The 55,218-nt window shown below is 67.0% G+C and carries 45 protein-coding genes (1 of these 45 cut by a window edge); 21 read left to right on the top strand and 24 right to left on the bottom strand.

All coding sequences use genetic code 11. The annotated features are described in order from the left end of the window. Nucleotides 1-246, top strand: a 246-nt coding sequence (locus ABDB87_RS16005; RefSeq protein WP_345928881.1) for a hypothetical protein, incomplete at its 5' end; no start/stop codon positions are given. 141 nt (nucleotides 247-387) lie between these two features. Here the strand turns inward: ABDB87_RS16005 and ABDB87_RS16000 are convergent. Next, nucleotides 388-687: a hypothetical protein gene (locus ABDB87_RS16000; RefSeq protein ID WP_345928879.1), complete on the bottom strand. Its 300-nt coding sequence runs from the start codon at nucleotides 685-687 to the stop codon at nucleotides 388-390. A 19-nt stretch (nucleotides 688-706) separates the two neighbouring features. Continuing rightward, complete coding sequence (locus tag ABDB87_RS15995) at nucleotides 707-1,681, bottom strand: LysR family transcriptional regulator (RefSeq protein WP_345928878.1); 975 nt, start codon at nucleotides 1,679-1,681, stop codon at nucleotides 707-709. Nucleotides 1,682-1,799: 118 nt separating this feature from the next. On the opposite strand from ABDB87_RS15995, the gene ABDB87_RS15990 reads away from it, so the two are divergent. The 6 genes from ABDB87_RS15990 (at nucleotide 1,800) to ABDB87_RS15965 (ending at nucleotide 7,346) form a co-directional block, all read left to right on the top strand. Continuing rightward, a complete protein-coding gene (locus ABDB87_RS15990; RefSeq protein ID WP_345928877.1) occupies nucleotides 1,800-2,543 on the top strand; it encodes an SDR family oxidoreductase in 744 nt (247 codons plus the stop codon). A gap of 9 nt (nucleotides 2,544-2,552) precedes the next feature. Beyond that, nucleotides 2,553-3,137, top strand: coding sequence for an NAD(P)H-binding protein (locus ABDB87_RS15985; protein WP_345928875.1), 585 nt, complete (start codon nucleotides 2,553-2,555; stop codon nucleotides 3,135-3,137). Beyond that, nucleotides 3,134-4,558: an MFS transporter gene (locus tag ABDB87_RS15980; protein WP_345928873.1), complete on the top strand. Its 1,425-nt coding sequence runs from the start codon at nucleotides 3,134-3,136 to the stop codon at nucleotides 4,556-4,558. Before ABDB87_RS15985 ends, ABDB87_RS15980 begins: the two co-directional genes overlap by 4 nt. A 28-nt stretch (nucleotides 4,559-4,586) precedes the next feature. After that, nucleotides 4,587-5,015 (top strand): (R)-mandelonitrile lyase, encoded by a 429-nt coding sequence (locus tag ABDB87_RS15975; protein ID WP_345928871.1) that lies wholly within the window; start codon nucleotides 4,587-4,589, stop codon nucleotides 5,013-5,015. A 104-nt stretch (nucleotides 5,016-5,119) separates the two neighbouring features. After that, complete coding sequence (locus ABDB87_RS15970; RefSeq protein ID WP_345928886.1) at nucleotides 5,120-6,058, top strand: aldo/keto reductase; 939 nt, start codon at nucleotides 5,120-5,122, stop codon at nucleotides 6,056-6,058. A gap of 493 nt (nucleotides 6,059-6,551) precedes the next feature. After that, nucleotides 6,552-7,346, top strand: a complete 795-nt coding sequence (locus tag ABDB87_RS15965) for a DUF3750 domain-containing protein (RefSeq protein WP_345928869.1) — start codon at nucleotides 6,552-6,554, stop codon at nucleotides 7,344-7,346. Between the two features lie 9 nt (nucleotides 7,347-7,355). Here ABDB87_RS15965 and ABDB87_RS15960 read toward each other — a convergent pair whose 3' ends face one another. Next, nucleotides 7,356-10,358 carry an ATP-binding protein gene (locus ABDB87_RS15960; RefSeq protein WP_345928867.1) on the bottom strand — a complete coding sequence of 1,001 codons (3,003 nt, stop codon included), beginning with the start codon at nucleotides 10,356-10,358 and terminating at the stop codon, nucleotides 7,356-7,358. 504 nt (nucleotides 10,359-10,862) lie between these two features. Between ABDB87_RS15960 and ABDB87_RS15955 the strand changes: the two genes are divergently transcribed. Genes ABDB87_RS15955 through ABDB87_RS15940 form a run of 4 tightly spaced genes read left to right on the top strand, consistent with a single transcriptional unit; the run spans nucleotide 10,863 to nucleotide 16,851 of the window. After that, complete coding sequence (locus ABDB87_RS15955; protein WP_345928865.1) at nucleotides 10,863-12,155, top strand: hypothetical protein; 1,293 nt, start codon at nucleotides 10,863-10,865, stop codon at nucleotides 12,153-12,155. Next, complete coding sequence (locus ABDB87_RS15950) at nucleotides 12,152-14,782, top strand: NAD(P)-binding protein (protein ID WP_345928863.1); 2,631 nt, start codon at nucleotides 12,152-12,154, stop codon at nucleotides 14,780-14,782. Before ABDB87_RS15955 ends, ABDB87_RS15950 begins: the two co-directional genes overlap by 4 nt. Continuing rightward, entirely contained in the window at nucleotides 14,779-15,624 is an 846-nt protein-coding gene (locus ABDB87_RS15945) for an amidohydrolase family protein (protein ID WP_345928862.1), read from the top strand. The genes ABDB87_RS15950 and ABDB87_RS15945 overlap by 4 nt, the downstream gene beginning before the upstream one ends. Nucleotides 15,625-15,642: 18 nt before the next feature. Then, complete coding sequence (locus ABDB87_RS15940; protein WP_345928860.1) at nucleotides 15,643-16,851, top strand: glycosyltransferase family 4 protein; 1,209 nt, start codon at nucleotides 15,643-15,645, stop codon at nucleotides 16,849-16,851. Nucleotides 16,852-16,947: 96 nt separating this feature from the next. Here the strand turns inward: ABDB87_RS15940 and ABDB87_RS15935 are convergent, their stop codons facing one another. The 8 genes from ABDB87_RS15935 to ABDB87_RS15900 form a co-directional block, all read right to left on the bottom strand. Continuing rightward, a complete protein-coding gene (locus ABDB87_RS15935) occupies nucleotides 16,948-17,634 on the bottom strand; it encodes an outer membrane beta-barrel protein (protein WP_345928858.1) in 687 nt (228 codons plus the stop codon). Nucleotides 17,635-17,745: 111 nt separating this feature from the next. Next, nucleotides 17,746-18,747 (bottom strand): GDP-mannose 4,6-dehydratase, encoded by a 1,002-nt coding sequence (locus ABDB87_RS15930; RefSeq protein ID WP_345928856.1) that lies wholly within the window; start codon nucleotides 18,745-18,747, stop codon nucleotides 17,746-17,748. A gap of 35 nt (nucleotides 18,748-18,782) precedes the next feature. Further along, entirely contained in the window at nucleotides 18,783-19,877 is a 1,095-nt protein-coding gene (locus ABDB87_RS15925; RefSeq protein WP_345928854.1) for a glycosyltransferase family 9 protein, read from the bottom strand. After that, on the bottom strand, nucleotides 19,874-21,664 hold the full coding sequence (locus ABDB87_RS15920; RefSeq protein WP_345928852.1) for a carbamoyltransferase family protein: 1,791 nt from the start codon (nucleotides 21,662-21,664) through the stop codon (nucleotides 19,874-19,876). Before ABDB87_RS15920 ends, ABDB87_RS15925 begins: the two co-directional genes overlap by 4 nt. Then, on the bottom strand, nucleotides 21,661-22,824 hold the full coding sequence (locus tag ABDB87_RS15915) for a glycosyltransferase family 9 protein (protein ID WP_345928849.1): 1,164 nt from the start codon (nucleotides 22,822-22,824) through the stop codon (nucleotides 21,661-21,663). Before ABDB87_RS15915 ends, ABDB87_RS15920 begins: the two co-directional genes overlap by 4 nt. Next, nucleotides 22,821-23,516 (bottom strand): D-glycero-alpha-D-manno-heptose-1,7-bisphosphate 7-phosphatase, encoded by a 696-nt coding sequence (locus ABDB87_RS15910; RefSeq protein ID WP_345928847.1) that lies wholly within the window; start codon nucleotides 23,514-23,516, stop codon nucleotides 22,821-22,823. The genes ABDB87_RS15915 and ABDB87_RS15910 overlap by 4 nt, the downstream gene beginning before the upstream one ends. Before the next feature lie 242 nt (nucleotides 23,517-23,758). Then, nucleotides 23,759-24,286 (bottom strand): hypothetical protein, encoded by a 528-nt coding sequence (locus ABDB87_RS15905; RefSeq protein ID WP_345928846.1) that lies wholly within the window; start codon nucleotides 24,284-24,286, stop codon nucleotides 23,759-23,761. 75 nt (nucleotides 24,287-24,361) lie between these two features. After that, nucleotides 24,362-24,805 carry a PRC-barrel domain-containing protein gene (locus ABDB87_RS15900; protein ID WP_345928843.1) on the bottom strand — a complete coding sequence of 148 codons (444 nt, stop codon included), beginning with the start codon at nucleotides 24,803-24,805 and terminating at the stop codon, nucleotides 24,362-24,364. A gap of 213 nt (nucleotides 24,806-25,018) precedes the next feature. Between ABDB87_RS15900 and ABDB87_RS15895 the strand changes: the two genes are divergently transcribed. From ABDB87_RS15895 to ABDB87_RS15880, 4 genes are read left to right on the top strand one after another with little or no spacing between them, the layout of a single operon-like run. Further along, entirely contained in the window at nucleotides 25,019-26,281 is a 1,263-nt protein-coding gene (locus ABDB87_RS15895; protein WP_345928841.1) for a glycosyltransferase, read from the top strand. Further along, nucleotides 26,278-27,006: an SDR family oxidoreductase gene (locus ABDB87_RS15890; RefSeq protein ID WP_345928839.1), complete on the top strand. Its 729-nt coding sequence runs from the start codon at nucleotides 26,278-26,280 to the stop codon at nucleotides 27,004-27,006. Before ABDB87_RS15895 ends, ABDB87_RS15890 begins: the two co-directional genes overlap by 4 nt. Beyond that, nucleotides 26,997-28,022 (top strand): glycosyltransferase family 2 protein, encoded by a 1,026-nt coding sequence (locus tag ABDB87_RS15885; RefSeq protein WP_345928838.1) that lies wholly within the window; start codon nucleotides 26,997-26,999, stop codon nucleotides 28,020-28,022. Before ABDB87_RS15890 ends, ABDB87_RS15885 begins: the two co-directional genes overlap by 10 nt. Nucleotides 28,023-28,031: 9 nt before the next feature. Further along, nucleotides 28,032-28,985, top strand: a complete 954-nt coding sequence (locus tag ABDB87_RS15880; protein WP_345928835.1) for a glycosyltransferase — start codon at nucleotides 28,032-28,034, stop codon at nucleotides 28,983-28,985. A 92-nt stretch (nucleotides 28,986-29,077) separates the two neighbouring features. Here the strand turns inward: ABDB87_RS15880 and ABDB87_RS15875 are convergent, their stop codons facing one another. Both ABDB87_RS15875 and ABDB87_RS15870 read right to left on the bottom strand, forming a co-directional pair. After that, nucleotides 29,078-29,602, bottom strand: a complete 525-nt coding sequence (locus ABDB87_RS15875; RefSeq protein WP_345928833.1) for a DUF421 domain-containing protein — start codon at nucleotides 29,600-29,602, stop codon at nucleotides 29,078-29,080. 94 nt (nucleotides 29,603-29,696) lie between these two features. After that, nucleotides 29,697-30,002: a hypothetical protein gene (locus ABDB87_RS15870; RefSeq protein ID WP_345928832.1), complete on the bottom strand. Its 306-nt coding sequence runs from the start codon at nucleotides 30,000-30,002 to the stop codon at nucleotides 29,697-29,699. Between the two features lie 352 nt (nucleotides 30,003-30,354). On the opposite strand from ABDB87_RS15870, the gene ABDB87_RS15865 reads away from it, so the two are divergent. Beyond that, nucleotides 30,355-31,782 (top strand): sigma-54-dependent transcriptional regulator, encoded by a 1,428-nt coding sequence (locus ABDB87_RS15865; RefSeq protein ID WP_345928830.1) that lies wholly within the window; start codon nucleotides 30,355-30,357, stop codon nucleotides 31,780-31,782. 12 nt (nucleotides 31,783-31,794) lie between these two features. On the opposite strand, the gene ABDB87_RS15860 is transcribed toward ABDB87_RS15865, so the two are convergent. The 3 genes from ABDB87_RS15860 to ABDB87_RS15850 all read right to left on the bottom strand — a co-directional run bounded on the left by ABDB87_RS15860 (nucleotide 31,795) and on the right by ABDB87_RS15850 (nucleotide 34,691). Next, the gene (locus ABDB87_RS15860) at nucleotides 31,795-32,883 is read right to left on the bottom strand and encodes a DNA topoisomerase IB (protein ID WP_345928828.1); all 1,089 of its coding nucleotides are present in this window, start codon (nucleotides 32,881-32,883) and stop codon (nucleotides 31,795-31,797) included. Between the two features lie 9 nt (nucleotides 32,884-32,892). Continuing rightward, nucleotides 32,893-34,170 (bottom strand): DUF4142 domain-containing protein, encoded by a 1,278-nt coding sequence (locus ABDB87_RS15855; RefSeq protein WP_345928826.1) that lies wholly within the window; start codon nucleotides 34,168-34,170, stop codon nucleotides 32,893-32,895. Between the two features lie 77 nt (nucleotides 34,171-34,247). Continuing rightward, nucleotides 34,248-34,691: a ferritin-like domain-containing protein gene (locus ABDB87_RS15850; RefSeq protein WP_345928824.1), complete on the bottom strand. Its 444-nt coding sequence runs from the start codon at nucleotides 34,689-34,691 to the stop codon at nucleotides 34,248-34,250. A 201-nt stretch (nucleotides 34,692-34,892) separates the two neighbouring features. Between ABDB87_RS15850 and ABDB87_RS15845 the strand changes: the two genes are divergently transcribed. Further along, complete coding sequence (locus ABDB87_RS15845; RefSeq protein ID WP_345928822.1) at nucleotides 34,893-37,388, top strand: catalase; 2,496 nt, start codon at nucleotides 34,893-34,895, stop codon at nucleotides 37,386-37,388. 23 nt (nucleotides 37,389-37,411) lie between these two features. On the opposite strand, the gene ABDB87_RS15840 is transcribed toward ABDB87_RS15845, so the two are convergent. Further along, the gene (locus ABDB87_RS15840) at nucleotides 37,412-38,161 is read right to left on the bottom strand and encodes a hemerythrin domain-containing protein (protein ID WP_345928820.1); all 750 of its coding nucleotides are present in this window, start codon (nucleotides 38,159-38,161) and stop codon (nucleotides 37,412-37,414) included. Between the two features lie 384 nt (nucleotides 38,162-38,545). On the opposite strand from ABDB87_RS15840, the gene rpoN reads away from it, so the two are divergent. Further along, nucleotides 38,546-40,012 carry an RNA polymerase factor sigma-54 gene (gene rpoN, locus ABDB87_RS15835; RefSeq protein WP_345928818.1) on the top strand — a complete coding sequence of 489 codons (1,467 nt, stop codon included), beginning with the start codon at nucleotides 38,546-38,548 and terminating at the stop codon, nucleotides 40,010-40,012. 84 nt (nucleotides 40,013-40,096) lie between these two features. Here the strand turns inward: rpoN and ABDB87_RS15830 are convergent, their stop codons facing one another. Next, complete coding sequence (locus ABDB87_RS15830; RefSeq protein WP_345928816.1) at nucleotides 40,097-41,320, bottom strand: hypothetical protein; 1,224 nt, start codon at nucleotides 41,318-41,320, stop codon at nucleotides 40,097-40,099. A gap of 210 nt (nucleotides 41,321-41,530) precedes the next feature. On the opposite strand from ABDB87_RS15830, the gene ABDB87_RS15825 reads away from it, so the two are divergent. Then, nucleotides 41,531-42,631 carry a GGDEF domain-containing protein gene (locus ABDB87_RS15825; protein ID WP_345928813.1) on the top strand — a complete coding sequence of 367 codons (1,101 nt, stop codon included), beginning with the start codon at nucleotides 41,531-41,533 and terminating at the stop codon, nucleotides 42,629-42,631. A gap of 25 nt (nucleotides 42,632-42,656) precedes the next feature. Here the strand turns inward: ABDB87_RS15825 and ABDB87_RS15820 are convergent, their stop codons facing one another. The 4 genes from ABDB87_RS15820 to ABDB87_RS15805 form a co-directional block, all read right to left on the bottom strand. Further along, nucleotides 42,657-46,922 (bottom strand): EAL domain-containing protein, encoded by a 4,266-nt coding sequence (locus ABDB87_RS15820; RefSeq protein ID WP_345928811.1) that lies wholly within the window; start codon nucleotides 46,920-46,922, stop codon nucleotides 42,657-42,659. A gap of 449 nt (nucleotides 46,923-47,371) precedes the next feature. Next, nucleotides 47,372-48,148 (bottom strand): ferredoxin--NADP reductase, encoded by a 777-nt coding sequence (locus ABDB87_RS15815; protein WP_345928809.1) that lies wholly within the window; start codon nucleotides 48,146-48,148, stop codon nucleotides 47,372-47,374. Between the two features lie 3 nt (nucleotides 48,149-48,151). Continuing rightward, nucleotides 48,152-49,084 (bottom strand): electron transfer flavoprotein subunit alpha/FixB family protein, encoded by a 933-nt coding sequence (locus ABDB87_RS15810; RefSeq protein ID WP_345928807.1) that lies wholly within the window; start codon nucleotides 49,082-49,084, stop codon nucleotides 48,152-48,154. Then, nucleotides 49,081-49,833, bottom strand: coding sequence for an electron transfer flavoprotein subunit beta/FixA family protein (locus tag ABDB87_RS15805; RefSeq protein WP_345928806.1), 753 nt, complete (start codon nucleotides 49,831-49,833; stop codon nucleotides 49,081-49,083). The genes ABDB87_RS15810 and ABDB87_RS15805 overlap by 4 nt, the downstream gene beginning before the upstream one ends. A 114-nt stretch (nucleotides 49,834-49,947) precedes the next feature. Here ABDB87_RS15805 and ABDB87_RS15800 point away from each other — a divergent pair, with 114 nt between their 5' ends. Together ABDB87_RS15800 and ABDB87_RS15795 are read left to right on the top strand one after the other, a co-directional pair. Continuing rightward, nucleotides 49,948-50,874, top strand: a complete 927-nt coding sequence (locus ABDB87_RS15800) for a LysR family transcriptional regulator (RefSeq protein WP_345928805.1) — start codon at nucleotides 49,948-49,950, stop codon at nucleotides 50,872-50,874. 10 nt (nucleotides 50,875-50,884) lie between these two features. Next, nucleotides 50,885-52,522, top strand: coding sequence for an electron transfer flavoprotein-ubiquinone oxidoreductase (locus tag ABDB87_RS15795; protein WP_345928804.1), 1,638 nt, complete (start codon nucleotides 50,885-50,887; stop codon nucleotides 52,520-52,522). Nucleotides 52,523-52,554: 32 nt separating this feature from the next. Here the strand turns inward: ABDB87_RS15795 and ABDB87_RS15790 are convergent, their stop codons facing one another. Both ABDB87_RS15790 and ABDB87_RS15785 read right to left on the bottom strand, forming a co-directional pair. After that, nucleotides 52,555-53,376 carry an amino acid ABC transporter substrate-binding protein gene (locus ABDB87_RS15790; protein ID WP_345928802.1) on the bottom strand — a complete coding sequence of 274 codons (822 nt, stop codon included), beginning with the start codon at nucleotides 53,374-53,376 and terminating at the stop codon, nucleotides 52,555-52,557. Nucleotides 53,377-53,396: 20 nt separating this feature from the next. Next, on the bottom strand, nucleotides 53,397-55,218 hold the 3' portion of the coding sequence (locus ABDB87_RS15785) for a site-2 protease family protein (protein ID WP_345928801.1). 287 nt of this gene lie beyond the right edge of the window; 1,822 of the gene's 2,109 nt are visible here — the last part of the coding sequence; its start codon lies beyond the right edge, outside the window; its stop codon occupies nucleotides 53,397-53,399.

Here is a 55,218-nt window from a genome sequence, read left to right as displayed (position 1 = left end):
CACCCCGCAAACCCGCACGGCTACGTTGCCGAGAGGTCAAGAAAGGCGGTTTTTGGAGGTGAAGTGTCGAACTCGGGTGCCATCGACATTTTCCTGGCAGTACTGAAACACGGGAACTTCCGCTCCGCCGCCCTGCTCCGGAAACTCGGTTTCGCGCTGGCAGACGAAGACTCGATCGCACGGCACCGGGATTCGCCGGACGAGATCGTCATGGTGAAAGCACTCGGCACACGCGCGCCGGCGTAAGACCACGCTCCATGGCGTAGAGCGCGATGCCTGGTCAGCCTTCAAGACGGCGCAGCCCACGCGCCCGAACCGCGACCCGGCAAAGCCCGGGCTTTTACGCAGGCATCACGCAAAGCCGCATCCAGCGGAATTCCGGCCTCCTCACTCCTGCTTCACATAGCGCAGGCCCAGCGGCCCTTCGAGCTGGCCGTCAGGCAGGATCTTCAGGACGAGGCTGAGGCCCTGGCCGTCGCCGATCCTCACCGTGTCACCGTCGATGCGGTAGCGGGTTTCGGTTTCCGTACCGATGCCCAGCACGGTCGTGCCCTGCACCACCTTGCCGCCCGCGCTGAAACGCAGGCTGCTGCTGCCGACACCGGCATCGAGCACATAGCGGCCTTCCAGGCTCTTGCCGCAGGCGGCAAGCATCAGCAGCAGGGGGATGCAGATCAGGCGTTTCATGGGGCGTCCTTTGCGTGATTCAGCTGCGCCCGACCAGGCGGGCGCGATGGGCGAGCTCGGCTTCGCCAAGCTCCTTCTGGCTCAGCACATAGTCGGGAGTATCCAGCAGGCGACGGATCGCCAGATCAATGAAGGCACGAACGCGCGCCGGCTGCGCCGTGCGGCTGCCGTAGTAGATGAATACGCTCTTGTCATCGGCCACATGCTGGCTCAGCAGGGGCACGACCCGCCCCTCGCGGATGTGTCGTGCCACCGAGCTGCCGACGAGCTGGCCGATCGCGCGGCCCGAGAGCACGGTTTCCACTTCGAAGTCCGCATCATTGGTGGTGAGCGCCGGCGTCACATCGAGTGACACCACTTCGCCATCGACCTTCACCGACCAGGGCAGCAGACGGCCGCTGTTGGGATGGCGAAACACGGTGCAGCGGTGCAGCGGCAGCTCGCTCAGCGAAGCCGGCATGCCGTAGCGGTCGATGTATTCGGGCGTGGCACAGATGATGAGTTGCAGCGCATAGAGGCGGCGTGCGATGACCCCCTCCTTCGCCTGGGCGCCGATCCGGAAGCCGACGTCGACGCGGTCTTCCACCCAGTTGCCGATGCGGTCGTCGAGCTGCACATCCGGCTGCACCTCGGGATAGACGCCGCTGAACTCATCCACCAGCGGCGCGATCACCGGCACAAAAGTCGAGCGCGGGCCAACGATGCGCAGCGGACCGGCCGATTCGTCCTTGGCGCTGCGGACGCGCTGCAGCGCGCGGTCCAGCGCGGCGAGCGCCGGCTGGGCGGCTTCGAGGAACTGCTGGCCTTCATCAGTCAGCGAGATGTTGCGTGTCGTGCGATGCAACAGACGCACGCCCAGATGCTGTTCCAGCTGGGCCAGCGCCTGGCTCGCCGCCTGCGGACTCATGCCCTGCGCCGCAGCCGCCTTGCGCAGGCTGCCGGTTTCCACCGCCTTGGCAAAAGTGGCAATGGAACGAAGTTCGTTGATGGGCATGGCGGCTTCCGGCGACTCTGATAATCAATTTTTACTTGATAGTCGTTCAATAAACAACCGTCTATTCACTTGATACCGCGAAACCTAAAGTTCAGGCCATCACGAAACGGGAGCAGCCATGAACAACATCGAAGGAAAAGTCGTCGTCATTACCGGTGCCAGCAGCGGTCTGGGTGAAGCCACGGCCCGCCTGCTGAGCCAGCAAGGGGCTCTGCTCGTGCTAGGCGCCCGTCGCCTGGACCGTCTCCAGGCGCTCGTCGCAGCGCTGCAGGCGCAAGGCGGGCAAGCGCTTGCCGTGGCTACCGACGTGACCGACCCGGCAGACGTGCAGGCGCTGGTGGATGCCGCGCTGAGCGCCTTCGGCCGCATCGACGTGCTGATCAACAACGCCGGCCTGATGCCGCACTCGCCGCTGGAGCGCCGCAAGATCGCGGACTGGGACCGCATGATCGACGTGAACCTGAAGGGCGTGCTCTACGGCATTGCGGCCGCGCTGCCGCCCATGCAGGCACGCAAGTCGGGCCACATCATCAATGTGTCTTCGGTGGCCGGTCACAAGGTCGGGCCTAGCGGTGCGGTATACGCCGCCACCAAGCATGCGGTGCGCGCACTCAGCGAAGGCCTGCGTCAGGAAGTAAAGCCCTGGAACATCCGCAGCACGATCATCTCGCCCGGCGCGGTGGCCACCGAACTGCCGGCGAGTGCGACGGAAGCCGATGTGGCGCAGAACCTGAAGAGCTTCTATGACGCGTACGCGATTCCGCCGGATTCCTTCGCCCGCGCCGTGTCCTTCGCGATCAGCCAGCCTGACGACGTCGATATCAACAAGATCCTGTTCCGCCCGACGCGGCAGGAATACTGAGCCCGCATCATGACCCGCATCCTCATTCTCGGCGCGAACGGCCAGCTCGCCCGCCACACCACGCCCGTGCTGCTTCGCCAGCCGGACGTGGCCCTCACGCTCTACCTGCGTCGCGCCAGTCGCCTGCCCAATCCCGACCCGCAACGCGTGCGCATCATCGAGGGTGACGTGCTCGATCGCGTCAAACTCGAAAGCGCCATGCAGGGGCAGGACGCGGTCTATGCCAACCTCTCCGGCGACATGGCCAGCCAGGCGCGCACGATCATCGACGCGATGCGTGCGATCGGCCTGAAGCGGCTCGTCTTCATCAGCTCGATGGGCATCTACGGCGAAGTGCCCGGCGAAAAGTACCGCCACGTGCTGGATCCCTACCGCGACTCGGCCGCCCTGATCGAAGCCTCGGGGCTGGACTACACCGTGCTGCGACCAGGCTGGTTCACCCGAGAACGCAAGGTGAGCTACCAGCTCACCCGCAAGGGCGAGCCCTTCATCGGCCATGAGGTCTCTCTCGACTCCCTGGCTGATCTCATCACCCGGCTCGCGCTGGATCCCGCACTTCACACCGGCGAAAGCCTCGGAGTCAGCAAGGCATGACACACACCACGCCCCCTCCCGCACATTCCAAACGCATGGTGCTCCTGCTCATCATGGCGAGCTATCTGATGCTGGTGATCGACATCTCCATCGTGCTCACCGGGCTGCCGCGCATCCAGGCCGCACTGGGCTTCACGCCGGCCAGCCTGTCCTGGATCCAGAATGCCTACACCCTGGCTTTCGGCGGCTTCCTGCTGCTGGGTGCACGCGCCGGCGACATCCTCGGCCGCCGCCGCATGTTCATCACCGGCCTGGGCCTCTTCACGCTGGCCTCACTCGCCATCGGCGCAGCAAGCACGCCCGCCTGGATGATTGCCTTTCGTGCGGTGCAGGGTCTGGGGGCGGCCGTGCTCGCGCCCTCCACACTGGCGCTGATCTCCACGCATTTCGAGGAAGGTACCGAGCGCAACCGGGCACTGGCCTGGTATGCCGCCGCGGCCGGCATCGGGGCCACACTGGGCCTGGTGCTGGGCGGCCTGCTGGCTGACCTGCTGTCGTGGCGCGCCGGCTTCCTCATCAATCTGCCGATCGGCATCCTGCTGATCATCGGTGCCCTGCGCCATATCCGCGAAACCGAGCGTCATACCGGTCGCTTCGATCTGGCGGGCGCACTGAGCTCCACGCTGGGCATGTGCGCGCTGGTCTTCGGCATCGTCGAAGCCGCCGAGGCAGGCTGGACGTCGCCGCTCACGCAGGCCGGCATCGCAGCGGGTGTCGTGCTGCTGGCGGCCTTCATGTGGATCGAGCGCCATGCCAGCCAGCCGCTGCTGCCCCCGGGCATGCTGAGCAACCCGCAGCGCAACGGAGCCTACGCGGCGCGACTGCTCTTCCTCTCGGGCATGGCGGGCTTCTGGTTCTTCACCGCCCAGTATCTGCAGGGCGCGCTCGGTTTCTCGCCGATGCAGGCCGGACTGGCTTTCGTACCGGTCACCGTGCCGCAGTTCCTGGCCTCGGCGAGCGTGCCGCAGATTGCCCGCCGGCTCGGCCAGCGCCGCATGCTGCTCATCGGGCTGGCGCTGTGCGTGCTGGGGCTGGCCTGGCTGGGCGTCACCGCAAGCGGCATGTCCTACCTCGGCGGCGTGGTGCTGCCCATGCTGCTGATCGGCTTCGGCCAGGGCTGGGTGCTGGCCCCGCTGACGGTTGCCGGGGTGGCCGGTGTCGAGGCCCGCAATGCCGGTGCTGCGTCAGGCCTGGTGAACGTGGCCCATCAGCTGGGCGCCTCGCTCGGGCTGGCAGTACTGATCGTGGTGTATGCCGGCGGCCACGCACCGGTATTCGATGCCATGGGCATGGCACGCCACACCGGCACGACCATGACGGTTGCCGCCGGGCTGCTCTTCGCGGCCTTCCTGGTCGCTGCACGCAGCATCCGTTTCACACCGACTGCATCCGGCAGCGCTCGCGCGGTCCGCGCATCCTGAATCCATCTCAGAAAGAAAGGGTATCAACATGACAAATACATCTTCTGAATCATCCCCCGCCATCAGCGTGACCCGCTCCGGCAGCCGCCAGACTTTTGCCGGCCCGGCCGAATGGTTCACCGGCACGGTGAATGTCGAAATGCTCTTCGTCGCGCCCGAGCCGGCCAATGTGAGCGGCGGCCTGGTGAGCTTCCTGCCTGGCGCACGCACCGATTGGCATGCCCACCCGCTGGGTCAGACACTGGTGGTCACCGCAGGCTGTGGCCGCGTGCAGCAATGGGGCGGCCCGGTGCAGGAGATCCGCCCCGGTGACGTGGTGACGATCCCGGCCGGCGTGAAGCACTGGCACGGCGCAGCGCCCGACACCGCAATGAGCCACATCGCGATCCAGCAATCGCTCGACGGCCAGAACAGCGAGTGGATGGAAAAGGTCAGCGAAGACCAGTATCCGCGCTGAGACCGCCCCCCCTCCCCAAAGCCTCCGCAACTCGATCCGAGACGAAAAAGGAATACCGCATGTAGACACGCACACTTGGCACACACGGCCCCGAGGTTTCAGCCATCGGTCTTGGCTGCATGGGGCTCAGCTTCGGCTACGGCCCCGCCACTGACAAGGCCGCAGCCATCGAACTGATCCGCCGTGCCTGCGAACTGGGCGTCACCTTCTTCGACACGGCCGAAGCCTATGGTCCCCACACCAATGAAGCACTGCTTGGTGAAGCACTCGCCCCCTTCCGCAGCAAGGTGCTGATCGCCACCAAGTTCGGCTTCCGCAACGGCAGGGTCGGCGACGGGCTCGACAGCCGGCCCGACAACATCCGCGCCATGGTTGAGGCCTCGCTGCGCCGCCTCGATACCGATGTCATCGACCTGCTCTATCAGCACCGGGTTGATCCCTCCGTGCCGATGGAAGACGTGGCCGGCACGGTGAAAGACCTGATTGCTGAAGGCAAGGTGCGCTACTTCGGCATGTCGGAGGCCGGTGTGGAATCAATCCGCCGGGCGCACGCAGTGCTGCCGGTCACCGCCTTGCAAAGCGAATACTCGCTGTGGTGGCGCGAACCCGAGGAGGCCATCCTGCCGCTGCTGGAAACCCTGGGCATCGGCTTCGTGCCATTCAGCCCGCTGGGCAAGGGCTTCCTGACCGGCGCGATCGATGAGCACACGCAATTCGACGCGAGCGACTTCCGCAATGTGGTGCCGCGCTTCGGTGAAGACGCCAGGCGGGCCAATCGTGGCCTGGTCGAAGTGCTGGGCGATCTGGCGATGAGCAAGCGGGTGAGCCGCGCACAGATCGCGATAGCGTGGCTGCTGGCGCAGAAGCCCTGGATCGTGCCGATTCCCGGCACCACGAAAATCCAGCGTCTGGAGGAAAACATCGGCGCTGCCCAGCTGAGCCTCGCGCCGCAAGACCTGAGCGACATCGCGCAGGCGCTGTCGGCGATCGAAGTCCAGGGCGCGCGCTATCCGGCTCACCTGCAGAAAAACGTCGGCCGCTGAAACCGCCCGCCGGCCCCGCGAACAGCCATGCCTGGATGCCCTGTCAGCCGCCGCCCTCCCGGCACCCATGACATGCGCATCCGGCTCATTGCCCTGGCGCGCCTGGGCCGACCGCTCATCCTGCCGGGCAGCACCCCGGCCTTGCAGCAGCACGCAGCCGTCCCCATCTGAACATGAATCACTTTCCAGCCCTCTTTCTCGGCACCCTGCATTCGCTGATCCAGGCGAGAGCCTGGTACATGACCCGCATGGGTGCTGCTTGCCGGCCGGGCGCCTGCCGCACCGGCCGGCCACGATCGGCGCTCTGGCAGGAACTCTTCCGGCCCGCAGGAGTCCGCAGGACAGGGTGCAGCGCGCAGGCAGCGGCCCGGTGTGCTGCCGTGCCGGAAGTGCAGACGGATGTCATGATGGCGCCCCCCGGGCACGCGCGGCATCCATGATCGCCCGCAGCCGCACCCCGACCGAACAGCCCCCTCCCCCGGAGAAACACACGATGCAAGGCAGCAAACGGATCAGGAATTCGCTTCTGGCAGTACTCGCACTCGCTTTCGGACTCAGCTTCGCGCGCGCAGCGCTCAATGGCGAGAACGTGAGCGGCCCCGGCTGGCAGACCGCGGCCCGCCACTCCAGCGGCTTGGCCCCCGACCCGGTGCGCTGGCGCGACTCGGCCATCGTGCAGGTCTACGCCGCGCCTACGTATGGCTGGCGCGGGCTGTTTGCGGTGCATCCCTGGATCATTTTCAAGCGTGCCGGCGAAACCGCCTACACCCGCTACGACGTGATCGGCTGGGGCGGCGACAACGTGGTGAAGAAGAACCACGCCCTGCCCGACGGCTACTGGTACGGCTCGAAGCCGCATGTGCTGGTGGATCACCGCGGTGAGGGCGTGGACGCCATGATCGACGCGATCCTGGCGGCCATTCCGCGCTATCCGCACGCGCATGTGTATCACGCCTGGCCCGGCCCCAACAGCAACACCTTCCTCGCCCACATCGGGCGCGAGGTGCCCGCGTTGGGCCTCGATCTGCCGGCCAATGCCATCGGCAAGGACTACCGGCCGATCGCCGATCCGGTCGGCATGTCGTCTTCCGGTCGTGGCGTGCAGGCTTCGCTCTTCGGGCTGCTGGGCCTCAATGCCGGTCTGGAGGAAGGCCTCGAGCTGAACATCCTGGGCCTGGATTTCGGCATCGACTTCAACAGCCCCGGCCTGCGCCTGCCCTTTGTCGGCCGCATCGGGCTGGATGACACCACGCGCAGCGGCACTGAGACCGAGCCGCCAGCAAAGTAAGGCCCCGACTCAGCCGGCGTTGATGGCCGCCACAAGATCTGCGGAGCGCACCGGCTTCAGGAAGTGGCGGTCGAAGCCGGCTTCGCCCGCGAGCTTGCGGTCTCGCGCACGACCATAGCCCGACACGGCCAGCAGGCGTCCGCTGAATCCCGCCTGGCGCGCACGCTGGGCCAGCTCGTAACCGGTCAGGCCCGGCAGCCCCACATCGACGATGGCCACGTCCGGTTTTTCGGCCAGGATCAGGGCCAGGCCACTGACGCCGTCCCGCGCGGTGCGCACGCTGTGTCCTTCCAGCGCCAGCGCGGTCTGCAGACCTTCGAGCACGTCTGCGTTGTCTTCCACGACCACGATGCGCTGCGGCCGGCTGCGCGGGGAAGTCACTTCGGCGCGGGTCTTGCCGGGCGCGTCGATGGCCGGCAGCAGCACGCTCATGATGGTGCCGGGCCCGGCATCGCGCACCGCGATCTGACCGCGGTGCATTTCCACCAGGCGTTGCACCAGCGTGAGTCCGATGCCCATGCCGCCCTGGCGACGATCCAGCGTTCGCTCGCCCTGCACGAAGAGATCGAACACGCGCGGCAGGAGCTCGTCCGGGATGCCGACGCCATTATCTTCAACCTCCAGCATCGCCCGGCCGTCACGCGGCATCACCCGCACCACGATCCGGCCGCCGGCAGGCGTGTACTTCGTCGCATTGGTGAGCAGGTTGGTGACGATCTGCTCGATGCGGATCGGGTTGCCACTGACCCACACTTCCTCGAAACATGACTCGAGCGCGTGCTTGTCGAAGCCACCGGCCATCTGCATCGATGAGATCACCCGCTGCACGAGGCAGGAGAGCTCCAGGGGCGCCATCTCGACCTTCTGCCCGCTGAGCACGCGGGCCACATCCATCAGGTCGTCCATCATGTGGGCCAGATGGCGCGTCTGCCGCTCGATGATGCGCCGCGCGCTGCGCGCCACATCGGAATCGCCCTCGACACGGTTGAGCACCTCCACGCCCGAAGCGATCGCCGCCAGAGGATTTCTCAGCTCATGCCCCAGCATGGCGAGGAACTCGTCCTTGGCCCGGTTGGCCTTCTCGGCCTGGATGCGGGCCTCTTTCTCCCAGGCGATGAGCTGGCTGCGCTCGCGCTCGGCATTCTTCTGCTCGGTCATGTCGAGGGTGACACCGATGACATGCTCGAGCCGGCCGTGCGTGCCGTAGATCAGGCGCACGCGGGACGAGAGCCAGACCGCCTCGCCGTCCGGCAGGAAGACGCAATACTCGATGTTGGCCACGTCATGCCGCTGGCGCAATGCATCGATCAGCAGACGGCCAAAGCGGATCCAGCTGCCGCGCGAGATGCGCCGCGTCCAGGTGCGCAGACGTTCCAAGCCCGACTCGTCCAGAAAGCCGAACAAGCCCGCCTGGCCAGGCGTCCAGCTGAATTTCCCGTTGTCCACGCGGTAGTGAAAAAAACCTACCTGCCCGCTCTCCTGTGCCAGATCGATCAGATGCTGGCTCTCGCGCAGGCGTTGCTCGGCAAGGATCAGGCGCGCTTCGGCCTGTTTTCGGGTCGTAATGTCGACCGCCGCGCTGATCGCCCCGCGGGAGCTGCCCTGCGCGTCACGCAGCGGCACGGCATTCACGATCGCGAAGGCGGGTGCCCGTCCTTCAACGCGGATTTCGAGCTCCATGCCGTAAGTGGGCTCGCCCCGCGCGGCTGCGCGCTGCAGCGGCAGCTCTTCCATCTGCAGGCTTCGTCCCTGATGCAGGAACTTCACCTGGGGCTGCACGCCGGTCCCCACATGGGTGCGGAAGATCGCCTGCATGGCGACATTGTGCTGAACGCTCAGACAGGCACGGTCCTCCGCGAAGGACAAACCGATCGGACAACTCGCGAACAGGGTTTCGAACTCGGCCATCCGCCTGCTGATCTCGTCGCGGTTGCGGCGGATCACCGCATGCGCGTGCTCGTCCTGCCTGCGCGCGGCGCTGAGCGCATCGCGCAACTGCGCGATTTCCCTGACCGGAATCCGGCCCTCGAGCCGATTGAGCTTGTTGCCGGCCAGCAGCCCCAAGGGTCGCGTCATCTGCCTTGAAACCAGCAGCGCGAGCGTCACGCCCAGCAGCAGGCAGGCCAGGATGGTGCCCAGCGCCGCGAGAATCGACTGGTAGTAGGCCTGATCGATCGGCGCCGAGGGCGTACCGACCAGCACACGCCAGCCCGCCACCGGCAGGGTCTCCCATGCCACATAGCTGTACTGGCCATCGCCCGAGCGGAAATGCCCGGTGCCCAGTGGCCGTGCGGAAAGCAGCGCCAGATTCACCGTTTCGCGCTGTCCGACCAGCTGGCCAGGCTGCTCGCTGTGCGCGGTGATGCGCCAGTCGCCGTCATAGAGCACCGAGAGATCCGAAGGATTGAGCCCGGCACTGTCGATCAGCTCCTGCCAGGCACGCGCCGGAATGCGCACGCCCAGCACATAGCTCGCCGTGTTGTTGATCATGACCGGCACTTCAACCGTGGTATGCGCGGGCCAGCGCTCTCCGGCCGGGATCAGCCCGGAGACAACCGGCCGGCTGATCTCCATCACCGGCAGGCCGCTGGCCGCCGCATGCTCGCCTGCGGAGGGCTTGCCGGGCCGGTCGGTATCGAAGAGCACCGCGCCCTGCGCCGAGCGCAGGTACACGCTGTGCCAGCTCTCCCGCCACAGGCGGCGCCGGAACACCGCTTCTTCGAACGAGAACGGCAGAAAGCGCTGCAGCTCGACCGAATAGGACAACAGTGTGAGCGTATCGATCGTGGCATTGAGCTCGCGGCTCACGCTCTGCGCCAGCATGCCCGAAGCGCGCTGCATGCCTTCGTAGAGGCGGCGATCCTGGCTGCGGATCTGGTCGAAGAGGTTGTAGGCCATCAGCGCCGAAATCGGCACCGCCGCCACCAGCGTCATCACCGTCAGATAGTTGCGCAGCGAAGCGGTCGGCCAGCGAAGCCAGCGCGGAGGCATGAAACGCAATCTCGACCCCATGGATGACTCCTTGCCGGAATGGCCGGCCGCGAGCCCCTGCGCGGACAGCCGGTGATGCTGGAAAAACGCGCCGGAATGCGACGCACGAGCCGGAAAACATGCCGGCAAGCACGATGCCCGGCCCGGGTGCCGGCAGGCTTTCATGCACCCGTCCGCCACCTTAGCGCGCCTGGCGACGGAACACCCCCCAACCCGGCCTTTACGCCAGCCCCTGCCCGCGAAACCCTGCGCGATGCGTGGCAAGGCACGCCGATTGCCCTGCTGCCTTCCAGGCGACCACAACGGTGGATCACCGCGATGCGATCAGGAACAGGAGCGATTCATGGCACAGGATAGCAGTCGAAGCCCGGCCTCCGGCCACCCTCACCCCCACAAGCCCCCGGCGCGGCCTCCCCGCTCCGGATCAGCGGGCCGGCCGGCAGAACCCCGTTCATTCAGTCAGCATGAATCATCACCCGCTCTTGCTGCAGCGCCTGCGGCCCGGGCGCTGCGCGGAGAGCGGCGATGAATCCGGCAGGCCTTCACGAACCCGCCCTCCGCGAACGCGACACCGCTGTTTCCTCGTTGCCGCCTGACACCGCGCCTGCCCCGGCCGGATCCAGGCTCTTCCGCTCTTTCTGGATGGGCGGATTCGAGGGCGCCGACCATGTGAACAGCCATGGCGTGGCGCTGGACATGCATGAGAGCTGCGGCCATGCCGGACGCATTGGCGAAGACTTCCGGCTCGCCGCCGTTCATGGCCTCACCACGCTGCGCGAGAGCATCGGCTGGCGCCGCGCCGAACCCCGGCCGGGCCGCTACGACTTCCGGCGCGCGCTTGCCATGGCGCAGAACGCGCGCATCAACGGCGTGCAGATCATCTGGTCGCTGATGCACTACGGCACCCCGCCCGATGTGAGCCTGCTCGACGACAGCCTGATCCCGCGCTTTGCCTGGTTTGCCGCCGCAGCGGCCTCGGCACTCGCGCCGCTGCATGACGACAGCCATCCGCCGATCTACAACCCGATCAACGAGATCGGATTCCTCGCCTGGGCCGTCACCTCGACACGCCTGATCCATCCTCACGGCCCGCCTGAAGGCGTTCATGTCGGCACGGTGGAGAGCGGCTACAACGTCAAGCGCCGGCTGGTGAAAGCCACGCTCGCGGCAATGGAAGCGATCCGCGAAGTCGATCCGCGTGCGCGCTTCCTGCAGATCGAGCCGATGGTGCATGTGGTGCCGCCTGCTGATCGGCCGGAGCTCGCCAGCCTGGCGCAGCAGATCAGCGATTACCAGTGGCAGGTGTGGGACATGCTCGCCGGCCGCATGGCGCCCGAACTGGGGGGCTCGCCCGAAGCGCTCGATCTCATCGGCATCAATCACTACCACGACGGCCAGTGGGAAGCGCTCACCGAAAAACGCCTGCACTGGCATGAGCGCGACCCGCGCCGGCGCCCGCTCTCCGGCTTCCTTGCCGACAACTGGCAGCGCTACGGCCGCCCGCTGATCCTCGCGGAAACCGGCCACTTCGGCGCGGGCCGGGCCGCCTGGCTGGATGAAGTGGCCTCGGAAGTGCACCGGGCGCACGGCCACGGCGTGCCGGTGGAAGGCATCTGCCTGTATCCGCTGACCGACCGCCACGACTGGAACACGCCATCCCATTGGCATCACAGCGGCCTGTGGGACGCCTCGCCGCACGACCTCGCCACGCCCGCCACCGTTCTGCCCCGCACCCGGCTGCTCCACAACGAGCTGGCCGCCACGCTCAACCTCTGGCGCGAAAGGCTGCCGGGGCTCGACCTGAAAGGAATGTCATGACCACCCTCCTCGTTTTCTCGCATCTGCGCTGGGGGCATGTCTACCAGCGCCCGCAGCATCTGCTCTCCCGCCTGGCCGCCCACTACAAGGTACTGTTCATCGAAGAGCCGGTGTTCGACCGCGGCCCGGCGCGCTTCGAGTGCAGCACGCCGAGCCCCGGCGTGGAAGTGCTCTGCCCCCACACGCCGGTAGAAGCGCCGGGCTTTCATGACGACCAGCTGGCCGCGCTGCGCCCCCTGCTCTCCAGCCATCTGCAGCGCCACGGCATCGACGACCTGGCGGTGTGGTTCTACACGCCGCTGGCGCTGCCGCTGCTCAGCGAGCTCAAGGCGCGCACGGTGATCTATGACTGCATGGACGAGCTCTCTGCCTTCAAGGATGCGCCGCGGCAGCTGCGCCAGCGCGAAACCGCGCTGCTGAAGCTGGCCGATCTGGTACTGACCGGCGGCCCCTCGCTCTACCAGGCGCGCAGCGGCATGCATCCGAACGTTCATTGCCTGCCGAGCGCGGTCGATGCGGCGCATTTCTCGCCGGACGGTCTCGACTGGCAGACTCCGCCGGCAGATACCGCACGGCACGCGATGGCCGGCATCGGTTCGCCCCGGCTGGGCTTCTGCGGCGTGATCGACGAGCGCCTGGATACCGGGCTGCTGGCCTCGCTGGCCGAAGCGCGCCCGCTCTGGCAATTCATCATGGCCGGGCCTGTCGCCAAGATCGATCCGGCCAGCCTGCCACGGCGCGACAACATCCACTGGCTGGGCATGCAGGCCTATGCAACGCTGCCCTTCCTGCTCGCGCGCTGGGATGTCTGCCTGATGCCTTTTGCGCTCAACGAGGCCACGCGCTTCATCAGCCCGACCAAGACACTGGAATATCTCTCGGCCGGCAAGGCCGTGGTCAGCACCGCGATCGCCGACGTGGTCAGCCTGTATGGCGACGTGGTGCGGATCGGCGAATCCGCTACGGATTTCCTCGCCCACTGCGACCGCCTGCTCGCCCGCACCGAGGCGCAGTGCCGACAGGACGTGGCCGATGGTCTGCGGGTTGCGCGCCGCGCCTCCTGGGATCGCAGCGCCGGCCTGATTCATGAGCTGATCGAAATCGAACTGCACCGGCATCCGGCCGCGCAGGCACCGCTGCGCAGTCTCGACAGCCCTGCTGCAGCAGCCGCGGCGGCGGGTGCATCCGATGCCGCCCCGCCCCCCGCACGCGGCCACATGCGGCCGCCCCGCTCGGTTCGCCAGCTGATCATCGGCGCCGGGCCCACCGGGCTCTCCGCCGCGTACCACCTCGGGCTTGCTTCACAGGAGGGCACCGATACCCTGCTCATCGAGCGCGAAGCCACGGTGGGCGGGTGGTGCCGCTCGGTGCAGCAGCAGGGCTTCACCTTCGATCATGCGGGGCACATCATGTTTTCGAACGACGCCGATGTGCAGGCGCTCTACACCCTGCTGCTGGGCGACAATGTGCACTGGCAGGATCGGGAAGCCTGGATCTACAGCAAGGGCGTGCACACCCGCTACCCCTTCCAGGGCTCGCTCTACGGCCTGCCGCCGGAGGTGCTGCGCGAATGCGTGGTGGGCGCCATCGAAGCCCGCTTCGGCCCGCTCGAGGGGCAGCGCGCAGCCCCTGCCGACACCACCCCGCCCGCGAACTTCCGGGACTTCATCCACAAGGTCTGGGGCAAGGGCATCGCGAAGCATTTCGCCGAGCCCTACAACACCAAACTCTGGACCGTGCCGCTCGAAGAGATGGAAACCTCCTGGCTCGGCGGCCGGGTGCCGCTGCCGGATCTGGAGCAGATGGTTCGCGGCGCGCTGGAACCGACCCCACGCCCGATGGGCCCCAACGCGCGCTTCGGCTATCCGCTGCGCGGTGGATTCCAGGCGCTGATGGATGGCTTCCTGCCGCATCTGCGCTGCGAGCTCGCCCTCAAGACCGGCGTGCTGCAGCTCTCGCCCTCGCGGCAGACCGTGCGGCTCGATGATGGACGCACGATCCGGTTCGAATCCCTGATCAGCACCATGCCGCTGCCCCGCCTCGTCGCGGCCTGTGGCGACGAAGCGCCGCCCGCGGTGCGCGCTGCAGCCGCAGCCCTGCGTCAGGTGTCGGTCCGCTGCGTGAATATCGGTGTCGGGCGGGAAAACATCACCGACAGGCACTGGGTGTATTACCCGGAGGACACGGTCTTTCACCGCATCTTCATGCAGGGCAATGCGAGCCCGCACTGCAACCCGCCCGGCGGCTTCGGCTTCACCTGCGAAATCAGCTACAGCCCGCACAAGCCCCTGCCCTGCGAGGGCGAAGCGCTGACCGCACGGGTGATCGAGGACTGCCGCCGGATCGGGCTGCTCACGCCGGACGACCCCATCCTCTTCGCCGGCCAGCTTGACATGCCCTGCGCCTATGTCGTGTATGACCATGCCCGCGCCGCGAATGTCGCGCTGATCCGCGACTGGCTCGCCGGCTTCGGCATCGTGCTCGCCGGCCGCTACAGCGAGTGGGAGTACTACAACTCCGACCACGCTTTCCTCGCCGGCAGGCGCGCGGCGGAAGAATCCCTCGCCGGCACCCTGCAACGCCAGGCCGGGCCCCGGCCAGCCAGCGCGCAGAGGGCCGCCTCATGATCATCGACGCGCACATCCACTGCACCGGTCAGGAAACTGAGCGCCAGGTGCTTGACGCGCTGGACGAGGCCGGCATCGACCAGGGCGTGCTGCTCGCGCCCTTCCTGACGCCGCCCTATTCGCTCGATGACGCGGCCTCGCTGCGGCGCGCGAATGCCCACCTGGCAAAGCTGGTGAAGGGCCATGCCGACCGGCTGGTCGGGCTCGCCGTCGTCGATCCGCGCGACCCGGCCGCCCCCGACGATCTGCGCCACGCCATCGAGACTCTGGGCCTCACTGGCGCGAAGATGGTCCCGACCGGCTGGTATCCCTATGAAGACCGTGTGCAGCCAGTGTTCGCGGTGGCCAGCGAACTGCGCCTGCCGCTGCTCTTTCACAGCGGCATCTTCATCGACGGCCGCTCCGGCCGCTTCTGCCGGCCGGCCTTCTTCGAGGTGCTGCGCGAGCACCCTGGCGTGCGCGTCACGCTGGCGCACCTGGGCTGGCCGTGGACGGATGAAGCCATCGCCGTCGGGCTCATCGATCGCATCCACGGCGTGCCGCCCGAGCGCGTCACCTTCCGCTTCGACCTCTCCTTTGGCTCGCCGCCGGCCTATCGCCGCGAAGTGCTGGCAAAAGCGCTCGACGTGCTCGGCCCGGAGCTCCTGCAATTTGGCAGCGACTGCTTCACGCCCTGCCCGGGCAGCCAGTTCGCCGAGCGCAAGGGCTGGCTCGGCGAGCTGCTCGACAGCCTGCAGGTCGAGCCCGCGGCGCGCGAGCAGATCTTCGGCGGCACAGCGAGCCGCTGGCTGCAGGCTTCAGTCCGCACGCCCGCAGCCGCGGTCTCCACGCATGCCGCCTGAATATTCACGAACCCCGACATGACCACCATGAGCTCAAGCAGCAAGATTCGCACGCCTGCGCCGAACGAGCGCATCCACATCCTTGAAATCCTCGGCAACGCCATCTCGGGCGGCATGGAAAACCATGTGCTGCGCCTGATCGAGCGCCTGCCCCGCGAGCGTTTCACGATCACCGCACTGTGCCCCTTCGAGAGCCCCTGGACCGAGCTGCTGCGCGACCAGGGCGTTGAAGTGCTGGTGACACCCATGCCGCCGGACGACGTGCCCTGGTGCTCGCTGCAGCTGGCCAGCACGCTGATCCGCAACAGCGGCGTCGACCTGCTGCACGCCCACCTGCCCAACGCCAACATGCTCGCGGCGCTGGCCGCGAGCCTGACCGGCAAGCCGCTGCTGACCACGATCCACGCACGCACGCTGAGCACGCAGGATCTGGAAATCCACCGCGCGACCGGCAACCATCTGGCGGTGGTCTGCAAGCAGACCTACTTCCAGGCGCTCGCGCTGGGCGTCAATGGCGCACGCCTCTCATGCATTCCGAATGGCGTGGATACGCAGCGCTTCAGGCCGCGAGAGGAGTCGCCCGGCCGCAGCGGCCTCTTGCGCCAGCGTCTGGGCATTCCCGATGCGGCGCCGGTGGCGGGCTTCGTCGGCCGTATCCACTGGGAAAAAGGGCCGGATGTGTTCGTTCAGGCCGCCCTGCTCGCGAGCCAGCGTGCGCCCGACGCGCACTTCGTGCTGGTGGGAGACGGCCCGATGCGCGACGGTCTGGCAGACCTGGTCGCCGAATACCGCCGGCAGGACCGCATCCACTTTGCAGGCCTCGTCGACGATATGCCATCTGCCTATCAGGACATGGACCTGACGGTCTCCTCCTCCTACTCCGAAGCCATGCCGCTGGCGGTAATGGAAGCGATGGCGAGCGGCTTGCCGGTGATCGCCACCCGGGTCGGCGGCGTGACCGAAATGCTCGAGCAGGGCGAAACCGGCTATCTCGTGGCGCCGGGTGACGCCAAGGCGATCGCGGACATGCTGGCCTTCCTGCTGCGCTCGCCTGCCGAAATGCAGCGCCTCGGTGCGCGCGGCCGGCAGCGCTGCGTCGCCCTCTTCGAACTCGAGCAGAGCGTGGAGCGCACGGCCCGCGTGATCACCCGACTGCTGCCGACCACGACCACCCAGGCGCGCCGGGTGAGTGCGGCCGTGCTGAGCGATCCGCCCAGCGCCGGCTGAGCCGGAAATGGTGCGCCCAACCGGGCGCTCGGTCTCCCGCCGGATAGAAGGCCCCGAGCGCACGCATGCTGCGCCCGGGGCCTTCGCGGGTCGGGCTCAGAAGGAATACTTCAGCCCCACGCTGGCCTGATCCACCCAGTTGTCCGAATCGCCGGCGAACTGGAAGCGGTGACGCTCCCATTGCGCAAGGGCCGTCCAGCGCGGATCGAGGGCGACCGAAATGCCGCCGCCAAACGAAGGGCCCCAACCATAGACCTTGCCGGTCGCCACACCGGAGCCCGCTGTGGCGGTGGTCTTGGTCTGTCCGTAAGTGGCGCCCGCCAGTGCGAACAACGACACCACATCCCCCCGCAGCGGCGCCCGCAGCACGAGGCTCAGATTCAGGCCCTGGGCGCGTGTGTCACCCCCACCGCGCTCGGCGTTGCCCATGTTGAGATAGGCCAGCTCCAGCCCGACGAAGCGGTTGAACATGCCGCCGCTGAAAACCTTGCCGGCCATATCCGGGTCTTCGCAGGAGCCGCTGCCACAACGCGTGTCATAGAAGGCACCGCCGAGCGTGGCGCCGACATAGCCGTTGCGCGTGCGCGGAATCCAGGAATAGCGCTCGGCCTCGGGCGTATCCGACAACCAGCCCGAGCCGCTCATGCTGCTCATGCCGCGCGATGAGGATTCCGACGAGCTCATGCCGGTGCCGCCCGGATAGGTCTGCGCGCTGGCCGGCGCGAGCGGCAGGAGGGAGAGAACGCCGGCGAAGGTAATGAAAAGCGATGCGGTTGGCTTCATGTGATGGACTCCGGATCTGTAAGGTTTGGCGAAAGCCGGCGCGGGCGGAATGCCCACGCCGGTGCAGAGCGCCTCTTCGGGTGGCAAGCCCCGTTCCCGTGCACCCGGCACTCAGGCCGCAGAGCTGACCGGCATCGGGAAATGCCGCCGGCCCGCATCCAGCCGGTAGCGGAAGTAGGCAACCGTCTCGCGCAGCCCGTCATCGAGGCTCACACCGGGGCGCCAGTCGAGCTCGGCCCGCGCACGCGAGATGTCGGGCCTGCGCCGGCGCGGGTCATCCGGCTGACGCGGCAGATAGACCAGCGGCGAGCGGCTGCCGGTAAGCGAGAGCACACGGTCGGCCAGCTCCAGAACGGTCACTTCGACCGGATTACCCAGATTGACCGGCCCTTCGACCGCAGAATCCATCAGCCGCAGCAGGCCCGCAACCGTGTCATCCACATAGCAGAGGCTGCGCGTCTGCATGCCATCGCCATGAATCGTGATCGGCTCTCCCCTGAGCGCCTGCACGATGAAATTGCTCACCACGCGGCCATCACCCTCATGCAGGCGCGGCCCGTAGCAGTTGAAGAGACGCGCGATACGCAGGCTCAGCGGGCGCTCGGCGAGGCTGGAGATCATCAGCGCCTCGGCAAAGCGCTTGCCTTCGTCATAACAGGCGCGCGGGCCCACCGGATTCACATGGCCGTGGTAATCCTCGCGTTGCGGATGACATTGCGGATCGCCATAGACCTCGCTGGTAGAGGCCTGCAGCAGCCGCGCACCGCTTGTCTGCACCAGCTCCAGCAGGCGCCAGACGCCCAGCGCGCTGCTCAGCGCGGTCTGGACCGGATGCTGCTGGTAGTAGGCAGGGCTCGCCGGGCAGGCGAGATTGAAGATCCGCGTGGCCCGCGCAGCGAGCGCGGGCAGCGGCCGGGTCAGGTCATGCTCGATCAGGCGGAAGCGCGCATGCCGGCGCAGATGCGCCACATGCCCGGCGTGGCCGGTCGAGAAGTTGTCCAGCGCAATGACCTCGTGCCCCTGCTCGAGCAGACAGCCGCACAGATGGCTGCCGATGAAGCCCGCTCCACCGGGCACCAGCACCGGACCATGGTCCGCCTCCTTCTTGTTCATCGGATCTCTCCCGGATTCCCGGCGAGGATGCCGGCTCATGCGCAGGGCAAATCGTGTGCCTTCTCCGGTGGCGCCACCGGCACCAGGCGGAAGCGGTTCGCGCTGGCGCGCAGCACCTCGGGCGCCGTAATCGCCTGGGCACAGCCATCGGCCTCCGGGCATATCCGCACGGCGCAGGGCCGGCATGGCCGGTCGGCCCAGAGCACGGTGTGCAGCACCGGGTCCGGCGGTGCCCAGCGCGCCACCTCGGCACCGCAGCTGATGACCACACTGGGCGTGCCCAGCGCCGCCGCGATATGCGATACGCCGGTGTCATTGCAGATCAGCGACTGGGCACCTTCGATCAGCGCGCCCAGCGTCCACAGGCTGGTCAGCCCGATCAGGCTGATGGCCGGATGCCACATGTGTGCCCGCACCGCCGCCGCGATCGGCGCTTCGCTCGCCGATCCGCTCAGCACCACCGCATAGCCTTGCGCGGCCAGTGCATCCGCCACCTCGGCGAAGCGCTCGGGCAGCCAGCGGCGGGAAGGCAGTTGCGAGCCGGCGTGAATGCAGACATAGGGCTGTGCGCTCAGCGTCGGGCACAGCGCACGCAGCGCCGCGCGATCTTCTTCCTTCACCGGAAACTCGAGCGCCCGCCCCTGTCGTGGCATGCCCAGCGCATCGGTCAGACTCAGCAGGCGCTCGACCTCGTGGCCGGCTTCGGGCCAGCGCACGAAGCGCTGCGCATCCTGCGGCGGCACCCAGGCTTCGTCATCGAAGAAGCCTGCGGTGTGGCGCGCGCCGAAACGACTCAGCAAGGGATTGGTGATGCGACCACTGCCATGCAACTGGATCGCCAGGTCGAAACGATGCGCGCGCACATCATCGAGAAAACGGGCGAAGGCCTCCGCCTCGAATGGGGTCTCGGGCAAGCCGGGATAGCCGGGGAAAGCAATCATGCCGTCGAGCCAGGGGCAGCGCTCAACGAAAGTGTGTGCCCAGGGCAAACCGATCAACCAGATCTGCGCCGCCGGGTGGGCCGCGCGGATGGCCCGCAGCGCGGGCACGGCACACAGCAGGTCACCCAGCATCAGCGCACGGAAGACCGCGATGCGTGCGATCGGCGCCGGCAAGGCCGCCGCGCTCATCGAGGCGTTTTCTCCAGCAGGAAGGGACCGATCACCAGGGCGTCGAGCGGCGTGGTGAAGAAAGCATCGAGCGCATCCTTGGGCGTGCACACCACCGGCTCGCCGCGCACGTTGAAGGAGGTGTTGATCAGCACCGGCACGCCGGTAAGCCGGCCAAAGGCCTTGAGCAGATCGTGATAGACCGGATTGCTCCGGGCATCCACCGTCTGCACGCGTGCGGTGCGATCCGCATGACATGCCGCTGGAATACGGTCGGCCTGTGCCGGCAGCACATCGTAGATGAACAGCATGAAGGGCGCGCGACCGCCATTGGCCTCGGCCGGCGAGAACCACGCCGGCAGCTCGTCCTGCGGAATGGCGGGGGCAACCGGCCGGAAGTCTTCGCGATCCTTGAGCTCGTTCATGCGCGCCTGCATCCCGGCGCTGATCGGCGAGGCGAGGATGGAGCGGGCGCCCAGCGCGCGCGGCCCGAACTCCATGCGGCCCTGGAACCAGCCGATGATGCGGTCATCGGCCAGCAGGCGGGCCGTTTCGCCGGGCACATCATCGAGACGGCGGTAAGTGAGCTTCGCCGAGCGCAGCAGCGCTTCGATCTCCGCTTCGTCGTAGCCAGGGCCGAGATAGGCGTCTTCCATCTGCCAGCGGCGCGGCGCCAGCAGGATGCCGTCCTCCTCTGCGGCGGGCTTTGCGGCGGGCGCGGCAGGGTCCGTCAGTCGCTCCCGCGCATCGACCCACAACGCGGCGCCCAGCGCCGTGCCGGCGTCCCCTGCCGCCGGCTGCACCCAGACGGAGTCGAAGATACCGGCGTCCCGCAGGCGGGCGTTCATCACGCAGTTGAGGGCGACGCCGCCCGCCATCGCGAGATGTCGTGCTCCGCTGCGCTCGCGCAGCCACCGGGCCAGCCCGAGCACCGTCTCCTCGAGGACGGCCTGCAGCGACGCGGCGATATCGAAGTGGACCTGTCCGAGCGCGCTCTTTGGCGTTCGCGCAGGTCCGAAAACCGCAGCCGGATCGAAGGGCCTGATCACGAACTGACCGTCCTCACCCAATTGCACGATCTCGCGGAGGGCCTCGAGATGACGCGGCTCGCCCAGCGCGGCCAGCGCCATCACCTTGTACTCGTCGCTCGAATTCAGAAAGCCGAGATGACTGGTGACGTCCTCGTAGAGAATGCCAAGCGAATGCGGCACGCGCACTTCCCCGAGCGCGACATAGCGCTGATCGCGCCAGAGGCCATAGGTGGTGCTGGCGCGCTCGCCACGGCCGTCCAGGGTCATCACCGCACACGCCTCGAAAGGCGCGGCGAGAAAGGCGCTGGCCTGGTGACAGAGGTGGTGATTCACGTCATGCCAGCGGAAATGCGTAAGCCCGCGACAGGCCAGGCGCTTGCGCAGATGATGCGGTACGCCGTCGGCAAGCTGGAGCGGAGCGTTGCGCATGTAGGCGAGAAAGAGACCGTCCCACGGGCTGGACCAGTCTTCCCGCCGGCCGGCCGCCGGCTTGAGCGGCAAGGTGATGCTGTCGGTGTCGGCGCTGAAGCAGCCCGGGAAGTATTCCGGGTCAAAGCTATAGGCGACATGATCGACCTCCGCCATCGTGATGCCCGCTTCGGCGAGACAGTAGTCGATCGCATGGAAAGGCAGCTCCCAGGCCGAGAAAGGCACCGGGCGCTTCGCATGCTTGATCCGTGTGAAGCGCTCTTCTTCGGCGGCTGCACGCGGGATGCCGTCCACGACCAGCGCTGCGGCGCTGTCGTGAAAGGCGGCGTTGATTCCAAGAGTGATCATCCTGCCTCCACAGATTGACTGAATGCTTGATGCGCCGGCCGCTGCAGGCGGTCGGGGAATGCCTGCATGAGCGCCAGCGCGGCGTCGGCCACCCGGCGTGGCCGCACTTCGCTGAGACAGCGATGGTGGCCTTCGGGACACTCGCTGCGGAGGCAGTTGCGGCAAGGCACGTCCTCGTTCAGCACCACGGCGGGTACTTCCCAGGGCGTGTGCTGGGGATTGGTCAGCGCATAGAGATCCACCACCGGCGTACCCAGTGCGGCGGCCATGTGCACCGGCCCCGAGTTGTTGCTCACCAGTACGCGGGCGCCGGCAAGCAGCGCACCGAGTTCGCCCAGGCGCAAGCGGCCGGCCAGAGAATGGGCAGGCGTGCCCATGGCGCAGCGGGCCGTTTCGATCAGGGGCGCTTCCGCGCTGCTGCCGGTAAACACCGCCAGCGCCCCGCTCCGCGCCGCAATCAGGTTCGCCGCCGCACCGAAGAGCGCGGCCGGATAGCGGCGCGAGGCCGCGCTGGCGCCCACGTGCACCACGAAATAGTCCGCCGCGGGCCCGAGGCCTTCGGCCGCCATCAGCTGCTTCAGACTCGCCTCATCGTCCGCTGCGAAGGCAAAGCGCAAGCGGTTCGAGGGCGTCTGCATGCCGACCCGGGCGACCAGTGCAAGCTGACGCGCCACCTCATGGCGCATGCCATGCTCGACCACCTCATGGTCGGGCACCCAGTCACTCAGCAGTGCATAGGGATTCTCGCGGCAATGCGCCAGGCGCAAGGGGATGCCGGCCATCATGCACAGCATCGCGGCCGGCAGCGGGCTCTGGGTGCACACCGTAAAGATGATGGCGGCATCGAAGGCCATGGCACGCAGCTGCGTCGCCATCGACTCCAGCCAGCCGGGCCCGGGCGGGCAGCCCGCGCCGGCCTTCATCCAGGGGGCCTCGAAGGGAATGAAGGCGTCGACGTCCGGCAGATGCCCGCTCAGCATCGCGCTGCCCGGCGAACTCAACAGGCTGATGTGCGATCCGGGCAGCGCATGACGGATCGCGGCCAGCGCGGGGGTCGTCATCAGCACGTCGCCCAGGTTGTCCAGCCGCACCGCCAGAATGCGCCGCGCGGCACGCCATGCCTTCGGCATTTCCGCCGCGGACTCGATGGCCCGGCTCATTCGCGCAGATTCCCGGAGGCACCAGGCGGTCGGAGCCGGGTATCTTCCCCCCGCACGCCGAGAATGATGCGGGCGGCCTGCAGCAGATCGCTGCAGCGGTAATCGGGCTTGCGCAGGGGGGTCATGCGCCAGATCGTTTCGCTGCCGCGGTCGAGCAGGATGGTGCGGCAACCGGCGCGAGCCCCTGCCTCGATGTCGTCGAGAATGTCACCCACCATCCAGCTGCGCGCGAGGTCGTAATGCCCGGCGACTGCGGCCTGGCGCAGCAGCCCGGGCGCGGGCTTTCTGCACAGGCAGGAGAGTCCGCCAGGTGGCGCTGGCGCATGCGGACACACGTACATCCCGGCGAGCTCAACACCTGCTTCCTGACGCACGCGTGCCCTCAGCGCCTGCTCCAGCAGCTTGAGCTGGTGGCGGGTGAAGAGCCCCATTGAAACGCCCGGCTGGTTGGTCACGATGACCAGCGGAAAACCCGCCTGACCCAGGAGACGCAAGGCCGGCACCGCGCCCTTGGTAAAGCGCAGTTGTGCCGGATCGACGTTATGCGGCACGTCTTCGATCAAGGTGCCGTCCTTGTCGAGGAACACGGCCGGACGCGCGCTGCCTGAAAGCCTGGCAGGCCCCTCCCCGGGCGGCAGATCGGGCACCGCCCGCATGCTGGCGACCACATGGTGTGCTGCGCCACACCTCACGCGGCGTTCCGCCCGAACAAGGCGGCCGGATGCGGCATGACGGGAGTTCGCCTTGCGCAGGGAGCAAAGCGGTCGGTGCTCAAGGAGGAGCGTTTCATCATGATCCTTGCTGCCAGAGAGGCGAGAGCCGGAAACCGGAATGCGCACTGTCCGGCAAGCCGCATGCCCGCCGCACCGTGACGCGCGCCGACACGCCTCCTTCACGCGTGAAGCGTCGAAGACCGCGCGTCGTACTGCATCGCTCACAGACTCACCCGGGCCGGGGGTTCCTCCTCGCGCCACTTGCGCACGATCGCCCGGATCCACAGCGCAACCGTGGTCGCGAAGACCTCGTCATACAGCGGAAAAGCCCCGCTCGCGGCCACCACGATGCCATCGAGGCAAATGCCGCCGCTGAGCAGCGTGTCGCCCTCGTTGAGCAGATGGGGCATGAGGCACTGCACGACATGGCCATCGCGCCCGGTGCACCAGCTCAGGCGTGCCTTGGCCCGCGCAAACGCGGCGTAGTCGGCGTCCCATTTCGTGCGGTCACCAAAGCTCCGCTCGTAGAGCACGGCATCCTCGAAACGGAAGTCATGGGCATGCTTAGCAGGATCCATGACAACCAGATAGAGGAATCCGCTGCCCACAACGCCCCGGTCATTCAGCGCCTGCTCGATCATCGGCTCGGTCAGTCCGACGGCCAGCTGAGCGACCTCGCAGGTGAAGTAGTGGCAGCTGCGGGTCGTGCGCTCAAGGGAATGAAGTGCGTGAAGGTCCGGTGTTTTCATTGCTTCCTCCTGCAAGCAGTTGGAGGCGCGGCGAGACCTGGCCTCGCCGCGCGGATCAAGCCTGGCGGAGGTTGCTCAGAAATCCATGCCCTGCCAGTAGTTGCGCTGCCCGTAATAGGTATGCACTTCGCTGGCCCAGGTGCTGTCTGCCATGGCGGGCCAGTGGTCCTTGTCGAAACCCGGCGCGTTGCGCAGGCGCTCGGCATCGATGTCCAGCAGGAAGCACTTGCGGTCAGCGTCGAGCGTGAGGGCGGACCAGGGAATCGCGAACAGACGCTCGCCGATGCCGAGGAAGCCACCGGCAGCCAGTACGGCATAGGCCACGCGGCCGCTGGCAACGTCGATCATGATGTCCTTGATGTCACCGAGCTTCTCGCTCTGCATGTTGAGCACATCGTTGCCTTCCAGCGTATCGGCCGCCATGACGTCGGGACCGGGGCCGGAGCCATCGCGCTCCGAGCCGACGATGCGGGTCTCGCCGGAAGTGAGGAAAGGCTTCTGGGTGGAATCTGTCTGCATGGCACGTCTCCAGGGTTGAAGAGAATCCGGGCGCGGATGAACCCGGCCCGCCCGCGCGAAGGCCCGGGCTGCGAGGAGGCGGCAAGCCGCGTGCCCGGTCCCGGCGGGCAGCCTCTCGGCCGCTGGCTCCCGGTGCCGCCGCAGCCGCGGGCACAGCGCTTGCCCTGCTGCTCGCGACATCCACCACTCCCTCTCACGCCCATGAAAATCGCAATGATCAGTGAACACGCTTCGCCCCTTGCAACCCAGGGTGGCGTCGACAGCGGCGGGCAGAACGTCTACGTGGCCTACCTGGCTCGCGAGCTTGCCCGCTGCGGCCACAGCGTTGATGTATTCACCCGGCGCGACAGCCCGGATCTGCCCCGCGTGGTGCAATGCGCCCGCAACCTGCGGGTGATCCATGTGCGCGGTGGCCCCGAGCAGGCCATCCCCAAGGAAGCGCTGCTGCCCTGGATGACGGAATTCAGTGAGGAGGTGCTGGGCTGGTGCCGCGCACAGGCCGAGCCCTATGACGTGGTTCATGCGAACTTCTTCATGTCGGGCCTGGCCGCGCTGCGCCTGCGCGACGAGCTCGGCCTGCCCTTCGTGATTACCTTCCACGCCCTGGGCAAGGTGCGCCGCGCCCACCAGGGCAAGGCCGATGCGTTTCCGGAAGCGCGTCTGGACATCGAGCAGCAGCTCGTCCGCCAGGCCGATCGCATCATTGCCGAGTGCCCGCAGGACCGGCAGGACCTCATCACGCACTATGCGGCCGACCCGGCCCGTATCGACGTGGTGCCCTGCGGCGTGAACATCGCCGAGCTGGGTTTCGGTGACGGACTTTCGCGGGACCGGCTGGGGCTGCCTGAGGATGCCTTTGTCATTCTTCAGCTGGGCCGGCTGGTGCCGAGAAAAGGCATCGACAATGTGATCCTCGCGCTCTCGCACCTGCGCCATCAGCTCGGCATCGACGCCACGCTGCTGGTCGTCGGCGGCGAATCCGCCCTGCCCGACCCGGTACGGACGCCGGAGATCGCGCGCCTCGGTGCAATTGCCGCCTCGGCCTCGGTGGCTGACCGGGTGATTTTCACCGGCCGGCGCGCGCGCGCCGATCTGCGCGACTACTACTGCGCGGCGAATGTATTCGTCACCACGCCCTGGTATGAGCCCTTCGGCATCACGCCGCTGGAGGCCATGGCTTGCGCACGGCCGGTGATCGGCGCTGCGGTGGGCGGCATTACCCATACGGTGGTGAATAACGTCACCGGCTATCTCGTGCCACCCCGCGATCCAATTGCGCTGGCCGACCGGCTGGCCCGTCTGCATGCGGACCCGGTCCGCGCACAGGCCTTCGGTCACGCCGGCCTGCAACGCGTGCGCCGGCTCTTCACCTGGAAGAAGGTGGCCGAAGCCCTGATTCCCGTCTATGGCGCGGTGTGCGCCTCACCCGCTGCAGACACCCTTGATGCGGCCCGAATGAAGGCAGCCAGCGTATGAACGAGACACTTGAAGGCAAGCGGGTCCTGGTCACCGGAGCCGCCCGCGGACTCGGCCGCGCCCTGTGCGAATCGCTCTGCCGGGCCGGCGCACGGGTAGCACTGGCAGACATTCGCGCCGGTCTGGCCGAGCAGGCTTGCGAGGAATTGCGCGCCCAGGGCTTCGACGCCATGCACCATGTGCTCGACATCCGCGACCCGCTCCAGATCGAGCGGACCAGCCAGGCCATCCATGAACGCTTCGGCGACCTGGACATCCTCGTCAACAGTGCCGCGATCGACTACACGCTGCCGATCGACGAGCTGACCATCGAGCAGTGGGATGAAGTCATGGCCACCAATCTGCGCGGTCCCTTCCTGCTGACCAAATATGTGGTCGATGCAATGAAGCAGCGCGGCAGCGGCGACATCATCAACATCACCTCCACGGCCGCCAAGCGTGCCTGGCCCAATGCCAGCGTGTATCACGCCAGCAAGTGGGCGCTGCTCGGCTTCTCGCACGCGCTGCATTCGGAGTTGCGCCCCCATGGCATCCGCGTCACCGCGGTGGTGGCGGGCGGCATGCGCACGCCTTTCCTGCTAGACCGTTTTCCGGACATCGATCCGGCCCTGCTGCAGCCGCCTGAAAATGTCGCGGACATGATCGTCAAGGTGCTGACGCTGCCGCGGGACAGCGTGGTGCCGGAAATCTCCATCCTGCCGATGAGGGAGACCTCATGGCCCTGAGCTCCCCTGCCCACGAAGCGCTGATGGCGACGCAGCTTCCCTTCCTGCCGCAGCTGTCGGTCGTCATTCCGACCTGTCGGCGACCCGATCTGCTGGAGCGCTGCATCCATGCGTTGCTGGCACAGGAGGGCATCCATGGCGAGCTGGAAATCGTGGTGGTCGATGACGCCCGCACGCCGGCCTGCAAGGATGTGGTGCGCGGCTACACGCTGCCGTTGATGTCGGTCCGGCTGCGCTGCATTCATCCGCCCGCCGGCGCGTGTGGCCCCGCCGCCGCGCGCAACGCCGGCTGGCGTGCCGCGCACGGCGCCATCATTGCCTTCACCGATGACGACACCCTTCCCGACCCGCACTGGCTTGCCGAAGGCCTGCGCGCCCTGACACCGGGCACCGGGGCGGTGTGGGGGCGCGTCGTGGTGCCGATGCCCGAGCACCCCACCGATGCGGAGCGCAATACCGGCGGCCTGCACGACGCCGAGTTCATCACCGCCAACTGCTTCGTGCGCCGGGATGTCATGCGTCGGGTGGGCGGCTTCGATGAGCGCTTCAAGCGGCCCTGGCGCGAAGATTCGGACCTCTACTTCACGTTGCTGGACGCGGGCATCCGCGTGCTGCCTGCACCCGCCGCTGTCGTCGTGCATCCGGTCCGCGATGCGCCACCCGGCAACTCGATCCGCCAGCACCGCAACCTGATTTTCGATGCGCTGCTCTACAAGAAGCATCCCCGGCTCTATCGCCAGAAGATCTCGGCCGGGCCGCCTCTGCACTACTACCTCGTGGTACTTGCCGGCCTGATGCTGCTGGCCGGCCTGCTCACCGATACGCCGGGCCTGTGTGTGGCCGGCGCGCTGGTCTGGCTTGCCCTCAGCGCACGGCTGGCGGTGCGCCGCCTGCGGGGCGTCTCGCACCACTGGCTCAATGTGAGCGACATCGTGGCGAGCTCGCTGATCATTCCCTTCGTGGCCGTGTTCTGGCGCCTGGCAGGTGCCTGGCGCTACCGCGTGCCCTTCGCCTGAGGACACCGCATGGTCAGCCCGCGCCGGCTCCGAATACTCACCTGGCATGTACACGGCAACTATCTGTACTACCTCAGCCAGGTACCTCACACCTTCATCGTGCCGGTCAGCGATCGCCATGGCAGCGGCTATGGTGGTCTCGGCGGTTCGCTCCCCTGGGGCGACAACATGCAGGAAGTCCCCGCCAGCGAACTCTCGAAATGCCAGTTCGATTGCATCCTGTTCCAGTCTCGGCGTGCCTATCAGGAAGATCAGCAAGTGCTGCTGACCGAGGCGCAGCGCCAGCTGCCACGCATCTATCTGGAGCATGACCCGCCTCAGCTGCATCCGACCAACACGCCACATCCGGTGGATGACCCCGGCATGCTGCTGGTGCATGTGACGCACTTCAACGCGCTGATGTGGGACAACGGCCGCACACCGGTGCAGGTGATCGAACATGGCGTGAAGCTGCTCGGCGAAGCCCGCTGGACCGGCGAGCGCGCGGCCGCGATCGCGGTGGTCAACGAGCTCGCGCGGCGAGGTCGCCGCCTGGGTGCGGATGTGCTGGACACCGTGCGCCGCGAAGTGCCGGTCGATCTGGTCGGCATGGATTCGATTGCTTCGGGCGGCCTGGGCGAGATCGACAATCTCGCGCTGCCGGCCTTCATGGCGCGCTACCGGGTGTATTTCCATCCTGCGCGCTGGACCAGTCTGGGCCTCTCGGCCATCGAGGCGATGATGGTGGGGCTGCCGGTGGTGGGGCTGGCGAGCACCGAGCTCTCGACCGTGATCCGCAACGGCACCCACGGCTATCTCGCCACCGATCCGAAGCAGCTGATCGAAGCCATCGCCCATCTGGTGAGTGATCCGGCAGAAGCCGCACGGCAAGGGGCTGCGGCCCGCAAGCTCGCGAACGAACGCTTTTCGATCCGCCGTTTCGTGGCCGACTGGCTGGAAACCTTCGACCGGGTCACGCGCTGAGGATGCCAGGGGCATTCCTCCCGCTAGCGGGCAGGCCGGAAAGCAGCGCGGCCGGCGCGCAGGTGCGGGGCCGCTACGCCCCTGCGCGCAGGCTAGCCGCCCTGCTCCCCGCCCGCCGCACCTTGGGCGTCCTTTTTCAGCAGCAGGCTGATTTCGCCGTTGCTCTCCAGATAGGCACGCGAGACCTCGCTCAGATGCCGCACGCCTTTCTCGCGCATCTTCGACTCCAGCTCTTCGAGCGTGAGCAGCTCGCGCCGCATGTTGGCCCGCAATGGCACGCCGTCACGCACCAGCAGCAAGGGTCTGGGCTGCAGCAGGCGTTCGAGCCAGGGCGACTGATAGGCCGCCCAGTCGCACAGGTAATTCCATGCCGCCAGCGTGGCCACCAGCAGGAAGCCATCGCTGATCGAGCGGTATTCACCCGCCATGGCGTTCTGCGCCGCATCGGCAATCATCACCAGCAGCAGCACATCGGCAATCGCGATGGAGCCGGTATCACGTCGCAGGATGAAACGGAAGAGCGCAAAGATGAACCAGTACACCGCACTGCCGCGGAGGACGATTTCGGCCGGATGCAGGCTGAAGGCGAAGAGCTCCGCAAGATCGAGCCCGCTCATTCCCTGCCCTCCATGCAAGGCGCCGGGGCGACCCGACGCCGGTCTGCATCCGGCCTGCGGCCCGAGTGGCCATTGCCCCTCATGGCCGGAGACCTCAGCGCCGCCTCAGGCAGCTCAGGACATAGCCCAGCGCCGCTGCCAGCGCGATCGAGGTGAGCGGATGCTGGGTCACGCAGGTCCGGCAGCTCTCCATCCAGCGCTGGCGCGCGTCTTCGAAACCGGCCATGCCGGAGCTGACCGCTTCGCTGGCGCCGCTGAGCGTGCTCTGCACCTTGTCGACGGCCGGTGCGACCTTGTCGACGAGCTGATGCGCGCCGGCCGCGGCCCGATCCACCGCTTCATGAGAGGTTCCGGTCATGCCGGAGGAGGATTTCATCGTGCCTTGATCTTCGCTTGCCATGGTGTGCTCCCGGGTAAGGGGGCGACCGCCTCCCGGCCGCCCTGCACCGGCTTTCGGCAAACCGCGTACCCGCTGCCCGCATGCGGCCCGCAAACCTGCCGGTCGGCGTGGGGGAAACCGGGCAATCGGTCAGGTGACGATGCCTCGCACTGCCCGATCCGTTACAGTAGTTTTCCCCAACTCGACGCCCTGCGCCGGAGCGCCACGCCTGGTCCGCCACAAGTCCCGCCTCCCCGAAGCCCTGCCCTGCAAGGCTTGCTGCAATCCCTGCAGCGGGATGCGGGCATTGCGCGACACCGGAACGGCACACCGGCTTCTGCGGCTTCACGGAACTGAAAGGAGAGTGTGGACAATGAACCACGCCCTGATAGTGGACGACGACCGGGACTCCGCCGAAATGATGGCGGCCCTGGTCGCCACCGAGCACTTCACCGTGGCAACCGCGCATTCGCTGCGGGAAGCCCGGCGCAGCATCGCCATGCAGCGCCCCGACATCATCCTGCTCGACCTCCGGCTGCCCGACGGCAGCGGCATGGAGCTCTTCGAGGATGGCGAGCTGCTGGCCCAGACGCAGGTAGTGCTGATTACCGGCCACGCCTGCCTCGAGACTTCGATCCAGGCCCTTCGCCTGGGTGCGGCGGACTATGTGGTGAAGCCCATCAATCCGCGTCATCTGCACACCATCCTGTCGAACGTGACGCGCCCCTCCGCGCTGCGCGCGGAGGTGGATACGATGACCAGCGAGCTCGAGCAGACCGGCCACTTCGGCCATCTGTGGGGCCGCTCGGAAGTCATGCAGGCGGTCTATCGACAGATTTCGCGGGTGGCCGCCACCGCCGTCACCGTGCTGATCACCGGCGAGAGCGGCACCGGCAAGGAGCTGGTGGCGCGCAGCGTGCATGACCTCTCGCGCCGCCGTAACGGCCCCTTTCTCGGGATCAACTGCGGCGCCATTTCGCCCCACCTGATCGAGAGCGAAATCTTCGGTCATGAAAAGGGCAGCTTTACCGGCGCCGACCGCCAGCATCAGGGCTTCTTCGAGCGCGCGCAGGGCGGCACGCTGTTTCTCGACGAAGTCACCGAGATGCCACTCGATCTGCAGGTGAAGCTTCTGCGGGTGCTCGAGACCGGCAGCTTCATGCGGGTCGGCTCCAGCCAGCTGCATCACACCGATGTGCGCCTGATCGGCGCCACCAACCGGCAGCCGGCGCAGGCCGTGGCGCAGGGCAAGCTGCGCGAGGATCTGTATTACCGGCTCAACGTGTTCCCGATTGCGCTGCCCTCGCTGCGCGAGCGGCTGGAAGACGTTCCGCTGCTCGCACAGCACTTTCTCGCCGGCATCAACGCGGCGGAGAACGCAGGCAAACGTTTTTCTCCGGAAGCGCTGGAGCGGCTCCGCAGCCATCGCTGGCCGGGCAATGTGCGCGAGCTGCGCAACGCGGTGCAGCGCGCTTTCGTGATGGAGCCCGGCGACACAATCGGGCCCGAGTTCCTGCCACTGACATCGGGCTCGGCAGAGCGCAACGGTGCGGGCCGCGCAAGCCTCGTCGGCGAGCCACCTGAAACCGGGCCGGCACCGGCCATGATCACGATTCCGGTGGGCACCTCGATGGTCGAGGCCGAGCGCCAGCTGATCTTTGCCACGCTGCGCTACTACGACAATCACAAGGAGCGCACCGCGGCCGCACTCGGCATGAGCCTGAAGACGCTCTACAACCGCCTGCGTGATTACGCCGCCGAAGGGCTTGAGATCGAGAGCGCACGGCCCTGGCAAGGCTAGGCGGACTCCGCTTCAGGCCGGAGCCGGCGTCGCCTGCAGGAAGGCCAGCAGAGCCTGCTCGTCGCGCGTCAGCCGGCGCGTGTCGGGCGCCGGCATCGCGGCTGCGGCCGTCCCCTGTTCGAGCGCATCGGCGTCATCGGCCATGCGCTCACCCAGCGCCAGTACCGCCGGGTGAATATAGGCCTTGCGACAGACCGCCTCGGTGTTGCCCAGACGCCGCGCCACTTCGCGCACCACTGCCGGCACGCGCATCGCCCCCCCGGCCGGGGCGCTGCGGATGAGCCTGAACGCTTCCACGGTGCCATGCCAGGCGCGGAAATCCTTGGCAGTGAAACGCGCACCAGCAGCCTCGGCGAGATAGTCGTTCACATCCCCCGAGCCGATGGAATGGACCGTGCCCGCTTCCTCGTACTGGAACAGTGCCTGCCCCGGCAATTGCTTGCAGCGCCGGATGACCGCTGCCACCCGGCGGTCGTGCAGGCTGACCTCGTGCCGCACGCCATGCTTGCCGCGAAAGCGCAGGCGGATCTCGTCGGTGCGGATCTGCGCATGCTCGTTGCGCAGCGTGCTCAGGCCGTAGGACTGGTTCTCACGCGCATAAGCCACATTGCCGATGCGCATGAAGGTGCTGTCGAGCAGGCGTACCAGTGTCGCGAGGATCCGCTGCCGGGTCAGCGGCGCATCCGGCCCGCCGCCAAGGTCCCGCGTGACCCGCTGACGGATGTGCGGCAGCGCCTCGCCGAAAGCCAGCAGCCGGTCGAACTTGTCCGCCGAGCGCCGCGCGCTCCATTGCGCGTGATAGCGATACTGCTTGCGCCCGCGAGCGTCCCGCCCGGTGGCCTGAAGATGGCCGTCCGGCCAGGGGCAGATCCACACCTCGACATAGGCCGGCGGAATGGCGAGCCGGCGGATGCGCGCCAGGGCTTCGCGGTCGCGCAGCAGCTGGCCGTCCGGCAAGCGATAGCTGAAGCCCTTGCCGCGCCGCTCGCGCCGGATGCCGGGCAGCTCGTCCGTCACATGGCGAAGCTCGACTTCCTCCTCATGCGCTGCACCGGCCCGGAAAGCGCTGCGCCCCGCCCGGGCCGGTGTGCGGGCTTTCAAGTGTGCGCCTCAGTCCGAAGGCGGCTGGGCGCCCGCACGGCTGGGCGTTCCGGCATCGGCACCGGTGGCGCTTTTGCCGCCCTCACCGGGCAGCCGTCGCGCAGCAGCCAGATGCTGGCGCAGCACCGGCAGCTTCCTCGCGGCCCAGGCACGCACCTCGGAATCTTCCGCGTCGCGACTGGCTTTCTCGAAGAGCTTGATGTCATCTTCATGATCCTCGATGCCGACCTGCTCGATGAATTCGCGATCGAAGTCCTTGCCACTCTTGCGCTGCAGGCTTTCGAGTGCCATGCGCTTGGTCGCCGGCAGCTTGGTGGGCAGTTCCACATTGCTGCGCATCGACACCAGCTGCTTCAGCTCATCGTTGGCCGCAGTGTGCTGCACCACCAGCATCTGGGCAAAGCTCTTCACGCCCGGCGCCGAGGCGCGTTCAACGGCAATGCGCGCTGCCTCCACCTCATACAGGCCGGCACCGGCGGCCTTCTCGACAAAGTTCCGGTCAGAGTTGCCGAGTTTCGTGCCCTTCGAGGCGTTCGCGGATCCTGTCGACGACGCTGCGCTGTCTGCCACGCGGATCAGCCCGCCCCAGAGCAGGTCCCGCCCATGCGCCTTCATGCGCGAGTTGCCCGCGCCGCCCTGCGTGCCGGAGCCGGAGCCCGTACCCGCGCCAGAGCCCGTACCGGTTCCGGTTCCCGTCCCGGTGCCGCTGCCACCGCTGTCGGGAGACGGCGCACTGCTGCCTGCGGAGCTGCCGCTGCCGCGACCCATCGGGCTGGACGACTGCCCGCCATCACGCCGTGCCGGCCCGCTGGATGCGCGGCTCGACGTCGCGCCGCGGCTGCTGCGCCGGGAGCTCTTCGTCTGCGCCGAAGACGACATGCCTGCGTCCGAACTCCACGAGCCACCCGAGCTGGCGCTCCCGTTGCGCAGATCACCTTCCGCAGTCCGCACGAGCATGCCGCTGGAATGATCGAGGCTGCGTGCCAGCGCGAGGGATCGGTCCGGCATCAGCTCCTTGCGAAGCCCGGTGCCGGGCTGGCTCGAGGAGGAGGAACTGCCGTTCATGCTTGCAGGTGCGGATGCCTCACCCGCCGGGCTCATGGGCGCGGGAGTCATCGGGGCGGGCGTGGTGGCGGTCGGTGGGGCCGCATCCGGAGTTGTCGGCTGCATCGGTGCCGTATCGGCACGCGGGGTGGAATCCTGCCGATTGCATCCGCCGACGCTGAACAGGATGGCAAGAATGGCGCCGATACCGGCGGCTCTGTCAATGAATTTCCGGTTGATCATGGTGTGCTCCTCGTGAGTCCGCGGCAGGCCATGCGCGCGGCGTAGTCATTCTCAATGCCAATGGAATGCCGGTTCATTCAGTGCGCGGGGCCGCGCAGCGAACGGACCTGGTCATGGTTGCGACGGGCGCCGAGGTACTGCCGCTCGACCACCGCACGCAGGGTTTCCGGCAGCGGCTTCTCGAGCGCCTTGCGGTAGGCAGCAACGGCCGTGTCTTCGCCGCGCTCGCACTCGGCCAGCAGGGCCTCGTCGTCATAGGACGAGAGCACCGAACGCACCGCGACCCAGCCCCGGTGCAGCGCGCCCGTCACGCTGCCGCTTGTATCGGGCGTCTCGCCCAGTTGCACCACGCACTGCTGCAGTTCGCGCGCGGCTGCCTGGCATTCATCCGCATGCCGGCCGAGCAGGCTTGCGAGATTGGGCGAGCTGGCCTTCTCGGCACACATCCGGAAGCCGTACTCACCGTCCTTGCAGGTTTCGATCAGGTCGTTGAGTGTCGAAATCACGCTCTGTGAATCCATGGAGATCTCCTTGTGAAGAAAACGTCGGGGGTCGGGGCAGGTGCAGTGCCGCGAGGCCACCTGCCCGTCACCTCCCCGGCACTTAGCGTGCCCGTGGGACACGCTCCGGCCAGGCATGTCGCTTGCCCCGGGGACCGGACTCCCCGGCGCAAACGCACCGCGCCCCTTGAGCTTTGCCCTTGCACAGGAACGGACCCCGACATGAGAGAACAACCGAATCCCGGCACCCCGGCAGACTCGGCCGACGCCGACGAGCGCGCCTTCGTCCCGGCCAGCGAGATCCTGGGCTCGATCACGAGCAGCATTTCCGGCCCCAGCACGGCCCTGCCCGACCCGGCAAGCGGCGATGAGCTGGAGGACGCCGCCCATGCCCGGCTCGCGCGCAAGCGGACGGCTGACGAAGCCTTCGCCCGCCAGATGGCGGCCAACCCGCTCAAGCCGGCGGAATATGACACCTCGCCGCTCGCGGTGCCCCCGCGCGGCCTGCCGCTGATGCCCGCAAGCGAGATCGACGGCGCGAGCACCGTGTCGGAAAACATGGAGTCGGACAAGGTCGGCAGCGGCAGGCCCCTCACCGGCTACAACGCCCAGAACGAATCGCTCGACCGTGTGCGGGTCGACGCCTCAGGCCAGGTGCTCACCACCAACCAGGGCGTGGCCGTTGCCGACAATCAGAATTCCCTGCGCGCGAGCCTGCGCGGGCCGACCCTGCTCGAAGATTTCATCCTGCGCGAGAAGATCACCCACTTCGATCATGAGCGGATTCCGGAGCGCGTCGTGCACGCGCGCGGCTCGGCCGCCCACGGTTTTTTCGAGTGCTATCAGGATCTGTCGGATCTGACCCGGGCCTCGATCTTTTCGGAGCCCGGCAAGCGCACGCCGGTCTTCGTGCGCTTCTCCACCGTGGCCGGTGAGCGCGGCTCGGCCGACACGGTGCGCGATGTGCGCGGCTTCGCGGTGAAGTTCTATACCGATGCCGGCAACTGGGATCTGGTCGGCAACAACATTCCGGTCTTCTTCATCCAGGACGCGATGAAATTCCCCGATCTGGTCCACGCCCTCAAGCCGGAACCTCATCACGCCATGCCACAGGCATCTTCGGCGCATGACACCTTCTGGGATTTCGTCTCCCTGATGCCCGAATCCACGCACATGCTGATGTGGATCATGTCGGACCGCGCGATTCCGCGCAGCTACCGCATGATGCAGGGCTTCGGCGTGCACACCTTCCGCCTGGTCAACGCGCAGCAGGAAAGCGTGTTCTGCAAGTTCCACTGGAGCCCGCTGGCCGGCACGCATTCGCTGATGTGGGATGAGGCAGTGAAGATCGCCGGTGCCGACCCCGACTACCATCGCCGCGACCTCTGGGAATCGATCGAGGCCGGCATCTATCCGGAGTACGAACTCTCGCTGCAGATCTTCACCGAAGAGCAGGCGCAGCAGTGGAGCTTCGACATTCTCGACCCCACCAAACTCGTGCCGGAAGAGCTGGTGCCACTGCGCCCGGTGGGCCGCATGGTGCTCAACCGCAACCCCGACAACTTCTTTGCCGAAACCGAACAGGTCGCTTTCTGCACCGCGCACATCGTGCCGGGGATCGACTTCACCAACGATCCGCTGCTCCAGGGCCGCATCCATTCCTATGTGGATACGCAGCTCACCCGCCTGGGTGGCCCGAACTTCCATGAGATACCGATCAACGCGCCGGTAAGCGGCGTCTACAACAACCAGCGCGATGGCATGCATCGTCAGGCCATTCCGCGCGGCCGCGTATCCTACGAGCCCAACTCGCTCGCCGGCGGCTGCCCCTTCCAGGCAGGCGGCGCGGGCTTCACCTCCTATCCGGAACACCTCGCGATGGCCGACAAGCTGCGCGGCAAGCCGGAGCGCTTCGCCGACCACTTCACGCAGGCGCGCCTCTTCTGGCAGAGCCAGTCGCAGATCGAGCAGCATCACATCGTCAGCGCCTACCGCTTCGAGCTCTCGCGCGTGCAGACCCAGGCCGTGCGCGAGCGCGTGGTTTCGCTGCTGGCAAATGTGTCGATGGATCTGGCGCAAGGCGTGGCGAACGGGCTCGGCATCCGGGTGCCCCGCGCGCAGCAGGTGGTGAAGCCGCTCGAGATCGCCCCCGAGGTCAGCGAGTCGCCGGCGCTCTCGCTGTTCGCGCGACCGGGAGAGGACAGCGTGCGCGGGCGCCGGGTGGCCTTGCTGGTCACCGACGGTGTGGAGGCGGCGAGCCTGCATTCGGTGCTCGACATGCTCGCCGAGGAAGGGGCTGCGCCACGCGTGGTCGGCGCCCGCCTGGGCGTGGTGCGGGCGGACGACGGCTCGGTGATCCATGTCGAAACCACCGTGGAAGCCATGCCTTCGCCCCTCTGGGATGCGGTGGTCGTGCCCGGTGGCGAAGGCATCCAGCTGGTGCTCTCGAGCTATGGCCAGATGGTGGAGTTCGTGAAGGATCAGTACCGGCACTGCAAGCCGATCCTGGTGCTGAGCGACGATCCGGTGCTGCTTGAAGCGGCAGGTATTCCGGTCGACATGCCGGCCGACGAGCCCGACCCCGCGCTCATCCGCCTCAGGGCCGAGCGCAGCCAGGAAGATTCGGTGACGGCGCTCGCGGTCAGCGTCGCGAGCTTTCGCGAAGCGCTGGCGCGGCATCGCAACTTCCTGCGCGAAACAGACCCGCCGGTGGTCTGAACCCCGGCAGGCCCGGAGCAGCCTCAGCCTTCAGGCAGGCTGTCCTGCTCCTCCGCGGCTTTCTTCTCGCGCTGGCGATCGGTCTTGCTGACGCGTTCGGTACGTGAAGCTTCGTCGATGCCGGCCTCGTCATCCCTCGACTCGTCGTCCATCATGCCGCCCCGGCCGGCACCGTCCGCCTGATCCGCTTCGTCCGCTTCATCCACATCGTCGGCGTCATCGACCTCCTCGCCGTCTTCGGGCTGATCGGGCAGGTGCTCGGCCATCAGATCCACGCGGCGGCGCTCCATCTCCTGCTGCATCGACTGCCAGTCGTACTTCGCCCGCTGCATCTGCGGAAAGATCTCGCTCTCTTCCTCGCGGATGTGGTGCTTCACATATTCGCCCAGCACGCGGAAGGTGGCGACGAACTTGTCGTCCTCCGGCCCCATGTCAGTCAACTGGTCGATGAGGCGCCTGGCGCTCATGTGTTCGACCTCGGCTTCGTCCACCAGGTCCTCTTCCTTGAGCACTTCGTGCAGGGCGGGATAGAGCAGCTCCTCTTCGAGCGCGGTGTGTACGCGCAGCTCGCCGCAGGTCCGTGTCACGACGGCCTGGCATTCGTCGGCGTCTTCCTGTGGATCCAGTTTCTCGAAATCACGGAAGGCTTTCTTCGCCCGTTTGTGGTCCTCCCGGAGCAGATCGATGATCGCGGTGCGGGCGGTGGACGCGGCCCGGCTGGTGCTGCGGGAGCTGGATGGGGTGGCGGTACTGCTGGTGCGCGAGCTGGGCATGATTCTCTCCAATCGGGAAGTGTGAGCAGGGACGGCTGCGGCAGTCCGGCGGACCCCGCAGCCCCTCGCACGCGGCAAACGACGTGCCGGCACCTGAAGCGCAGCACGCTTCAAAAACGCTTTGCTGAGGACGCGGGGCGACCGCCGGCACCAGTCCGGGGACCGTGGCAGAAGCCTGGCCGAGCGGTAAGGCTTGCGGCAAGAAAGGTCAGCGTGCGAGGCGGGCGCGACTGAAAAGCCTTCCGGCTCAGTGGCTTGCATCAATGGCATGGAACCTGCCTGAAAGCACGACGAAGCCTGTCCCGCGAACAAATGCCGCCCGGACCTGACAGGTTTCCCGCCCGCAGCCAGCGGCGCCACGAAAAGACCAGGAGAGCCTCCCCAATGAACGCATTAGTCCTGAACATGGGCCAGCACACGCAGCAGACGCTGTCGCCCCGCATGCAGCACGCAGTCCGATTGCTCCAGATGTCCTCGATGGACTACTCGCACCAGATTTATGACACCGTGGCCAACAACCCGTTTCTCGACATCGACGAAAGCGAAGCAGGCCAGGCTGCCGAAGCCGGAGAGAGCCCGCTCTCCAGCGTGCTGGCCGCGGCCGAGGCCGCGAGCCAGCAGGAAGTGGCCGAGCTGCCCGGCGCCACGGTGCGCGACGGCTCGGAACAGACAGAAAATGACCATGACATCTGGCGGGCAGACGACCCGACCGGTGCGCCGCGCAGCAACGACGGCCCGCGCACGAGCGCCATCGATCTGCAGCGTGAGGAAGAATCGCTGGTCGATCATCTGTGCACGCAGATCAGCGTCATGCCGCTTTCCGCGCGCGACCGGGCGATTGCCGCCAGTCTGATCGGCTCGCTGGATGAGGATGGCTACCTGCGCACGCCGCTCGAAGAGATCGCTGTCATCAGCGCTCTGAAACCCAGGCCCAGTCGGGAGGAAATGCACATCGGGCTCTCCCGCATCCAGGCGCTCGACCCGGCCGGCGTGGGCGCCCGCGACGTACGCGAATGCCTGCTGCTGCAGGCCACCGATATCGTGTGTCCGGAGCGCCAGGCACTCGCCCGCACGATCATCCACCAGCATCTGGACCTGCTCGCAGCCAACGATCTCAATGGCCTCACCCGTGCGCTGGACTGCTCCGCTGCAGACCTGCAGCCGGTGCTCGACTGCATCCGCCGGCTCAAGCCGCGGCCCGGCTCGCGCTTCAGCACCCAGCAGGCGCAATACGTGATTCCGGATGTGGTGGTGCGCAAGTCGCGGGGCCAGTGGACGACCCATCTCAATCCCGCTGTCATTCCGCGTGTGCGCGTCTATCAGAGCTGTGTCGACATGTTCCGCCGCCATCACACCGGTCAGAACCCCGAGCTTGCAGCGCATCTGCAGGAAGCACAATGGACGGTGAACAACATTGAACAGCGCTTCTCCACCATCCTGAGCATTGCGGAAGCCATCGTGCGGCATCAGGCGCTGTTTCTCGAATACGGCCCGCTCGCGATGAAGCCCCTGGGATTGCGCGAGATCGCGGAGGAAGCCGGCGTGCATGAATCGACCGTGTCACGCGTGACCAACAACAAGTACATGGCGACGCCGCAGGGCGTGTTCGAGCTCAAGCATTTCTTCTCGCGCTCGCTGGCCACCGCCGTGGGCGGCGAATGCTCGGCTACTTCGATCCGTCGCCTGATCCAGGAATTGATCGCCTCGGAGAACACGCGCGCACCGCTCTCGGATGCCGCAATCGGCCGGCTGCTGGCCCGCCAGGGCTTCGTGCTGGCCCGCCGCACCGTCACCAAGTATCGCCAGGCCTTGCGCATCGAGCCCTTCGAGCGGCGTCGCACGCTGGCCTGAGGTTCTGCACGCGTCGGCCAGCCGGCGCGTGCAGAAACGGTGTGGCGCTTTGCCGGTTGGCCCCGGCAAAGCGCCATTTGCTGCTTACTTGCCCTTGGAGCCTGCGCCGCTGCTGGGCGAGCTGCCCGACGACCGGCCGGAATGGCTGTCGCTTTCAGTCAGGGCCTGATCTGCGGAGGAAGACGAGGCACCGGAGAGCGAACTCGTGCCCGAGCTGCTGCCGCTGCCAGTCGAGCCGGAGGAGCTGCCCGACATGCCGGACGAACTGCCGCTGCCGGACTTGCTGCCGCCCGACGCGCTGCCCACCGAGCTCTCGGTCGCCATGTGCGGGTCCGAGCTGGTGGCCATGCCGCCCTGATCCTGACTGCCGCTTCCGCTGCCCGAGCCCGTGCTGCGCTTGCTGCGCCATGAGCCGAACTCGTCGGAGAACTTCTGGTAGCGGTCCTGCTTCCAGGAGCGGTAGTCGTCATCCAGGCTGCGGATCTGTTCGCTGCGCCACTGGTGGTAATCCGGGTCGAACTGCTCATGCTGCGAGCCCTGATGCTGGCCACCGCCACTCCAGCCGGAACTCCGCTGCGAGTCGTCCTGCTGGATGCCGCTCAAGCCGATGCGGTCGCCAAAGCTGCCATTCTCGCCCTGGCGCGCGAAGCCGCGCTGCGAATCATGAGAACCGCCGCCGAAGCCGCTCTGTCCGCCGTATCCGCCCTGGCTGCCATAGCCACCATAGCCACCCTGACTGCCGTAGCTGCCCTGGCCGAAACGGCCCGAGTCCTGGTCGGGATAGCCACGTGTCATGCCGTAGTAGTCTTCCCGGGAACGTCCGCCGCGACCATAGTCATCATTGCCGCGGTAGCCGGAAGAACGACCTGCACCCTGACCGCCAAAGCCGCCCTGGCTGCCACCGTAGCCACCCTGGCTGCCGTAGTCTCCCTGGCCACCGTAACTGCCACGGTTGCCATAATCGCCTTGGCTGCTGTAGTCACCCGAGGGATAGCGGGACTGCTCGTATTCGCCCGAGTGGCCGTAGCTGCCCTGCTGGCGGCTGTTTTCCCACTGCTGCACCGGATTGCCTCCAACCGAGCCGGGATACTGCTGGCCCAGGCCCTGCTGCGATCCGCCCGGATAGTTGCGGTTGCCCTGCCCCGAAAAATCCTGCTGGCCGTAGTAGTCACCCTGGCCACCGCGGCCGGATTGCTGGCCGCCCTGACCGTAGCCTACCCGGCCCTGTCCCTCCTCATTGCCGGACGATTGCTGCGAATAGTCGTTCGAACCTCGTCGTTGCTGATTGCCATAGTCTTGGTGATTCATGTCCTGTCCTTTCGTGTTGGATCCCGAAAGCCGGTCTTCCTGAAACAATCGCGGAGCGCTCCGGCCGGCGATGGCGCTCCGCACAGGACGCGGCAAGTGCCGTTCCCGTGAGCGCAGCGCCGGGCGGCATACATGAAAGCGCGGATGACCGCCGGCAGGCGGAATGGTCTATATGGAGAGGATCAGAGAACCGGAGAGGGGACACGAACGATGCGTTGGTTGGAAGGCTTCCTGTTCGGCGACGCCCGCTTTCCCGAAAGCGAGGAATACGCCGCATTCCAGTTCCGGCTCCTGTGCATCGTTATGCTGAGCGGTGCGCTGGTCACCGCGCTGCTGCTTCTGGGCGTGGCCAGCGGCAGCAATCCCATCGATTCGCGGCATGTCGTGTCGATGGAGGTGTTCACCACTTCGAGTGCCCTGCTCTGGTTCGCACTGCGCGGCAAACCCCGGCGCTTCATGCCGATGGCATGGTGCTACGAAATCCTCTGTCTTGCCGAATATGGATCGGCACTGTACTTCGTGTCGGAAGACGAGATGCGCGTCATCTGGTTCTTCACCAACATCCCGGGCGTCTACATCCTGCTCGGGCAGCGGGCCGGGGCGGTCGTCACGCTGCTGAGTGTTACCGGCCTTGCACTGGGCAACAGCTCGCTGCCCCGCCCCTATTCGCCAAACGCCATGGCGACCCTGCTCGCCGCCATGCTCTACATCGGCGCCTTCTTCCATGTGTATGGCGCGCGCTCGCTGTCCTACTTCGTGAGGCTGCAGGGCTCGAACCGGCAACTGCGTCATCTGGCCATGCACGACCCGCTGACCGGGCTGCTCAACGCGCGGGCCTACTACGAAGGCTGTGACCAGATGATCCATCTGGCCAGCCGCAACCGCACCCCCTATTCGGTCATGTTTGTCGATCTGGATCACTTCAAGCAGATCAACGATCGCTGCGGTCACGAGGCGGGGGATCTGGTCCTCAAGGCGGTCGCGAACCGGCTGCGCAGCACCGTGCGCCAGAGCGATCTCGTCGGCCGCGTGGGCGGCGAGGAATTCTCGGTCTTCCTGCCCCACACCGATCTGACCGGTGCGCTGAACCTCGCCGAGGCGATTCGCGCCGATATCGAAGCCCTCGGCGTGGACACCCCGCACGGCAGGCTGCAGGTCACCGCCAGCATCGGCGTTGCCCGCAACCAGCACAGCGAGCAATCCATGGCCGACATCCAGCGCCTTGCCGACCAGGCGATGTATGACGCCAAGAAAAACGGCCGCAACCGGGTTTCACAGGTCGAGCCTTCCAGCCCGATCCGCGAAGGCTGAGCGAACGGCCGATCGCCCCGGGTGGCTAGATTCCGGCAGCGATGTCGCCTGCCGGCCCGGATGCCGTTGGCAGACGCCGGTCTGCCCGCCACAGCGCCGCGAAGTCGTCCGCCGGCAAGGGCCGGGCGAACAGGTAGCCCTGGATTTCATCGCAGCCCTGCATGCGCAGGCAGTCGAGCTGAAGCGGCGTTTCGACGCCCTCGCCAATCACCTTGAGGTCGAGCCGGTGCGCGAGGTCGATGATGGCCGCCGCAATCACCGCCGCTCCCTGGTCGCTGCCGAGATCCCGCACGAAAGACTGGTCGATCTTGAGCGCGTCGATCGGGAAACGCTGCAGGTAGCCGAAGCTGGAATAGCCTGTTCCGAAATCATCGAGCGAGAGCTGCACGCCGATCTGCTTGAGTGCCTGCAGGATGGCGATGGTGCGCTGCGGGTCATCCATCAGCATGCTTTCGGTGAGCTCCAGCTCCAGGCAGCGCGCGTCGAGCCCGTACCGGGTCAGCGCGGCACGCACCACCGCCGGCAGGTCACCGGCATGGAACTGGAGTGCCGACACATTGAGCGCAACGCGGCAATCCGATATGCCTTCATCATGCCAGGCACGCAACTGCCGGCAGCACGCCTCGATCACCCAGCTGCCGATCGGCACAATCAACCCGGTGGACTCGGCCAGCGGAATGAACTGGCCCGGCGGCACCAGCCGGCCGTCTGCCTGACGCCAGCGGATCAGGGCCTCCGCACCGCGGATGCGCCCGCTGCGCAAATCCACCTTGGCCTGGTAGTGAAGCTCGAATTCACGCCGCTCAAGGGCCCTGCGCAGGGCCGCATCGAGTGCGAGCCGGCGCAGCGCCTCGGCATTCATCGCCGCGGCATAGAAACAGAACCGGTTGCGCCCCTGCGCCTTGGCCTGATGGAGCGCTGCGTCGGCGTTGCGCAGCAGATCATTCGGGTTCGCTGCGTCATCCGGATAGATGCTGATCCCGATGCTCGCCCCCACATAGAGTTCGGCCCCGCCCGCGAGACGGAAGGGTTCGGCCAGCGTCGCAAGCGTTGCCTGCGCCGCTTCGGCCGCCGCCTCGGGGCGCTCGATGGCCTCCAGGATCAGCAGGAACTCGTCGCCGCCCAGACGGCCCAGGCTGCCCTCGCTGCGCATCCTCTGGCGCAGCCGTGCGGACACCTCGACAAGCAGCTGGTCGCCCGCCTGATGCCCGAGGCTGTCGTTGACGGTCTGGAAGCGGTCGAGATTGATGAAGAGCACGGCCACCCGGCGATGGGCATGCGCGGCCTGCGTCAGCGAATGCTCGAGGCGGGACTGCAGCAGGAGTCGGTTGGGCAATTCGGTGAGCGGATCGTAGTGCGCCAGATGCGCCAGGCGCTCCTCGCTGCGCCGCTGCTGGCTGATGTCCGTCATCAGCGCGACATAGCGGCTCGCAAGGCCCTGCGCATCGGGCACGGCCGAGATCGTCATCCAGGAGGGATAGGCTTCGCCGTTCCGGCGCCGGTTCCAGATTTCGCCCTGCCATTGCCCGGTGCGCTCGAGGCTGGCCCACAGCTCCTGGAAAAACTCCGGCCCGTGGCGGTCGGAGCGCAACAGGCTCACCGCGAGCCCGCGCACGTCTTCCGCCGCGTGACCGGTGATGTCGCTGAAGGCCTGATTGACGGCCAGGATCATGCCGGCCGGATCGGTGATGATCACCGCTTCGCGCGCACAGTCGAACACCGTCGCGGCCTGACGCAGATGCTCCTCGGCCTGCCGGGTGTCAGTGATGTCGCTGGTGATGCCCACATAGCATCCCGCCAGCCCCTGCGGCGTGGCAACCGGATGGCCGCGTTCGCGCACCCAGCGGCAGCTGCCGTCGGGCCGCATGACGCGGTATTCCAGCTCGAAGGGCTGCCCGGCCTGCATGGCCGCCTGCTTGGCCTGCCGGACCCGCTCGCGATCGCGCTCGTCGAGCGACTGCAGCTTGAGCGCCGGGTCTTCGTACAGTTCAGCGCAGGGACGCTGCCAGATCGTTTCATAGGCCGGGCTGACATAGGCATAGCGGCGCGGCGAAGGCTCGATCAGCCAGATGACCTCCGGGATCGTTGCCGCGATCAGGCGGAACCGCTCCTCGCTCTCAAGCAGCGCCTGCTCGGCCGCCTTGCGCGCGCCGATGTCCTCGAGCACCGAGATGAAGTACTCGGCGGCTCCGTCCGGGCTGCGCACCAGCGCCACGGTGAGCTTGACCCAGACCACCTGGCCGCTGCGCGAGAGATAGCGTTTTTCAAGCTCGTAACTCGCCAGATCACCGGCGAGCACCTTGCCGACCAGCCCGATATCGAGATCCAGATCATCGGGGTGGGTAATGTCCTGGAAGCTCAGCTTGAGCAGCTCGTCATAGCTGTAACCGAGGATCTCGCAGAGCTTGCGGTTCACGCGCATCCAGCGTCCGTCCGGGGCCACATGCGCGATGCCGACTGCCGCCTGCTCGAAGGTGGCGCGGAAGCGCTCTTCCAGGCTGTGCAGCTGGCGCCCCACCCGCTGCCGCTCGTTGAGCTGGCTGGCAATGCGGGCCAGCAGCTCGTCCACCGTGAAGGGTTTCTGGATGTAGTCCTGCACGCCATGGCGCAGCAGCGTGGCGCGCAGGCCGTCATCGGCCTTGGCGGTCAGCATGATCACCGGCGTGGCATCGAGGTCCGGATGCTGGCGAAGGATCTCGACCAGACGATCGCCGCTCATGCCCGGCATCATGACATCCGAGAGAATCAGCGCCGGTCTCAGATCGAGCGCCAGGCGGAGCCCGGTGTGACCGTCAAAGGCATTCGCCACCCGATAGCGCGTGGCCAGCGCGGCACTGATGAAGGCGTTCATGTCCGGGTTGTCTTCAACCACCAGCACAAGCGGCGCGTCGCTGTCCGCAACCTTGGGGGTCTCGTGCAGCACCACCCGTTCGGCCACACCGTCGCGCCTGTCTGCCAGCGCTGACTCCGGGTTCTGCAGGCTGCCGACCGGCGTGCCGGGTGGCGCCAGCATCGGCAGGCGCACCACGAAGCCAGCCCCGCCCTCCGGCGCACGGCTGACGGTCACCGAGCCGCGCTGCAGGGAGACGAATTCGCGCACGATGGAGAGTCCCAGCCCGGTTCCCCCGACACGCCGCTCGGCGCTGTCATCGACCTGGCGGAAACGCTCGAACACCGTCTCGTACATGGCTTCCGGAATCCCCGGGCCGCTGTCACGGACCTCCAGCACGACGTCATTGCCTTCGCTTCGCAGGCAGAGCATGACCACGCCGCCATCAGGCACGAACTTGAAGGCATTCGACAACAGGTTCAGCAACACCCGCTCGCACTTCTGGGCATCGGCTTCGACCATCAGCTGCGCAGGGCATTCGAGCGGGTAACGGATAGCGCGGTCGGCCGCGACCGTGTCGAAATTCGAGGCGAAGACGCGCACCATGCCCGCCAGGTCGAACGCCACATAGTGGACGCTCATGTGGCCGGCATCGAGCTTGGCGAGGTCCAGCAGATTGTCGACCTGCCGGTGCAGCAGGCGTGCGTTGCGCTGCACCACCTGCAGGCTGCGCCGCTCCGCCGCGTCGAGATGCGGAGAATCGATGAGCTGGCTCAGCGGCCCGAGGATCAGCGTCAGCGGCGTCCGCAACTCATGGCTCACATTGGCGAAGAAACGGGTCTTCAGCTCATCGAGCTCACGGGTCTTGTGATAGAGGCGATCAAGCTCCTCATTGGCACTCTTGAGCCGCGCACTGGCTTCCGCCACCTCGCGGGCGCGCGCGAACACTTCGGTTTCCATGCGCAGCGCCTGCTGGCGCAGGGTGTCGTTGAGCCGGCTCTCCTCGATGCCCTGCTGCTTGAGGCGCACGAACTCGGTCACATCCTCGACGCGATGGATGATGTAGGCCAGCTTGCCGTCCGCGCCCATGACAGGCGAATTGAGCGGGCTCCAGTAGCGGGTTTCGAAGCCGCCGCCCTCTTCAGCCGGCTTCCGGATGTCGTACTTCTGCACCGACATCGCGTCGGCCTGGCCGGTTTGCAGCACGCGGGCGAGCGACACCCGCAGGTTTCTCACCCCTTCGGCCTCAGGGTCATCGGGATTATCGGGAAACACCTCGAACATCGCCTTGCCGAGGATGTCCGCCGGCCGTGTCATGGTGGCGCGCGCATACGCCTGATTCACGGCCACGATCTGCAGTTGCGGATCGAGCACCAGATAAAGTCCCGGTGCGGCGTCGAAGAGGCGCTGGTATTCGGGTGGGCTGCTCAGGGCGTTTCCGGGCTGCACGACATTCGTCATTTCCAGACCTTTGCGTCAACACGCACACGGCAGGCGCAAACCGTCTTGCCGGAGCGGAAGCACGATGGATCGCGGCGGCGGTCAAGAGCGCATGGACAGCGTGCCGCAATCCCCTCCAAGAACAAGCCACGCCAGAGGCGGCTGCGCGCAAACCCGCAGCGGCAGGCGGGCAGCCAGCGTCTTTCCTGGCCATGCCGACCCGCCCTCTGGCAGTCCTGTCTTACCCGTGCCCCACGCCGGTACCGGATGCAGCGGGCATGATTTTCGCAGGTCTGTTCGCCCGCATGCCTGTGCGGATCGCCACAGCGATCGGCCAGGTTTTTCCGGAAACCATGCCCTCCGGCATCTGGAATCATCGGAAAATTTTTTCCAGGCTGAAAGCAAATATTTTTATCCGTTGCTGTTCACGCAACAGCACGGGCCCGGATCAGGCCGGCCCGGCACACCGCCTACTTCTCGACAAACGCCCGCTCGATCACGTAGTCCCCCGGCGCGCCGATGTTGGGCGACACCTTGAAGCCGCGCGCATCCAGCATGTCGGAGAGCTCCTGCAGCATGGCCGGGCTGCCGCACAGCATCGCGCGGTCGTGCGCGGCATCGAGTGGCGGCAGGCCCAGGTCGCTGCAGAGCTTGCCGTTCTCGATCAGGGTGGTGAGCCGGCCCTGGTTGCGGAAGGCTTCGCGCGTCACGGTCGGGTAATACAGCAGTTTGTCGCGCACATAGTCGCCGAGGAATTCATGCTCCGGCAGCTCGCGCTCGATCATGTCTGCATAGGCCAGCTCGCTCACCGAGCGCACGCCGTGGGTCACGACGACCTTGTCGAAACGCTCGTAGGTTTCCGGATCCTTGATGATCGAGAGGAAGGGCGCGAGCCCGGTGCCGGTGCTGAGCAGGAACAGGTGCCGGCCCGGATTCAGGTCGTCGATGATCAAGGTGCCGGTGGGCTTGCGGCTCACGAAGATCTCGTCGCCGGGCTTGAGATGCTGCAGACGCGAGGTTAGCGGGCCGTTGGGCACCTTGATGCTGAAGAACTCCAGATGCTCTTCATGGTTGGCGCTGGCGATGCTGTAGGCACGCAGCAGCGGGCGGCTCTCGCCCTGCAGGCCGATCATCACGAACTGGCCGTTGGCAAAGCGCAGGCCCGGGTCGCGGGTGGTCCTGAAGCTGAACAGGGTGTCGTTCCAGTGATGAACGTCGGTCACGGTTTCGGTGGCAAGCGTGCTCACGATTCAGACCTTGGCGGAGAGTTGCTGTTGCAGGGCCGGAACGGCCTCGAAGATATCGGCGACCAGCGCGTAGTCGGCGAGCTGCATGATGGGCGCATCAGGATCCTGGTTGATGGCCACGATCACGCGGCTGTCCTTGATGCCGGCGGTGTGCTGCACGGCGCCGGAAATGCCGACGGCGACATACAGATCGGGCGCGACGACCGTGCCGGTCTGGCCGATCTGCCATTCATTCGGCGCATAGCCGGCATCGACCGCAGCGCGCGTGGCGCCCAGCGCCGCACCGAGCTGGTCGGCAAGCGGTTCGAGCAGCGCATTGAACTGAGCCTCGCTGCCCAGCGAACGGCCACCAGACACCACCACGCGGGCGCTGGCAAGCTCGGGGCGTTCGCCGCCTGCGCTGTGCCGGCCGGTGACGCGTGAGCGGCCATCCGCAGCAGGCGCCTCGATACGCTGCACGTCGGCTGCTCCATCAAGCTCGGCCGGCGCAAAGCGCGAACCGCGAACCGTCAGCACTTGTAAGCCCGGCGTGTTTTCAACGGTGGCCAGCAGATTGCCGGCGTAGATGGGGCGCTGATACGTCGCGGGCCCCAGCAGGGCCACCGCCTCGCTGATCATGCCCACACCACGGCGGGCGGCCAGCCGCGGCAGCGCATTGCGCGCCAGGCTGGTGTGCGCCGCGAGGATGACGCCGTACTGGTCGGCGAGGCTCTCGAGCAGCTTCGCCAGATCTTCCGCCGTGGGCTGGGCCAGATGGGTGGCATCGGCCTGCAGCACACGGCGCACGCCGGCGATGCGGGCATGGGCGGTGGCATCGGTGGCACCGAGCACCAGCAGGTCGACGGGTTGGCCCCAGTGTTGCGCGGCCGTGGTGGCCTGGCGCGTGGCGCGGGCGATGCCGCCCGCATAGATTTCGGCAATGACGAGCGTATTCATGCGATCACCTGTGCTTCATGACGGAGTTTTTCGAGCAGCTCGGCCACCGAGCCGACGCGCTGGCCGGCCGCGCGCGGCGCCGGCGTGTCGATGCGGGTGGCGCGCAGGCGTGGCGCGAGATCCAGACCGAGCGCGGCGCAGTCGAGCGACTCGATCGGCAGGCGCTTGGCCTTCATCAGATCCGGCAGCTTCACGAAGCGCGGCGCGTTCAGGCGCAGGTCGGCCGAGACCACCGCCGGCAGCTGCACTTCCAGCGCTTCGGTGCCGCCATCCACTTCACGGCGCAGTCTGAGCCCGCCGTTCTCCAGCGCCAGTGCCGACACCGCGATGGCCTGCGGCCAGTCCAGCAAGCCGGCCAGCATCTGCGCGGTCTGACCGGCATCTTCATCGATGGCCTGCTTGCCCAGCAGTACCAGAGCGGCCTCTTCACGCTGCGCCAGATGCTGCAGCAGGCGGGCAATGGCGAGCTGATCCAGCCCGGCCGGCGTCTGGCCCCAGATGGCGCGGGTGGCGCCCATGGCCAGCGCCTGGCGCAGGGAATCCTGCACGCTCGCGTCGCCGAAGGACACGGCGATGACCTCGCTGGCCAGGCCTTGCTCCTTGAGGCGTACGGCCTCTTCCAGCGCGTTCTCGTCGAAAGGATTGATGCTCATGCGCGCGCCGGCCAGTTCGACTGCGCTTTGATCGCTGTGCGGCCGGACCTGCACATTGGGATCCACGACGCGCTTGATGGATACGATGATTTTCATCTGGGATCTTCCTTCCGGGTGATGACTTGCAGGCCATTCTAGGGATCGATAAACTATCTACAAAGCGGATTGTGTTGAAGTAATTTATCTACAAAATAGATATACAAGGCAGCCATGAGATTCACCCTCAGACAACTCGAGATCTTCGTCGCGATCGCCCAGAGCGGCTCGGCCAGCCGGGCGGCGGAGCGACTTGCGCTGTCGCAATCAGCCACCAGCACGGCCTTGGCCGAGCTGGAGCGCGCCTATTCGCAGGTGCTCTTCGACCGTGTCGGCAAGACCCTGCGCCTCAACGACACCGGGCAGTGGCTGCTGGGGCGGGCCACCGAGCTGCTTGACCGCGCCCAGGAGCTGGAAGACACGCTCAGCACCCAGTCCGCCGTCGGCCCCTTGCGCCTGGGCGCCAGCCTGACCATCGGCAACTATCTCGCAACGCTGTTCGTGGCCGACTTTCTCAAACAGCACCCCGCTTCGCGCGTGCAGCTTGCCGTGCACAACTCCACCGACATCGTGGGTGCAGTGGCCCGCTTCGAGCTGGATCTGGGCCTGGTCGAAGGCGAAGTCCAGCATCCGGACGTGGTCGCCGAACCGTGGCTGCACGACGAACTGGTGGTCTTCGCCGCGCCCGATCATCCGCTCGCCGGCAAGACCCGCGTGAGTCGCGCCGAGCTGCTGGCCTGCGACTGGATCCTGCGCGAGCCCGGCTCCGGCACGCGTGCCACGCTGGATCACGCCTTCGGCAGCGAGCGCCAGCAGCTGCGCGTGCGCCTCGAGCTCGAACACACCGAGGCGATCAAGCGCGCGGTGGAAGCCGGCCTGGGCCTGGGCTGCATCTCGCGCCTGGCGCTGCGCGACGCCTTCCGCCGCGGCAGCCTGGTGCCGCTACCGGTGCAGGGGCTCGACCTCGGCCGCGCCTTCTATCTGGTGCGCCATCAGAACAAATATGTCACCGGCGGCCTCGCCACCCTGATCGAACACATCCGCGCCTTCACCGGCGATGCCACCTCCACTGACGACATCGCCCTCGCGCCCGTTGCCTGAGAAACACATCATGACCCGCGACCTCATCGAATATGACGTACTCATCATCGGCGCCGGCCCGGCCGGCCTCGCCGCCGCGATCCGCCTGCGCCAGCTGGCCGCCGAGAGCGGACGGGAAATCTCCGTCTGCGTACTTGAAAAAGGCGCCCAGATCGGCACCCACATCCTCTCCGGCGCGGTGATCGATCCGGTGGCGCTGGATGAACTCCTGCCGGACTGGCGTGAGCGCGGCGCGCCGCTGCAGACAGAGGTGACGCATGACGAAATGCTCTGGCTCACCGAAAGCCGGGCCATCGCCGCGCCGCACTGGAGCCTGCCACCGCAGCTCGACAATCGCGGCCTCTACACCGGCAGCCTGGGCGAACTGTGCCGCTGGCTCGGCGAACAGGCCGAGGCGCTGGGCGTGGAGCTCTATCCCGGCTTCTCGGCAGCCGCCCCATGCTTCGACGCACAGGGCGCGCTCACCGGCGTGATCACCGGTGACATGGGGATCAATGCAGCCGGCGAGCAATCCGCACGCTTCACGCCCGGCATCGAGATCCGCGCCCGCTACACCCTGGTGGCCGAAGGTGCCGGCGGCTCGCTGACGCGCGAACTGGAAGCGCATTACCGCCTGCGTGAAGGCGTGGGCGAAAGCCACTACGGTCTGGGCATCAAGGAAGTCTGGCGCATTCCGCGCGCACGTCACCGCGCCGGCACGGTGAATCACTTCCTCGGCTGGCCGCTGGGCCGCGCGGCCGGTGGCGGCGGCTTCCTCTACCACTATGGTGAGGACCTCGTCGCGCTCGGGCTGATTACCCATTTCGGCTATCGCGATCCGCAGCTCTCGCCCTTCGAGGAATTCCAGCGCTTCAAGACCCATCCGCGCATCGCCGCACTGCTCGAAGGCGGTGAGTGTCTGGGTTACGGCGCCCGCAGCATCAACGAAGGCGGGCTGCAGTCGCTGCCGCGCCTGGTCTTCCCCGGTGGAGCGCTGCTGGGCTGCGCAGCCGGCTTCCTGAACATGCTGCGCCTCAAGGGCACGCATACCGCGATGAAATCCGGCCTGCTCGCGGCCGAAGCAGTGGCTGCCGCACTCGGCGCCGGGCGCCGGCAGGATCTGCTCGACGACTACCCGATGGCGGTTGCCGCCTCCTGGATCGGCCGCGAACTGCGCGACACGCGCAACGTGAAACCACTGCTCTCGCGCTTCGGCAGCTTCCTCGGCGCGGCCCTCAGCGGCGCCGAAATGTGGCTGCTGGCCGCCGGCCTGCGCATGCCCTGGACGCTCGCGCATCCGGCGCCTGCGCGCAGCAGGATGGCACCAGCCAAGCCGGGATCACGGCGCCCGGCGCTGAAGCCGGATGGCCGCCTCACCTTCGATCGCAACAGCGCACTGATGCAGGCCAACATCAGTCATGACCACGATCAGCCCATCCATCTGGTGCGCCGCAACCAGCCGGCGGAAGAAGCGCGTCGCCTGCGCCGCTTCGGCGCGCCGGAAACCCGCTACTGCCCGGCCGGCGTGTACGAGCTCGATGGCGACACGGTGCGCATCAACAGCCAGAACTGCCTGCACTGCAAGGCCTGCGAGCTCAACGACCCCGAGCACAGCCTGCTCTGGCAAGCGCCTGAAGGCGGGAGCGGGCCGCAGTACGTCGGCATGTAGGCAAAACCGCCGAGCGGAGCCGATACCCGCGCTCAGAAAACCGGCAGGCCCTTCCTGAACGGCGGAATCGGATCGTTCAGCCAGCGCTGCTTCATCACCTGCAGCTCGCCGCTGCGGGTCAGGTGCTCGATGGTTTCGTCGGCGATTTTCTTCAGGACCGGGTTGTCACGCGGCAGCACACAGGCATAATCCGAGGCCGGTTCGCCGGCCGCGATGAAGCGGTAGCCCGTGACGGCCTCACCACTCTTCAGCAGCTCGCCGGCAAGCACCACCTCATCGCCGGCGAAGGCCTCGGCCTGCCCTTTCTTCAGGCTCAGCATGGCCGCGGTGTTGCTGCTCGCGATCAACAGCCGTCCGCTTGCTGCGTTCGTAAAGCTGGCTGTCAGCGTTTTCTGGGCCAGGCTGTTGGCCGTCACTACAATCCTGAGGGAATGAAGGTCTTTCAGGGCACGATCATGTGCTGCAGCAGCCACCAGGAATCCCTCACGGGTCTTGAAATAGGGCAGCGAAAAGGCCACCAGATTCTCGCGCTCGCGCGTGGGTGTGGTGGTCGCGCATTCGATGTCTATGGCATTGTTGGCGATCAGCGGAAAGCGCGTGCTGAGCGTGACGGGATTCCAGCGGATCGTCAGCGTGTCGAGCCCGAGCTCGTGCTGCACCGCTTGCGCGATGCGCTGGGTGAGGTCCACGCCAAAGCCGGTCGGGGCACCCTGATCGAGGTAGCTGAAGGGCACCGATTGCTCGCGGTAGGCCGCCACCAGCACCCGGGTTTCACGGATGCGGGCGAGCCGGTCGGTTTGCGCCAGCGCGCTGGATGAAAGCAGACACAGCAGCAGGAGCAGAACGGGTTTCATGATGATCCTTTCACGCTGTTTCAGAAGCTGAGTTCGCGAACGAGCACGACCAGCACGGTTTTGAGGGCAGAGAGCAACCAGCTCTCCGGCGGTGCTTCGATCCGGGCGCTGGCACGCAGGAAATGCAGTGAGCCGGGCGGCGCGTCCAGCGCGACCCGGACGCGGTACAGCGCATCGCGCGGCGTCATGCCGTCAGCATCCGCCGTGACCGCTACCGGCCCGCCCTGATGCGCCGAAAGCGCCTGGGCCGGCAGCTTCGCCACACGCCCGCCATCGATGCCCAGTACCCGCCCGGTGAGCGGACGCAGCGCGTCACGCTCGGGATAGAGCCTGACACGCGCACCGGGCGCAACGCGGGCCAGATCGGTCTGGCTGACGAAGAGCTCGCCCTGCCATTCTTCGGAACTGATCAGCAACGCAAGCGGTGTTTTCGGCCCCACCCAGCCACCGGGTGCCAGCAGCGGATCGAGCTCGACCAGCCTGCCCGCGAACGGCGCCCTGAGCAGCAGCCGCGCAGCCTCGGCCTGCTGCGCCTGGAGTTCGGCATCCTGCAGCGCTTTCTGCTGCCCCAGGGCTGCGCGGCGTGACTCGCCCTGCTCCTGCGCTGCGAGACCGCGCAACTGGCTCGCGAGTGCGGCGCTGCGGGTGGCGGCAGTTTCGGCACGAAAATCCAGCTCCGGCTGCACCAGTTCGAAGAGCACCTGACCAGCCGCGACAGCTCCTTCCTGCGGCAGGCTGACCAGACGGCCGGCCAGCGGTGTATAGACGTTGTGGATGCGCGCCGGATGCACCCAGGCCGGCGCGCTGACCGGGCGCGGCAAGGGCAGCATGAGCAGCAGCATGGGCGCGAGCAGCAAGGTGATCAGCACGGAGCGACGGGCGTGGCTCCAACGGGCGCGCGAGGCGCCCCACTGGCGCAGCTCGCGCCATATCGGCAGCACGATGAACCAGGCCACTTCCACCGCAAAGAGCATGATGCCGAGCAGCTTGAAGAAATAGGCATACACCGCCAGAGCGATCGCCATGAACACGCTCAGGCGATAGAGCCAGGTGGTGAGCGCAAAGCCGATCAGCAGCCGTCGCTGCAGCGGCGGAAAATGCTCGGCATCGGGCTCGCTGCTGCCGAGCACCAGCCGGCGCAACGCGCTGCGGGCGAGGCTGAAGGCGCGCTCATGCAGGTTCGGCATGTCCAGCAGGTCAGACAGGATGAAGTAGCCATCGAAGCGCATGAAGGGGCTCAGGTTCAGCAGCAGCGAAGTCACCCAGGCCGTCGTGGCAAGGAAAAACAGCGCTTCGCGCAGTGCCCCGGGTGCGGCGAAATTCCAGGCGAAAGTGGCCAGCACGGCCAGCGCGAACTCGGTGAGGATGCCCGCGGCGGACACCGCGAGCCGCTTGCGGTGATCGAGCTTCCAGGCTTCGCCGGTATCGGTGTAGAGCATGGGCCACATCACCACGAAGGCCACGCCCATATGCCCGACGCGCAGACCGAAACGCGTCGCCACGACGGCATGGCCCAGCTCATGCAGGCTCTTGGTGAGCGCGAGCGCCACCAGATAGGCCAGCAGCCCGGCGGGCGAAAAGCTCTCGCGCAGGCTGGCCTGAAACACATCCCACTGGCGGGCTATCAGCATCAGGCCGACAAGGCCCAGCCCGCCCAGCACCAGGAGGAACACCGGCGTGAAGAGCCCCTCGAGCCGGGTCGCCAGCCAGCTCAGAAAGCGGGCCGGGCGAATCAGCGGAATGCGGAAGAAGAGGTAATGGTGCAACAGCCAGCGCAAGCCTCCGGCCTTCATCAGGCGCGCGCGCTGGAGCAGCGCCAGCGTATGGCGCGGGTCGTGGATC

Origin of the sequence: Uliginosibacterium paludis, from assembly GCF_039631355.1 — a bacterium.
Taxonomy (GTDB): domain Bacteria; phylum Pseudomonadota; class Gammaproteobacteria; order Burkholderiales; family Rhodocyclaceae; genus Uliginosibacterium; species Uliginosibacterium paludis.
Note: the sequence above shows the minus strand (reverse complement) of the source record. Positions and strands in the feature narration are given on the sequence as shown.

What these genes read in the sequence shown, in the direction of transcription:
- ABDB87_RS15955 (WP_345928865.1), top strand. Translation starts at nt 10,863, where the DNA reads ATGAATCCGGCAGGCCTTCACGAACCCGCCCTCCGCGAACGCGACACC.
- ABDB87_RS15885 (WP_345928838.1), top strand. Translation starts at nt 26,997, where the DNA reads ATGGCCCTGAGCTCCCCTGCCCACGAAGCGCTGATGGCGACGCAGCTT.
- ABDB87_RS15960 (WP_345928867.1), bottom strand. Translation starts at nt 10,358, where the DNA reads ATGGGGTCGAGATTGCGTTTCATGCCTCCGCGCTGGCTTCGCTGGCCG.
- ABDB87_RS15945 (WP_345928862.1), top strand. Translation starts at nt 14,779, where the DNA reads ATGATCATCGACGCGCACATCCACTGCACCGGTCAGGAAACTGAGCGC.
- rpoN (WP_345928818.1), top strand. Translation starts at nt 38,546, where the DNA reads ATGAACGCATTAGTCCTGAACATGGGCCAGCACACGCAGCAGACGCTG.
- ABDB87_RS15930 (WP_345928856.1), bottom strand. Translation starts at nt 18,747, where the DNA reads ATGAACAAGAAGGAGGCGGACCATGGTCCGGTGCTGGTGCCCGGTGGA.
- ABDB87_RS15830 (WP_345928816.1), bottom strand. Translation starts at nt 41,320, where the DNA reads ATGAATCACCAAGACTATGGCAATCAGCAACGACGAGGTTCGAACGAC.
- ABDB87_RS15875 (WP_345928833.1), bottom strand. Translation starts at nt 29,602, where the DNA reads ATGAGCGGGCTCGATCTTGCGGAGCTCTTCGCCTTCAGCCTGCATCCG.
- ABDB87_RS15950 (WP_345928863.1), top strand. Translation starts at nt 12,152, where the DNA reads ATGACCACCCTCCTCGTTTTCTCGCATCTGCGCTGGGGGCATGTCTAC.
- ABDB87_RS15895 (WP_345928841.1), top strand. Translation starts at nt 25,019, where the DNA reads ATGATCAGTGAACACGCTTCGCCCCTTGCAACCCAGGGTGGCGTCGAC.
- ABDB87_RS15865 (WP_345928830.1), top strand. Translation starts at nt 30,355, where the DNA reads ATGAACCACGCCCTGATAGTGGACGACGACCGGGACTCCGCCGAAATG.
- ABDB87_RS15940 (WP_345928860.1), top strand. Translation starts at nt 15,643, where the DNA reads ATGACCACCATGAGCTCAAGCAGCAAGATTCGCACGCCTGCGCCGAAC.
- ABDB87_RS15900 (WP_345928843.1), bottom strand. Translation starts at nt 24,805, where the DNA reads ATGCAGACAGATTCCACCCAGAAGCCTTTCCTCACTTCCGGCGAGACC.
- ABDB87_RS15990 (WP_345928877.1), top strand. Translation starts at nt 1,800, where the DNA reads ATGAACAACATCGAAGGAAAAGTCGTCGTCATTACCGGTGCCAGCAGC.
- ABDB87_RS15925 (WP_345928854.1), bottom strand. Translation starts at nt 19,877, where the DNA reads ATGAGCGCGGCGGCCTTGCCGGCGCCGATCGCACGCATCGCGGTCTTC.
- ABDB87_RS15800 (WP_345928805.1), top strand. Translation starts at nt 49,948, where the DNA reads ATGAGATTCACCCTCAGACAACTCGAGATCTTCGTCGCGATCGCCCAG.
- ABDB87_RS15995 (WP_345928878.1), bottom strand. Translation starts at nt 1,681, where the DNA reads ATGCCCATCAACGAACTTCGTTCCATTGCCACTTTTGCCAAGGCGGTG.
- ABDB87_RS15790 (WP_345928802.1), bottom strand. Translation starts at nt 53,376, where the DNA reads ATGAAACCCGTTCTGCTCCTGCTGCTGTGTCTGCTTTCATCCAGCGCG.
- ABDB87_RS15810 (WP_345928807.1), bottom strand. Translation starts at nt 49,084, where the DNA reads ATGAATACGCTCGTCATTGCCGAAATCTATGCGGGCGGCATCGCCCGC.
- ABDB87_RS15855 (WP_345928826.1), bottom strand. Translation starts at nt 34,170, where the DNA reads ATGATCAACCGGAAATTCATTGACAGAGCCGCCGGTATCGGCGCCATT.
- ABDB87_RS15905 (WP_345928846.1), bottom strand. Translation starts at nt 24,286, where the DNA reads ATGAAAACACCGGACCTTCACGCACTTCATTCCCTTGAGCGCACGACC.
- ABDB87_RS16000 (WP_345928879.1), bottom strand. Translation starts at nt 687, where the DNA reads ATGAAACGCCTGATCTGCATCCCCCTGCTGCTGATGCTTGCCGCCTGC.
- ABDB87_RS15965 (WP_345928869.1), top strand. Translation starts at nt 6,552, where the DNA reads ATGCAAGGCAGCAAACGGATCAGGAATTCGCTTCTGGCAGTACTCGCA.
- ABDB87_RS15915 (WP_345928849.1), bottom strand. Translation starts at nt 22,824, where the DNA reads ATGAGCCGGGCCATCGAGTCCGCGGCGGAAATGCCGAAGGCATGGCGT.
- ABDB87_RS15850 (WP_345928824.1), bottom strand. Translation starts at nt 34,691, where the DNA reads ATGGATTCACAGAGCGTGATTTCGACACTCAACGACCTGATCGAAACC.
- ABDB87_RS15880 (WP_345928835.1), top strand. Translation starts at nt 28,032, where the DNA reads ATGGTCAGCCCGCGCCGGCTCCGAATACTCACCTGGCATGTACACGGC.
- ABDB87_RS15820 (WP_345928811.1), bottom strand. Translation starts at nt 46,922, where the DNA reads ATGACGAATGTCGTGCAGCCCGGAAACGCCCTGAGCAGCCCACCCGAA.
- ABDB87_RS15840 (WP_345928820.1), bottom strand. Translation starts at nt 38,161, where the DNA reads ATGCCCAGCTCGCGCACCAGCAGTACCGCCACCCCATCCAGCTCCCGC.
- ABDB87_RS15935 (WP_345928858.1), bottom strand. Translation starts at nt 17,634, where the DNA reads ATGAAGCCAACCGCATCGCTTTTCATTACCTTCGCCGGCGTTCTCTCC.
- ABDB87_RS15870 (WP_345928832.1), bottom strand. Translation starts at nt 30,002, where the DNA reads ATGGCAAGCGAAGATCAAGGCACGATGAAATCCTCCTCCGGCATGACC.
- ABDB87_RS15795 (WP_345928804.1), top strand. Translation starts at nt 50,885, where the DNA reads ATGACCCGCGACCTCATCGAATATGACGTACTCATCATCGGCGCCGGC.
- ABDB87_RS15805 (WP_345928806.1), bottom strand. Translation starts at nt 49,833, where the DNA reads ATGAAAATCATCGTATCCATCAAGCGCGTCGTGGATCCCAATGTGCAG.
- ABDB87_RS15845 (WP_345928822.1), top strand. Translation starts at nt 34,893, where the DNA reads ATGAGAGAACAACCGAATCCCGGCACCCCGGCAGACTCGGCCGACGCC.
- ABDB87_RS15975 (WP_345928871.1), top strand. Translation starts at nt 4,587, where the DNA reads ATGACAAATACATCTTCTGAATCATCCCCCGCCATCAGCGTGACCCGC.
- ABDB87_RS15890 (WP_345928839.1), top strand. Translation starts at nt 26,278, where the DNA reads ATGAACGAGACACTTGAAGGCAAGCGGGTCCTGGTCACCGGAGCCGCC.
- ABDB87_RS15980 (WP_345928873.1), top strand. Translation starts at nt 3,134, where the DNA reads ATGACACACACCACGCCCCCTCCCGCACATTCCAAACGCATGGTGCTC.
- ABDB87_RS15985 (WP_345928875.1), top strand. Translation starts at nt 2,553, where the DNA reads ATGACCCGCATCCTCATTCTCGGCGCGAACGGCCAGCTCGCCCGCCAC.
- ABDB87_RS15825 (WP_345928813.1), top strand. Translation starts at nt 41,531, where the DNA reads ATGCGTTGGTTGGAAGGCTTCCTGTTCGGCGACGCCCGCTTTCCCGAA.
- ABDB87_RS15920 (WP_345928852.1), bottom strand. Translation starts at nt 21,664, where the DNA reads ATGATCACTCTTGGAATCAACGCCGCCTTTCACGACAGCGCCGCAGCG.